The organism is Hungatella hominis, assembly GCF_014288005.1.
Classification (GTDB): domain Bacteria; phylum Bacillota; class Clostridia; order Lachnospirales; family Lachnospiraceae; genus Hungatella; species Hungatella effluvii.
Genome location: NZ_JACOPB010000008.1, coordinates 1 through 57,671, shown reverse-complemented (window position 1 = coordinate 57,671; position 57,671 = coordinate 1). Strand labels below are relative to the sequence as shown.

The window sequence follows — 57,671 nt, the reverse complement described above, 5'->3', positions numbered from 1 at the left end:
GGATACAAAAGAAGAGTATTTAGGAACCCTGAATGCATTTTTTTCCTTCACGGTAATTTTTAACCTGATATCCAGGATCTGCAATGGCTTTCTGACTGTATCGCTGATCCCTCTGATGGGGGTCGGGATTGCTGCCATCTTAACCGGATGTGTCCTTGGAAGCAGGATTGTTAAGAAGATCAATATTGATGTTATGAGAAAGTGTGTGTATGGGTTTATGGCATTTGCGGGAGTGGTGATTGTGGTGCAGGGCGGGCTTCGGTGATACATATTAAAATATTGCGAACAGCGTCAATAATTCATGTCTAATGCCCGATGAAGCGGGGCAGGCCCAGGCACGGGCTTGTAACTCAATTACACGTAATACGACATGTGATTCATGTCTCTTTCTGTAACGGTTAGTTTTTGTTGTATTCCCATAGACCGGACAGCTCTGACTGGTGCATTTTGGGGCTGCCGCAAGGACTTCTGACTGCGGCAATGCGGCTTTGTATTCCAGCGTCTCATGGAACTGGCTGAATGCCCGGGAGACCATTACGTACTAGGGCGTGTTTGAAAATTCATTTCTGCCATCTGCACGCCCCATTTTGCGGTATATTTACCCCTCACTCGATCAAAGTAGCCCCCTACGCTTCCCCCATTCGGGGCAAATCTCCCACAAACTGTGACGCACATCTGGCAGAAAGCAATTTTCAAACACACTCTAGCATAACGGACAGTATCTTATTCAAAATAATCATCTTGCTGCATATGGGGGTATAAGTAAGGCATCCGGTTTTTAGGAGGATAAAAAAGGAGAACTGTACTGTGATCAACTGTGGCTGGTATGAGTACTCATATGTATCCCTGTCTGTTCCATTCGGGAAATGAGCAGACGAGGCGAGGTGGTCGTCTGTGAGGCAGATATCAATGCAGTACTGGCGTTTTTGGTTACATTGTATCTTACGGCCAGCCAGGTTATGTATCTGCCCCTGTTATAGATACATCGTCTGATCAAATTATGATGAATTAAGAGAAGGTGAGTTTCCGGATATGCCCCGCACAGGAGTTGAAATGTAATGAATCCTGTATGGGACATTTTATATCAAGGGAAAAATGTTGCGATAGGAATGTCAAAGTTTAAGTGAAAGAGAGGGTATTCATCACCCCCCCCCTTTTTGTTGATTTTGGAAAAAATGTGGCATAAAAGAGAAAAATATCATATTAATATGAGCACTATTACTTAAACTATAAAAAAAGATATTGACAAGTCATTTGATGTGTGGTAAATATGTATTATACACACGTATTTATAATAAAATAATTATGCGAAATGCCATATATACAAATACTCAATTACATAATTAAAAAACGTGTATTAAATTTAAACATAAGAAATAAGATGGTCGACCATTTTATATAACTTGTATACACACGTGTGTATACAAGGAGCACAAAATTGGTGTTATGTACTAAGAAAGAGAGGGGATCTACATGAAGAAAAGAAGATGGATGGCACTTGCACTTGCCTGTACAATGATTTTTACAGCGGGCTGTCAAAAAGGGGGAAAAGAAACAGCTGAGGTGCCGGTTAACAAGGAAACAAAAGAAAGCCAGGCAGAGACGGCTAATACGGAGGTTCCAAACACAGAAAATACGAAGAGCCAGGAGGAGTCGGTTACAATTAAGTTTGCTAATTACGCGGTGTTGGAGGAAGGAAACAGCGCCTTCTGGGAAAAGATTAAAACAGATTTTGAAGCGGAGAATCCCAATATAACGATTGAATGGATTACGGCGCCGTTTGGGGAAATGGTGCAGCAGGTTATTAATATGGCAGGAGGCGGCGAGTATGTTGACCTGATTTTTGGCGAATTGGACTGGACACCAACTTTGGCGGATTCGGGAATAGCATGTCCGGTATCAGACATTATGTCGGCGGAGTATCTGGCGGATTTTTATCCTAATGTTTTGGAAGCACACTCGATTGATCATGTGCTTTATTCTCTTCCATTATATGTGGGACCGTATATTTTGTACATCAATAAGGATTTGTTTGAGCAGGCCGGGTTGGATGCATCGAATCCTCCGACTACCTATGACGAGATGCTTAAGTGCGCAGAGAAACTTTCTGAATTAAAGGACGCAGATGGAAATCAGGTATATGCATTTGGTCAGACTACTGCATCGGTACCGGTATCGGGGGCTTCCCTGACGAGCATGGTATTCAATTTTGGAGGCCAGGTGCTTGATGAAAATGGAAAGTTAAGCTGTGACAATGAAGGATTTAAGCAGGCCTTTGAAATGCTGAAGCTTCTGGATGAGAAAGGCTATAACCCGCAGAATGCAAAGCTGAAGGATTTGAGAAATTTATTTGCTCTGGGCAGACTTGCCATGTATTATGATCAATCATGGGGATTTGCAGGTATAAAACCGATTAATCCGGAATCGGAAGCGTTTACGGTTACAGCAAAGCCTTTAAAAGGCGGTAGCGGTACGGGACAGAGTATCTTGCAGTCCCACTGCCTGATGATGGTGGATAATGGAGAAGCACGAAAGAAAGCTGTAGAAAAGCTTGTTGAATATATCATAACGAATGATAATCTAAGTTACCGTATGTCTAATGAGACGCTTGCATACCCGGCTAAGAAATCTATGGAACACGCAGTGGATGGTAGTTTGATTTTAAAGGGAGCTGCCGGTTCTGAGGCAAATACAAAGACACAGGTTTTTATTCCGCAGAACAGTGATTTAAATCTTGAACTCTGTGCATTGGCTCAGGCGGTAACCGTTGGAAAAACGGATGTGGACAAGGCAATCGCAGACTTTAAGAAGGCTGCAGAAATGATTCTTGATTAAGTACGTTCAGAGAGGATTAGTATGGAAACGGGAATAAAAAGCGAAGAAGCCAGGGAACTGGCGGCCATGTATAGAAGTCAGCTCTCAGATATTATGGAAGAGTGGGCGAAGCATACTGTGGACCCGACCGGCGGTTATATAACCGATTTCGGCGAGGATTGGGAACTGGTTTCCAGGCGTAAGAATATATGGGCTCAAGCACGCCAAACGTATATGTTTGCTGCCTATTATGAATATTCTGGCCATGAGGATAAGTGGCTTTCACTGGCTAAGCTGGGACGTGATTTTCTGGTTCACCATGCATACGCCGGAGAGGGCCGATGGTATTATGAGGTGTCGGAAGATGGAGAACGGGTGATAGAAGGAACAACAACCATATTTACGGATCTATTTGCCCTGATTGCGCTGGCACAGTATGCATCTGCATCGGGAGACCGGACGGATTATGAACTGATTAGGGAGACGTTTGATTGTGCGAGAAATCATATTATGGATCCTGAGTTCCGGGATATAAAACCGCATGTGTGGCGGAAAGGAATAGAGAGACATTCTCCATACATGATTGCTGTTCATTCATCCATGATAGCGGAAAAAGTTCTTGGAAAAGATGTCACTGGACCGTTTATTGATTTCTGTATTCATAAACTGTTGTATTTCTTTGGGAAAAATAAAAGCGGATATCTGTTGGAAAGTCTTAAAGAAGATGGGACTGTATGGGATACTCCGGAGGGGCGTATTGTCAATCCTGGTCATATTTTTGAAGGAATGTGGTTTTGTATCGATTATGCAAGAGGAACGGATGATGATGTGATTTCAAGTGCGCTCAGCATTATCCAAGATACTGCTGAAGTGGCAGTTGACCGGACACATGGGGGTGTGATTCATCGGTTTGACTGCTATGGGAAGGAGGGAGAGGATACACTAAAAACGGATACAGGAGAACTTAAGCCGGATGACAAGGTGGACTGGGTGAACTGTGAGAGTCTTTATGCGATAGCTCTTGCGGCGGTACTGACAGGAAACGAGACTTCAATCGAGCAGTTTCGTCAGCTTCATCAATTCTGCCAGACGCATTTTAAACCTGAGGAAGGAGGAGACTGGTATCCCGTCCTGGATCGGGAAGGGACGCCGCTTCGCAAAAATAAAGGGGGAAAGCACAGGGTGGCGTTTCATGTACCGCGTGCGCTGATGAATCTCAGCGTATTATTTGAAACTGTAAGTTGATCTGTGTTTAGAAAGGAGAAGGAAGCTTATGACAAGAAGGAGGAGGTCAGCGCTTGTACTGGCTTGTCTGCTGGTATTGATGACGGGGTGTGCAAATCATAATACTGCACAGGAGAGTGGTGCAGAAATAGAGTCAGATACAAAGGCAAATACCAACGCAGAGAAAAAGACGGGTAAAGACAAGGAAAACAGCGGGGAATCCAGCGAAAAGATAGAGGAAAACGCTTCAACTGCCAATACTTCAGGATCGAATTCCGGAAGTCCGGTAACCATAAAGATTGCAAATTATGCAGTTCTGGAAAAGGGGTATGAGGAATTCTGGCAGAATGTAAAAGAGGGATATGAGGCGAAATATCCCAATATAACAGTGGAATGGGTGACAGCACCTTACGGCGAGATTTTAAACCAGGTTATTAATATGGCAGGAGGCGGAGACAAAGTAGATTGTGTCTTCGGCGAGGATATCTGGATTCCGTCGTTGGTTGAAGCCGGACTGGCGGCCCCTATGGATCAGGTACTGGATTCGGACTTTTTAAATGACTATTATCCGGAGGCATTAACGGCACATTCTATGGAGGGCACTGTGTATGCTGCTCCGCTGTATTTGACTCCGCCGGTATTATTTTACAACAAGGAACTTTTTAAGGAGGCTGGCCTGGATCCGGAGAAGCCGCCGAAGTCTTATGACGAAATGATGGTGATGGCAGAGAAGTTGTCACAGTTAAAATCATCTGACGGAAACAAGGTATATGCGTTCGGATTCCCGACTGGATCGGTGATTGTAGTGGGATCTTATCTGCAGGGGCTGATAAAGAATTTTGGCGGCGAGATTTTGGATGCGGATGGAAAGCTGGATGTGAAAAATACTGGATTCGTTGATGCCTTTAAATTTTTACAGGAGTTAGATGAAAAGGGCTATAATCCCCAGAATGCAAAGGCAAAGGATTTAAGAAATCTTTTTGCACTGGGGCAGCTGGCTATGTATTATGATAAGACTGGCGGAATCAACGGTGTCACTTCTATTAATCCGGCAGCAGCAGATTTTACAGCTACTGCATGTCCACTGGCTGGAGGAGGGGGAAGCGGTGAGACAGTTTCACAGTCCCACTGTTTTATTGCAATTGACAACGGCCAGGAGAAAAAAGAAGCGGTTAAGAATTTTATTCAGTATGTGATTACTCCTGAAGTAATGGAAGACTACATGACAAATATCGCACCTGCGTATCCGGCTAAAAAAGCCATGGATCATATGGAGGGAGTGAATAACAGTGCATTTTTAGCAGGCGCCAGGGATACTGTAAACCATCTCTCTCCCAGTTTGATGTTTCCGTCAGTGGCAGATTTTAATTTGGAACTCTGCGCTCTCGCCCAGGCTGTGACGATGGGGGATGAGGAGGTCCAGACGGCGGCAGCAGATTTTGAGAAATCTGTTCAGCCATTGCTGCCATAAAATAGGCCAGTGGTATCAACGGTTTTGTAAGCGGCAGCACGTGACTGAAATAAGAAACGTGCTGCCGCTTTGTTTATAGGAAGTTTGATCATTAGATGACTTCCATGAGGGTCAGATTCCCTTTCGCTTGCTGGAAGGGGGACTTTGTATGTGGACTATGTACGAAGGCTTTAGAGCCTGGCCTGCTCTATTTCTTAAAACAAAAATAATTAAAAAAAGGTATTGACAACAACATTAAGTTATGGTAAAAATGGTATATACACACGAGTTGATATAAATTATAATTGTGCAAATTACTAAGAAATGGGGAAGGTAATATGATGCAGTTAACGATTGGTTTTATAACAACCTGTTCAGGACGATGGCCGAGAGAGATTCCTGAGCAAAGAAACAAAGAGTACGGAGACTGGCTCGTAGCTCAGATGCCGGAAGCAAAAGTAGTCCGTGCGCCAGAACTTGGCAGCGGAAGTGAGTCTGTAGAAGCGGCGGTCAGAGAATTTAAGCGGCAGGAAGCTGATGTCATCGTTCTTGTATACGGGGCGTTTACTGGTGATGATGTAGCTTCTTATCTTGCAGAAATGCTTCAGAAACCGATTATCCTCTGGGCACCGTATGAAGTCCCCTTTGAAAGGGAGGACAGACTGTATTCTAATGCACTCTGTTCCATGACAATGAATGCGGCCGCATTAAGACGGCTGGGAGTCTCCTGTCATACAGTTTACGGAAGCAGGGAAGAGGAGAGGGCAGCAGAGAAAGTCATAAATCTTCTTCGTGCCTATGGAGCGGTTAAGTCCTTAAAGCATACGACATTAGGTCTGTTAGGATACCGTCCGACAGCATTTTATAACTGCGCATTCGATGAAGGGCTGATTCGAAGAACCTTTGGAGTTAAGATTGAAGAGACCGATTTGAAAGTAGTTTTTGATAAGATGGATCGTTTGCCGGCGGAAGTATATGAGGCAGATATGGCGAAGATGGCGGAAATTTATGATATAGAGAACCTGCCAAAGGGTCATATGGAGAATCATTCCAGATTGTACCTGGCATTAAAAGATGTAATGGCAGAACAGCATTACGATTTTGCAGCGATTAAGTGCTGGCCGGAGATGGGAAATTTACATACGACACCGTGTGCAGTGTTGGGAAGGCTGGCTGATGATGGGATTATCATTGGGTGTGAAGGCGATGTCGATGCAGAACTGGCTCAGATGACAGAGTATTATCTCACGGGAGAGCCAAGTTTTATTACAGATTTGATTAATATTGATGAGGAGAAGAATGTAATCACCTTCTGGCACTGTGGAAATGCAGCTCCATCTTTATTTAATAAGGAGTATGAGGTGGAAATCAGAAACCATCCGCTGGCTGGACAGGGAACCGCTTTTTATGGGGCACTGAAGCCTGGAAAGGTGACGGTTGCCAGGTTCTGTAATATTGACGGAGCATATAAACTCTTTCTTCTCAGCGGAGAAGCAGTCGCAATGGATCGCTGTACAAAAGGCGTTACAGCCAGTGTAAAAGTGGAGCGGCCGGTTAGAGAGATCATAGAAGGAATTATAGCAGAGGGAGTGCCTCACCATTACAGTATTGTCTGGGAAGATGTGGCGGAAGCCATGAAGGGAATCTGTGCATTGCTTAATATTCCGGTTATTGAGATGTAAAAGCTGACTGTGGTCATTGACACTTTTTCTCATGCAGAGGTATACTGAATAAAAGTACAGCACTGGAGTTTTAGAGTATGCGGCAAGGAGAAAAAAACGTATGGAGAGAAACAGTGAGCGGGTCACAAGAGCTGATGTGGCAAAGGCTGCAGGGGTGAGCGAAACCATTGTATCGTATGTCGTGAATAATAATCGTTATGTAGCGAAAGATAAAAGGCAGAGAGTGGAAGAGGCTATTGCGGCCCTGCACTACCGGCCCAACAATGTGGCGAGAGCTTTAAAGGGAAAACGAAGTAATCAGCTGCTTTTCATTGCAGATCAGATCACGAATGAATATTTCAGCAGAATTGTCAGCGAGATGGATAAGTATGCGTATGAAGCGGGATTTCTGATTTCTCTTTGCGCCAACCGAAATACACCGGAGTTTGTTTCACAGGTTATAAGCCGCCAGTATGATGGAATTATTATCAGTTCTATCAGCTTTCCGGAAGAATATGTAAGACACTTCAGTAAGGCCGGAATTCCGGTACTGCTGTTTGAACATAAGAAACACGATACTCTGCCTGAGAATGTGGCGACGCTGGCTTCCGGATTGTATTCCGGCGCGAGAAGAGGAGTAAACCATCTAATCAGCAGAGGAAAAAAGAACATAATCTACATTGATCGTATCAGCAGGCGGGGGAATGTCAGCGGTCCATCAGATCTGCGCCTCAGCGGTTACTTAGATGAGCTTCACGATCACGGCCTGGAGGCTGGTGATGGTACAGTAATAGCCGGATGCCATACGGAAGAGGAACTGACAGAGACTGTGGCGAATTACTTACGGAGTCACGAGTATGTGGATGGAATGATGGGACGTAACGATATGGTAGCCTGTATAGCCATGCAGGCGGCGATTGGAATTGGAAAACGCGTACCTGAGGATATCGGTGTTGTGGGATTTGATAATTCCAGCATCAGCCAGTTTTGTTCTCCTAAGCTTACTACACTGGAGATGCAGCGGGAAGAGATAAGCAGAACGGTTATTGATATGATGGTTCAGATGATCGGGGGGAAGATGCCGGAAAATGCGACATTTGAGACGAAACTGATCGTTCGTGAAAGCACTTAAGAAGGCATAGCAGCATTATGAAATTATAAAATGGGAAACCATTTTATATTGGGGAATATACACTCGTGTGTATATTTCCCAAGCTAATAATATAGAAACTCTAAAAACTATATTTTAATGAGGAAAGAGAGGGTATTACAATGAAAAAAAGAAGACTGGCAGCACTGGCACTTGCATGTGTTATGGCATTAACCACAGGATGTTCCGGTGGAGGCGGCAGTACGGCGGGGAGTGCAGCAGACACGGAAGCGAAGACAGAGGCAGGGGCAAAAGAGGAAGCGAAGACGAGCGAAGCTGGAAGCGGAGAAAAGGTTACATTAAAAATTGCCAACTATGCCGTTCTGGAAAAGGGATATGATGAGTTCTGGAGCAGCGTAAAGGCCGGATATGAAGAGAAATATCCGAATGTAACGATCGAATGGGTAACAGCACCTTATGGAGAGATATTAAATCAGGTTATCAACATGGCAGGCGGCGGAGACCGTGTGGACTGTATTTTCAGTGAGATGATCTGGCTGCCAGCACTGGTAGATTCTGGTCTTGCAATGCCGATGAAGGACGTCCTGGATGAATCCTTCTTAAATGACTACTATGCGAATATTCTTGAGGCACACTCTGTCGATGGAGAGGTTTACGGAGCGCCGCTTTATGTATCTCCGTCCCTTCTATTCTACAACAAGGAGTTGTTTAAGAAAGCCGGCCTGGATCCGGAGCAGCCGCCAAAAACCTATGATGAGATGCTTACAATGGCTGAGAAGCTATCAACTCTGACAACGGATGATGGAAATAAAGTATATGCGTTTGGGCAGCCGACAGCGTCTGTTATCGTAATTGGTTCTTCTATTCAGGCGTTTGCAGCTAACTTTGGTGGAAAGGTTATTGACGATAACGGCAAGCTTACTGCTGACGATCCTGCATTTAAAGAATCCCTGGAGATGTTAAAACTTCTGGATCAGAAGGGATACAATCCGCAGAACGCGAAACCGAAGGATTTAAGAAACTTATTTGCACTTGGCCAGTTGGCTATGTATTACGATAATTCATGGGGCTTTAACGGTGCAAAGTCCATTAACCCTGATGTAGTGAACTTTGCTGCAGCGGCAGAGCCGCTAAAGGGCGGAAACGGTGATGGTGCATCAACACTTCAGTCTCACTGCTTTGTAGCAGTGGACAATGGACCGGAACATGTAGAAGCAGTTAAAAATTTTATCCAGTATGTAATTACACCTGAAGTATTAAATGACTATATTGCCAACATTGCGCCAGCTCTTCCGGCGAAAAATTCTATGAAGGATATGGAAGCTGTAAAAAACAGCCCGATTTTAAATGGTGCCGGGGATTCTGTTGAGAAGGCAGAACCGGTTTATATGTTCCCAACATTATCTGAATTTAACCTGGAACTTTGTGCACTGTCACAGGCAGTAACGGTAGGAGGAGAGGACGTGGATACGGCGATCGAAGGATTTAAGACGGCCGTACAGCCACTGCTTCCATAGGGAATGAAAGATAGTATAAGAATCAAAGAAAGAGAAATGAGGTAAAAGGATATGGCAGGAAAGAAACCGAACGTTGTATTTATTCTGACGGATGATCAGGGAATCTGGTCCATGGGCTGTTATGGCAATTGCGAGATCCGGACGCCAAACCTTGATAAGTTGGCGAGACAGGGAGTGAGATTTGATAACTTTTTCTGTACGTCACCGGTTTGTTCTCCTGCCAGAGCTTCTCTGTTAACAGGAAAGATTCCGTCACAACACGGAATTCTTGATTATCTAAGCGGAGGGAACGGAGGCGCTTCCCAGGCAGCAATTGAGTTTTTAAAGGATCACCGCGGGTATACGGATATCCTGGCCGAAGAAGGCTACACCTGTGGACTGAGCGGAAAATGGCATTTAGGCGACGGCGGCCATCCGCAGAAGGGCTTCTCCTTCTGGTACGCACACCAGAAGGGGGGCGGCCCCTACTATAATGCACCAATGTTCCGGGACGGAAAAAAGGTGGAGGAAGAGGGGTACATAACAGATATTATTACTGATGAAGCGATATCTTTCATAGACAGAGAAAAGAATAAAAAGCAGCCATTTTATTTAAGCGTGCATTATACTGCTCCCCATTCTCCGTGGATTAACTGCCATCCGAAGAAATATACGGATATCTATGAGGATTGTCCGTTTGAAACATGTCCACAGGGAGAGATACATCCGTGGGCAAAGACAGAAGTACTCGCAGGATATCAAAGGCCCAGAGAATCCCTGATCGGTTACTTTGCAGCGGTTACGGCTATGGATGATAATGTAGGGCGTATTTTAAAGAAGCTGGAAGAGGAGAATCTGATGGAAGATACTTTGATCATTTTCTCCAGTGATAACGGCTTTAACTGCGGTCATCATGGAATATGGGGGAAGGGAAATGGTACGTTCCCGCTCAATATGTATGATTCTTCTGTAAAGGTTCCTTTCATTATGTGTCATAAGGGCCATATTCCGGAGAACCAGGTATGTGATGAGATGCACAGCGGATATGATTTTATGCCGACTCTTTTGGAATATCTGGGATTTGAGAATGACGAAGCGGATGAACTACCGGGAAAGAGTTTTCTGCCGGCACTGATGGGACAGGAGCATAAGAATGAAGATGGCAGAGTTGTTGTATTTGATGAGTATGGGCCAGTCCGTATGATTAGGAGCAGGAAGTATAAGCTGGTACACAGATATCCATATGGTCCTGATGAATTCTATGATTTGGAAGCGGATCCGGAGGAGACGCATAACGGAATCGAAGATGAACAGTATCAGGATATGATACAGGATATGAAGAAGCAGATGGAACTGTGGTTTTTACAGTACGTGGATCCAAGAATTGATGGTGCTAAGGAGCCGGTTATGGGCGGCGGACAGAGAGACTTAGCAGGACTTTTGGGACCTGGTATCAATGTATATGGGGAAAATATATAAAGGGAGTTGTAACAATGGAGAAAGGTATTAAGAAATCCCTCTGGAAGAGCCAGACGGGTGATAAAATATTTGCGATCGCGCTGATGATTCCGGCCATTATCACAACAGTTTCATTTATTCTGGTTCCTGTTGTGGATTCAATTTACCGAAGTTTTTTCGATTATAAGGTGAGAAATATTATCTCGGGTCAGCCGGGGGTATGGAATAACTTCGCCAATTATACAAAGTTGTTTTCCAACGGAAAGCTGATTCCGTCCATGACTAACACCCTGGCGTTTGTCTTTGGAGTGGTTATTGCTCAGTTCGTGCTCGGTATGGCTTTGGCACTGATTCTTAACAGCAATGTAAAATTTTCAAGGTTTATCCGAAGTATTATGATGGTTCCCTGGGTGGTTCCGACACTGATTTCTGGTCTTGTATGGTTGTGGATGTTCCAGCCTCAGTACGGTCTGGTTAAGTATTTCGTAGGAATCTTAACAAAAGGCAGAATTACGGATTTTGCGATTTTAAATAATCCGGCTACGGCCATGTTTGGTGTATCGGTAGCGGCATTGTGGAAGCAGATTCCACTTGCCACACTGCTTCTGCTGGCCGGACTTGCCAATGTCCCGGAGGATATGCAGGAAGCAGCAAAGATTGATGGAGCGAACGGTGTTCAGCGATTTTTCCGCATCGTCCTTCCATACATGAAGAGTGTAATCAAGGTTACGGTATCCATGTCCATCATTGAGAACTTCAAACAGTTCCCGCTGTTCTGGACTATGACAGGCGGTGGCCCTAATAACTCGACGACCACCATGGCGATCTTAAGCTACCGGGAGGCGTTCGTCTCCAACAACTTTGGATCAGGAGCTGCGGTTACAACCGTCTGGATGCTGATGATGATTATCGTAGTCTATATTTATAACCGCATCTTCAAGAGCGAAGACATGTAGAGGGGGTGGAAAGCTTATGAAACGAAAACGTATCCTTAATGGCGTAATAAAATACGTGGTGTTAATTATAATTCTCGTCTTTTTGCTGTTCCCCCTTTTGTGGGTATTGCTGACGTCCTTTAAGACCAATATGGAGGCGTACAAATTCCCTCCGACCTTTATTGTGAGGAATCCTACTTTCCAGAGTTATATCAATCTGTTTACTGTGGATAATGATTTCTTTACCTATTATAAGAACAACTTTATTGTAGCCGGTTCCACCGCGCTGCTGACAACCTTTATGGCAATTATTTCCGGTTATGCACTGTCCCGTTTCCACTTTAAGTGGAATAAATGGATTATAGCTGCATTTACCTCCGCTCAGATGTTCCCGGTTGTCAGCCGTTTGATTTCCCTGTATAAAATACTTGGAGATGTTAACCTGATTAATACCCATGCGGGACTGATCCTGGCCATTGCTGCCGGACAGCTGCCGTTCACTATCATGCTGATGTCCAGTTTCTATGACGGGATTCCGAGAGAACTGGAAGAGGCGGCTCGTGTAGACGGAGCAGGCAGGTTTGGAACACTGTTTCGAGTCGTTGTTCCATTAGTGAAACCCGGCATGCTGGCAGTTGGTATTTACGCATTCTTGCTGTCCTGGGATGATTATTTACACGCATCCACACTCATACAGACAGACTCGCTTCGGACATTATCCGCAGGCGTGGCGCTTCGCTATCTGGGCGAGCTTTCCTATGACTGGTCTCTGATCAATACGATATCCATTGTGGGCACAATACCTATGGTAATTGTATTCTTCTTCTTCCAGAAATATATGATTAAGGGCCTGGTAGCTGGAGCTGTAAAAGGTTAAGAAAAAGGAGAAAATTATGCTTGTAACTAACAAAGAAAATCTAATTGAGGCATCCAAAAACGGATATGCCATTCCAGCACTCAACACGCAGGGCGGAAACTACGATATCATATGGGCTGCATGCCGTGCGGCTGAGGAGATGAAATCTCCCATCATTCTGGCGCACTATGTGTCTACTGGCGCTTATTCTGGTCATGACTGGTTTGTACAGGTCTGCAAGTGGTGTGCCGACAAGGTGTCAGTCCCTGTATCTATTCATCTGGACCATGGTGCTGATTTCGACATTTGTATGGAGGCTCTGAAGTTAGGCTTTACCTCCGTGATGATCGACGGTTCCACAAGTCCGATCAAAGAGAATGCTGCTATGACCAATGAGGTAATAAAGGTGGCAAAATGCTTTGGTGTGCCGGTAGAGGCGGAAATCGGAGAACTCCTTCGTCTTGACAATATGGGGACAGTGATGGAAAATAAGAATATTGTAGATCCTTGTGAGGTGAAGGAATTCCTGGAAATGTGCCAGCCCGATTCCCTGGCGATTGGCATTGGTAATGCCCATGGCTATTACAAAGGAGAGCCGGATATCCATTTAGAAGTACTGGAGGCAGTGAGAAAATTTACGGATATCCCACTGGTGCTTCATGGCTGTACTGGAATGAAGGAAGAGATTGTGAAGGAAGCGATCAAGCTGGGTGTGGCAAAGATTAATTTTGGTACTGAAATCCGGTATAAATACGTGGAACACTACGAAGAAGGATTAAAAACACTGGATCATCAGGGACATTCCTGGAAACTGTCCCAGTTTGCCAATGACAGGCTGACAGAAGACATCAAGGATATTATCCGCCTGGCCGGTTCTGAAGGAAAAGCTTAAAATAACGTGACAGTTCAGACGGCGGGACAATTGGCTCAGAAAGCAGCGTCAAGCTTGCTTGTAAGCGGTTTTCTGCACCAATTGTCACATCGGATGAATATCCGATGCTTCTTGACCGGCTTTTTCGGTCAAGAAGATGAGCTGTCTGAACTGTTACAAAATAAAGAGAGGACTTATTAAAATGGAAAAGAAAAACAGTGAAGTTACATACAAAGAAATTTACTTACAGCCGGAGTCATTCGAGGCAATCAACAACACGCTTGGGGACATCTATGGTGTTCTTGACAAGGTATTCGCAGAAGATTACGATGAGCTGATCTTCACCGGCTGCGGCACCAGCCTCTATCTGGCCCAGGCAGCGGCCCACGCATTTTCAAGCTACAACGCGATACCGTCGAAAGCGGTGTGCTGTTCGGAACTCTATTATTTCCCGGAGACCTTTGTGAAGAACCGGAAGGTGCTTGTACTCCCGATTACGAGAAAGAGCTATACGACAGAAGTGCGCATGGCCATCGATAAAGTGAGAAGCTATCCAGGAGTAAAATCGCTGGCGATTACCTGTGATCAGGACAGCGCGCTCTACAATGACTTTATGATCCTTTCCCCGGATACGGCGGAGGACAGTGTAATTATGACCCGTTCTTTCACCAGCATGGTGTATTTGGCAGCTGTTATGGCAATGTATGCAGGCGGTAAGAAGGACGAGATCGCAGCCATGGCCGGTTACGGCGACAGCGCCCGGGACGCGTTAAAGAAGATGGATGATCTGGCAAAGAGTATTATCACAGAGCATGAGGGACTGAATCTGTTTATCACGCTTGGCCAGGGCATCAACTACGGCGTCGCCAACGAGTGCATGAACAAGATGAAGGAGATGGGACTCTCCAATTCGGAGGCTTACTTCTCATTGGAATACCGCCACGGCCCGATGAGCCTGGTAGACGAGAACACCCTGATTATCTTTTTAAGCCATTCTGAAACCGTAAAAGAGGATGCGAAGCTCCTCGCGCAGATGAAGGAATACGGAGCAGTGACAGTGGCAATCGGAAACACGGCTTCCGCAGATCTGAAAGACGCGGACTACTGCCTCGATCTGCCATATGGCTATAACGATACGCAGAATGCGGCAATTATTGGATTCATCGGTCAGTTTATAGGCTATTATATTGCAGAAAAGAAGGGTATTGATGCAGATTCCCCGAGGCATTTATCCCAGGCGATTGTGATATCCGCGTAGGCAATGAGCCATGCGAAAAACGGCAGACAGAAAATTGCGTTGTGCTTGCACAAAAGCAATTTTCTGTCTGCCGTTTTTCATAGGGCGAAGCCCGCGACCGAATGACCGAAGGTCATGAGGTGCATGGCGGACTTAGCCCCCCAAAACCCCGCCTCCCTCCACCTCCAGTCCCTAAATTCCCCATCATTTACTATGACGATATTCATTTGGTGTCATCCCAGTACACTTTTTAAAGGTTCTGATAAAATACTTTTCATCATTATACCCAATCTGAATCGCAATATCTGTAATCTTAGCGCTGCTGGAGCGCAGCAGCTTCTTTGCATGCTCGATCCGTATTTCATTCAAACGGGTTACCATGCTCACACCGTAAGCCTCCTTAAATTTTCTGCACAGATAATCCTTATTCATGTGAAACAGCTCTGCGTATTCCGTCTGATCGAAGGGCTGGTTGTAGTTTATTTCCAGATAGCTGCCGATCTGTCGAAAAACATCGCCGGATCGACAGACGTCATGAAGATTCGCAGCCAGCTCTATCAAAATCTCCCTGCACCGGCTGGCTGCATGTTCTGCCTGAAAATGGTAAGCTTCGTCGAAGAGACTGCAGGGAGTCAGGGCTGAGGCGTTACCAGGTGTAAAACCGGGATAGCGTTCTGTAAAGTACCCGCACCAGTGGGAATACATAGTTTCAAAATCGGTACTGATTCTTTTTATGGCACCATAAGTGACCGGCGCAGAAAGAAGCATACCGGAGAGCCACTGCTGTACACTGGCTGTAATCGTCTTTTCCTCATTCAGCATGATGGATGACAGAAGCTGCGCCTCATTTCTGTCATCTGCAGGCGGTGTGGTGTGAAAGAATCCCGGCAGCACGGCGATGAGAGGAGTTCTGCCATTCTGATTGACTTCCATACTGTAGAAGGCTCTGCGGGCGGAATCGTAGGCTGACAGAATATCTTCCGGCCTGTTGCTGCCGGAACAGCATCCAAAGTGGAAGGGATAGCCGGACTGGCGCCGGAAATGAGAGACGGCCGTCTGAACGGAGTTAAGCCCCCGGTCTGTTCGTCCATAGAGGATCACTGCGGCATCATGGGGATTCCAATGGCGCAGAATTGCAGCGCCCAGCCCGCGGCTCACCAAATCTGTTTTCATCATATCAAAAAATGCTGTGAAGCTGCGCTGAAAGGCGGCATCCTCCTCTGAAGGATAAAATGTTAAATCACTGTAAAAGATGAGGCAGGTATCGGCTTTGGAAAAACTGTCGCTTAAGGAGGACAGCTCCTGATAAGCCGCCTGGCTGGCCGCGGGAGAGAGCAGCTGGGAAAGAAGCGTGTGTCTTCGTTCGGAACTTAAGTAATTGATCTGATGAAGCAGCGACCGGGCGTCATCGTTTTTCCTGCGGTCCTCCTTCCAGGTATTGACGGCCTTTTCAACTGCCGCCAGCAGGGCGGTCCGTTCCAGGGGTTTCAGCAGATAATCAACGCAGCCTAAGACCAGCATGCTTCTGACGTATTCAAAATCACTGTAACCGGATATGGCAATGACTTTGGAGGAAATCTTCTGTTCGACGACGTAATTCATAAGATCGGTTCCGCGCTCGTCTCCGATCATAATATCAAAGAAAGCCAGCTGCGGCTGTTCACGGCTTAACAGTTCCCGGGCCTCCGCGGCCGTGGTGGCAGAGAGAACCTTATCAATGTCATATTCCTGCCAGGGAACCAGAGCCTTGATCGCATGGATCAGATGAGGCTCATCGTCCACAATCAGTACCTTCATAAATCATGCCTCCTCTATATGAGCTAAAAATAAATTGTGTCGGGTGCGGAGACCTGCGGCTGGCCGGGGAGCTTAAGCCGAACGGTGGTACCGCCATAGTCGTTAGCGAGGATCTCGATGGTGCAGTCTGCCCCAAAGTGAAAAAGCAGGCGCATAAAAACATTGTTGATGCCAATATGTTCTCTGGGAATTCCGTCCGCGTAATAACCGAGCGCCAGGGAACGGTAGTTGGAGGCAGTCTCAAGCTGGGCATATCGTTCCACAAACCAGTCCTTCTGCATAGAAAAGCTTTTTTGCATCTCCAGCGCCCGTTCTGCCGCAATCGGCTGCCCGTTGTCGCAAATTGAGAGAACGAAAAAATCCCCTTCTATTTCTGCCGTAAACTCGATAAAGCCATCCGTTTTTTTCATGACGCCGCCATGGTAAATGCAGTTTTCAATCAGTGGCTGCAGTGTCATCTTCGGGAGAAGAAACAGCCTGGGATAGACGGGGCATATCTTAAATTCCGCAAAAGAGCAGAACCGCATTTTCTGCAGTGTAAAATAACGGTATACATAGTCAAGCTCTTCCCCCAGCGATGAGACTGTCTGGGAGATTTCCATGGCATAGCGCATCATCTGGCCCAATGCTGTGATATAGTCGTACTGGGCAAGATCGTTGTTAGCCAGAGCGTTATTGGCCAGGCACTGGAGCGTGTTATGGATAAAGTGTGGATTGATCTGAGCCTGCAGCATCTTAAGCTCTGTATCCTGCTGCAGTAATTCCATTTTGTACTGGCGGATGGTATAGTGCTGAATAGAGTCCATCATTTCCTGCATGGAATCAAACAGCATTTTTAACTCATCATTCTGGCGGTATCCCAAATAGTCCGAGAGCTGGAACTTCGAAAAGTCACCGGACTTCCCCTTCGCCTTTGTCAAATACCGGGTGGCCTTTTTGAGCGGTCCGGTAAGTCTGGTCAGCGTAAGTGAATTGAGCACAGTAGCAAGCAGCACGCCCAGCAGGAAGGTAGTGGTCAGAAAACGCAGCTGTAAATCGGTACTGCTGTAGATACTGGAATCCGGCGCAGCTTTCATCATATGCCAGTCCAAGTAGGAGGCAGGGAAACTGGATTTCAGATATAGAACGCCATCCTCTGTGAAAGAATGAAATGTATCGTGGCCGGGAGCCAGAAGTTTTTTTACTACGGGATCGGAAAGCGGGATATCCCCGGATTGCGGTGCTCCGGAAAGTATCATTTCTCCATCGGAATTAACGATACAGACAAATTCCCCTTCTTTATAGGCAAGACAGCAGTTATCGTAGATAAACGTAGCAGGCATGTCAATGGAAAGGACGCCGAGCAGCTGTTTCTCTGCTGAGATGCTGTAAATGGGGAGCCATATCGTAAAGACCTCCTCCGTATCGAGACTTCCGGATGAATAGTAGGTCCTGTGACCGTACGTCGACATGGGATGGACCGGTTCGATGGTAACGTCGGTATATTCAGAGAATGTGGGCCTTTCCGCTTCCGCCGCATTTAAGGATATCATGGATTTCTGCAGTGTGTTTGTGATAAGCAGAAAACTTTTATTTAAACGGAAGGAGAGGAGACGGATCTGCCTGGCGTTCGGGGCAACGGTATAAATGCCCTGCATATAGCTGAAGATCCGGCCCGGCTCCGTGAATTCCTGGGAGACAAAGTCCTGCGGGCTGCCTTTCAAAAGAATATTATGCAGGTCAGGATTGGAATAAACTGTTCTGGCAGAGGAGACGCAGGTGGAGATATAGTATTCAATATTTTTTATGGCTACGGACATATTGATCTCAGACTCCCGTCTGTACTGCTCCAGTGCCCGGGATCTCTCGTAGGAATAGAAATAAAAGGAGAAAATCAGCATGGGGGCGATTGTGCACAGGGCGAGCAGCGTAATAAACCGGGTATTGATGCTGATAAAATGTTTTTTCATACTCAGATCCTCTTTCGAAATGTTTAAACTTATTATAATGAATAGTCTGAATCATTGCAAGACGATGTCAAAATAGTGCACCAAAAGGTAAATATTGACAGTGCATGAAAATGTTAGCAGGAAGTATAATGCGATTAAAGAGACCGGAAAAAATAAAGAAAAGTTAGAGGTGAGCTTATGGAAGAAGCAAAAATACAGCCGGCAGCGGTCACCAGCAGAAAGCTGCCAAAAGAGTTCAAGTATTATTTTATCTTTATGGGGCCGGCAATCCTGCTGTTTTCATCGCTGTTCGTCATTCCGTTTTTTGGAGAAATCTATTACTCCTTTACCAACTGGAATGGAATTGATCAGACGTATGGGATGGTGGGGATCAACAATTACTTCCGGACATTTCAGGACAAGGGATATTGGAAATCAGTATGGTTTACCATCCGGTTCTCCGCTCTTTCGGTATTGTTTTCCAACCTGATTGCATTTTGCTGGGCCTATATTCTGTCGAAGCCCATCCCATTCAGAAATTTCTGGAGGGCTGTCATTTTCCTCCCGCGTATCATCGGAGGTGTGGTATTGGGATATTTATGGAGATTCATCTTTCAGAATGCATTTGTGCAGTTCGGACAGGCCACCGGGCTTTCCTGGTTTTCCCAAAACTGGTTTACGACTCCAGAGTCCTCCTTTACCGCTCTGGTCATCGTATTTACCTGGACGCTCTCCGGCTATCTGATGCTGATCTACAGTGCGGGCTTTGCCTCAATACCAGGAGATTTACAGGAGGCGGCGATCGTAGACGGGGCGTCACCGCTGCAGGTGCTTAAAAATGTGATCATTCCCATGATTATGCCTTCCATTACCCAGTGCCTGTTTATTGCCATTAACTGGACAATGCTTTTGTATGATACTAATATATCGCTGACCGACGGCAATCCTTACCGTTCGTCCGAAGGCGTTACCATGAATATTTACGCGACGGCTTACCGGTCGAACCAGATTGGCTACGGTGCGGCCAAGTCCTGTATCTTTATTGTCATCATTGTTGCAATTACCATGATCCAGATTTATGCAACCTCAAAGAGGGAGGTGGAGCTGTAATGAAGCGTTCGGAAAAGATAAGAATCGGAGTATCGTTACTCATTTTGGCTGTCAGTGTGACGATCGTCATCGTCCCGCTGTACCTGGTAGTGCTGAACTCCTTTAAGCCATACTCGGAGATTGCGAAAAATATCAGCGCTCTGCCAAAGGAGATTACGCTTATCAACTACCAGCAAGCATGGAAAAGGCTGAATTTCTCCACTGTATTTAAAAATACCATGATCATAGCAGTTTTCTCCAATATCGGCAGCATTGTGTTTGCCGGAATGATGGGATACTGGATCGTGAGGCATCCATGCAGATTCACAAAGGCATGGTATCTGATCATCATAGCGGGTATGTCGGTGCCGTTTCAGGGGATTATGATTACGTTTGCGAAGATGGCGGGGTTTTTGAAGCTCACCAACCATCTTTACGGCGTGGTGATCAGCAACTGGGTCTTCTCCATGCCTATGAGCATGTTTCTGACTGCAGGGGCGGTGAAATCAGTCCCGTATGAAATTGAGGAATCGGCCAGGATCGATGGCTGCGGACCGCTTAAGACGTACTGGACCATTGTATTCCCGCTGATTAAAGGAACGGTTTTTACGGTAGCTTCACTCAATGTCATCACGTACTGGAATGATTACTTAATGACGCAGTTCCTGTTGACGAAAAAGGGTCTCAGGACTCTTCAGATAGCCATGCAGTCTCTGTTTAATGAAGCATTTTTTGCCTGGGACACGGCTTTGGGAGCAATATCCCTTTCAATCCTGCCGTTGTTCATTTTCTTCATTTTTTCGCAGAAACAGGTGCTTGATGGTGTGGCCGCAGGGGCGGTGAAAGGTTAGCGCGTCCGTATGAGAAAACGAAGGGAAAATCCCTTGTTGGTTAAATTATTATTTAGAAGGAGGTATTACTTATGAAGAAAAGAGTGAGTTCTTTGATGTTGGCGGCGGTGCTGGCGGCGATGTCTGTCACGGCGTGCTCCGGGGGAAAAGAAGCGGGGACGACGCCTGTCACGACGGCTGCTGCGGAGAAGGCGGCAGAAGAGACGAAGTCGGAGCAGCAGACAGCTGAGACACCTGCGCCCACAGAAGAAAAGCCGGCGGATGGCTCTGTCGATTTGACGGTAACCATGCCGCTGGGACAGTGGACCGACAACTTTGATATTCTGATCGAGGCGTATAAGGCGGAGCATCCGGAGATCGGTACGATTGAAGCAACATTTCCGTCCACCTCGGATTATAATGACCTGCTGAAAGCCGCAGCTGCAGCAGGTGAGCTTCCGGATATCATCGGAACGAATTACGGGGAACCATTTAAGGAATGGAACAACTATATGGCAGATTTAAGCACAGACTTCCCTGCGTATGAACTGTTTACAGAGGATCAGAAGACTCTCGGCACTGTTAACGGCAAGGTTGTGGTGGCGCCGATCTATCTGGAGGGGACGGGAATTCTTTATAACATGGCGCTGCTTGAAAAAGCAGGCTGGAAAGAGGTTCCGAAAACCAGAGATGAACTGAAAAAACTGTGCGAGGACTTGACAGCCGCGGGGATTCAGCCTTTTATGCACCAATGGGCGGAGACAAATCTGAACCTGTTTAACTGGGTAGGACCGACATGGCTCGGCAATAAAGAGAACGGCGGACTCGATTTTATCCAGAAGATGCTGGTCGGAGAGGATATTGATCTGGCGAACGATCCGGAGATGAATGAATTCCTGGATTACTATGACATTGCCATTCAGTATGCCCAGCCAAACGCCACAGCGACTGACAAATGGACGGCCAGAAATGCGTTCTTCTTAGAAGAGGCGGCCATGCTGACCGGCGAGGGTAGCTGGGAGTATCCCAATATCATGAATGTGAATCCGGATTTGATGAACCATATTAAGCAGGATGTGATTCCGTGCTCCAACGATGCGGACAAGAATCATTTACAGATCCAGACCATGTGTGCAGGGGTCAGCAGCCAGTCGAAGAATGTGAAGGCGGCTAAGGATTTCCTTTCCTATATTATATCATCGGAGGCGGCCCGTGTATGGCATCAGGAGACAATGGGAAGTCCGACATCCATCGTGTCTCTGGAAATTTCAGATAAACTTCCGTGTATCGCGGTCGATGTGCTGGATCATGTGGCGGCTGGAAAGGCCAGTGAATCCATGTGGGAGTTCACACCGGCAGTTCTTGCGACTGACCTGGAAGAAATCTGGTCCAGATACGTAAATCAGCAGATATCCAGGGAAGATTTTACAGCCAGATATGCGGAGATATTCAAGGATTATGCCGCTGGAAAATATAACTAAACAGCCATTGGCGCAGGAAAGGATGGAAGACATGGCAATTATGAATTTTGAGGACGCCGTTTTTGAAAAGGCGTACGGCAGTGACGGAACGGTGTGTGTTGAACTTCTGCCGGGCACAGTGGAAGGAATACAGAATTACAAGTATTATCTGAGAGCGGGAGCAAGGGTAACTCCGCCGCGGTATGCGGACAAGGCAGTGGTATTGATCTTCGGAAAGGGGAGGGGATACGTAGCTGGAACAGATGGAGGATTTAAGATTGAAGAGCTTAGCTTCTACGCTCCGGACTTTGAAAACGCGGAGTATTATGTTTATGCTGTAGAAGACATGGAATTTATTATGTGCGCGGCAGATATGAATGATTACGACCGTGTGAGAGCGGGAGAGTGCAGGGTACATACCCCATTTTTCAGAACTGTCAGGCAGTGCTATGGATATGACCAGAGCTGCAAGACAGCCGGAACGTGGTCAAAATCCGTTCTGTTCGGGGATTTTGGGAGACTGGGTAAGCTTACGATCGGTGTGGTTCATGGCGGCGGCTCCGCGGAGGGAGGAACCATAGAAAAAGGCCATGGCGAGGTTCATCAATGGAACTATTGTGTGGGAAATTCCGATTTTACCCTGACCGTGGAGGAGGAGAAGGTTCACCAGAAAGCGGGTGACTGGAGTTTTATTCCGGCGGGACTCGATCATAGTCTATGTGCGGAGGAAGGCAAAGAAGTGTATTATGTCTGGGTGGAACTCTATACCAGTGAACACGGAATATATCAGACGGAGGGATTTTGATGATGGATAATTTTGTATGCAGGGCGGAGAAGGCCAGGCGTGAATATAACGGGTTTGGTTACGCGCAGGAAGAACTTCTGCCGGGAGCAGATGAGGTCAAAGCAAAATTTTACCGCTGTTCCTTGCGGGCAGGCTGCAGCGTAACGCCTGAACTGGATCGGGAGAAGATTACCATTCTTATTTTTAATGGAAAAACAGGATATATAACAACACCGTATGATTTATATAACGTAACAGAACCTTCCTTTTTTATTCCGGATTTCGACCGTGTTCCATATACGGTTCACGCGGTAGAAGATAGCGAGTTCATCAGGGCTGTCTTTTCTATGAATCAGTGGGACAGGGAATTCTACGAAAAATGGAATCTGCATCTTCCGTTTTTCAGCAAATACTCGGATGGGGTGCAGTACGATCAGGACTGCAAGGGGCCAAATACAAGGTCTTACAGCATTCTTCAACCGTTCCAGTTAGGGCACGTATCCATTGGAGTGGTAAAGGCAATCGGGGAAGGGACGGATGAGAAGGGACACGGCCTTCTTCATCAGTGGAATTACTGCCTGGGCAATTCGGACTTTGATTTAACGGTGGAGGAAGAGACAGAGCCGCAGAAGCCAGGTGACTGGAGCTTTATCTATGCTGGAAAGGACCATAAGCTTCTGGCAAAGCCCGGTAAGGAAGTCTTTTATGTCTGGGTGGAGTATTTTACGGATGAGGATCTGCAGAAATACTATCTATGCCAGATTCATAATGGAAGCCTGACCGAGGCACAGGACTGACAGGAGGAAGAAAAATGAACGTTATTTCCGTGAAGAGAGAAAATATCCTGTTTCATCGTGTTTCTGAAGGCTATTACCGGGGGGAGATGCTGCCAGGGGCGATGGAAGGAATCTTTACGAATAAATGCAGGATTGAGGCCGGCGCAAGAGTATGGCCTGCCTGTTACGCAGACCGTGTCACCGCGCTTTTCATCTTTAAGGGAACAGGCCGGATCAGAAGCGGAAGCCAGGTATTTGAAATTACGGAGAAGTGCCTGTTCTGCCCGGATTTTGACTATGAGGAGTATTCGATCGAGGCAGATACGGAGATGGAATATCTGGAGCTTAGCCAGAGGATGAGCGAGGAAGACTGGAAGCATCATGAAATGTACCACATTGTACTGCCGTGGTTTCATACGCATTCCAACTGGCATCTGTACATCGAGGGGTTCCGGGCATCGGAATTAAAATCCTATGCGGTTCTTCACCAGTATTATGTGAGCCGGATGAGCCTTGGAGAAGTGACCGGGCCTGGGGAGGCGAGGCTGGAACCGCACACGCATCCGGAATTGTACCAGTGGTTTTATGGACTTCCAGGGACGGATCCATTCCTGTTTAAGGCTCAGGATGAGGAAGTGGAGGTCAGAGAAGGTGACTGGATCTGCATTCCCAATGAGGTGGCTCACATCGTATCTCCGATGAAGAGCGGGGATTATATCGATTACGTATGGTTTGAGGTTGTGGTACCAGGAAAAGAAATGTGTCCGTATTTTTATTAAACAGACAGGGCAGGCGCGATCTGCCGCACAGAGAAGGAGAGTGCGGCAGAACGGCGCCTGTTTTCCTGTTGTAAACAGGGGAGAATGTTGTTTTTCGTAATAATTGTTCAGATTCTCGTCAGTATTTGCCAGAATCTGTCAGATTATTATAAGGGTTTATTAAAGTCTTCCGTTTGAAAATCTGTTACAATAGAACCAGTAAAACAAAAAAAGTCTGAAACCAAAAAGAAAGGAGCAGATGCAATGAAAAAAATAAAGGTTACGAAACTAATTAAATGGTTTATCGTTCTGACAATGGTACTCTGTATCTGTTCCGGTTTCGTTGTTGCCGGTAAGGGATACTCCATGTACCGGAACGCGTTGGATCAGATGAGTCTGGCAGATAAAGTAGAGTCCATTCAGGATAAGGAACATTATACGACATTTGAAGAGTTGCCGGAGGTGTATGTGAACGCGGTGGTTTCTGTGGAAGACCACAGATTTTACAATCACTCGGGAATCGATCTCATCGCCATCGGAAGAGCCGTATTTAATGACTTGCGTGCAGGCAGGTTCGTGGAGGGCGGAAGCACCATCACCCAGCAGCTGGCAAAGAATCTTTACTTCAGCCAGGAAAAGGAGATGACGAGGAAAGTCGCCGAGGTCTTCATGGCTTTTGACCTGGAACGTAATTACAGCAAGGAAGAGATCCTGGAGCTGTATGTAAATACGATCTATTACGGAGACGGATATTACACCGTGGCCGATGCCAGCGAAGGCTATTTTGGCAAGGCGCCGGAAGAGATGAGTAAGTATGAGAGCACGCTTCTGGCGGGAATCCCGAATGCACCTTCCAGATATGCGCCGACTAAAAATCCCGTTCTGGCAGAAAAACGCCAGATGCAGGTGTTAAGACGCATGGAAGACTGTGGTTACTTCTCTACGGAAGAAGCGGAAACAGTGGCGGCACAGATGGTTGCAATCAATTAATCTGATTAACTAAATATTGAAATCACCGGTGTTACTCCAGACTGAGAAAGAGTTTGAGCGGAGCGGCCCCGGTGATTTTTTATGTGCAGTGACAAGCATTGAAAATGGGGAAGAGGAAAAATAACTGGAAGTACTCTTGGAAAACAAGTATAATTGTAGGAGCGTTAAGCAAGGGGGCGACAAGCGGATCAGGAACAGTCTTCTCTTGTACGAAAATAAAAACATGATAAAATTGTAAACTTTACTATAAAATGCTATAATCGGACATGAGGCTGGAAATGGATTCGTATGGGGCGTGGAGTCTTAAGAAAGCGAGGCCTGAAGTGTGAAGGATTTGCCAGAAGAAAGTAATGCAAGAGAGTGTAATGCAAGAGAAAGAAGTGCAAACGCTGTAGAGGAACCGCTTGCCGAGCGGATTGATGGCCGGATTTATATTATGAAGAAACCAAAGCGGTGGCATCAGCGGATTGTCAGAATTTTAAAGGAAATGATTGAGGAGTACCGGAAAACGAATCCGGGACTCTGTGAAGTGCGTACGGCTCCATTTGGCCTTACTCTGGCCGGAGGGGGGACGACTTATCTGATCCCTGATCTCTGCGTGATTCTTGACCGGGGAAAGCTGACGGACCATGGCTGCAACGGGGCGCCGGAGATTGTAATCGAGGTGGTAGCGCCGGAGTCCCAGTATATGGATTACCGGATCAAACTGACCAGATACCGGAATGCAGGTGTAAAAGAGTACTGGATCGTGGATCGGGACTGGGATCACGGTTACGTCTATTACTTCGATGACGGTGATATGGATCTGGCCTCTTTTTCCGGTGCGCTGGGGTCCAGGGTGTGCAGGGGACTGGTGTTTGATTTCTCCAGATTGAAACACCAGAAGTAAAGTTTCTGGTGGAAATCCTGCGGGAAATCCGGTATAATTGCAGAAAACAGGTACGGGACAGAAAACATGATATCTGATTTACGGAAAGGAAGAAACGATTATGGCAGCAGCGGAAAACAAAGGAAAAAGGCTCAGCAAATATGTGGACAATTATGTGGTGTTTGATTTGGAAACTACAGGAATCAGCTCGGTAAAGGATGATATCATCGAGATATCTGCCCTGAAGGTGAAGAATCATGAACGGGTGGAGACCTTTTCAAGGCTGGTGAATCCGGGGCGTCCCATTCCGGCAGGGGCCACGAAGGTGAACGGGATTACCGATGAGATGGTTCAGAATGAGCCTGGGCTCGCCCATATCCTGCCGGAGTTTTTAAACTTTATCGGCGGAGAGATTTTGATCGGCCATAATATTCAGTCTTTTGATCTTCTGTTTCTGAACCGCGTGGCCGGCGAGGTGTGTGGGACGGCAGTGCTCAACGATTTTATTGATACGTTATATATGGCCAGAGCATGCCTTCCGGGGCTTTCCCATTACCGGCTTACGGATCTGGCGGAGTATTTTAAGATCAGTTCGGAGGGGGCTCACCGGGCGCTTAACGACTGCGTGATGAACCAGATCTGCTATGAGCATATGGGAAAACTATTGAAGGACGCGGACATTCCGGTCTGCCCCAGATGCGGGGGAGAGCTTACAAAACGAAATGGCAAATTCGGCCCATTCTATGGCTGCTCCAACTACCCGGTCTGCAGGTATACGAAAAATATTGTTGTATAAGATGTAAGAAAACGGAAAGAGACATGGCGCCTGTTTTGTGATACACTGAAAGAAAAGAGTGAAGCGTGCCGGAAGGCAGGAAAGGACAGGGAGATGGAGGATAAGAATCTGTATAACAAAGTCATGCTGATTGCATTTTGTATTATTCTTGTACTGCTGGGAGCGGGAATGTACAGCCGCAGCACAGCCGCACAGCGGGCCTCAGAGAATTACGTTCCCAGAGGAAACGTCCAGGAAGTACAATTGGAAACAGAGCGTACTGCTGTATGAACGCTGTTTTGACATACATAAGGAATATGGCGCCTTACATGGCGTATGCGGTACCGGTCATATGGATCGTCCGTTTAATCGCTGTGCGGAGGCTGCGTAAGAGTCACAGGAGCACCACAGTATGTCATGAGGCAGGACTGTGGTGCTTTCTGCTCTTTATGGCGGGGCTGGCCTCCATTACTATCATTCCGCGCAGCGCGGAGGGCGGGCTTACCGGTTTTGTGGGGCTGAAGGGATTTTCGAGGATCAATCTGATTCCGTTCCGCATTATTATGGATTCGTGGAAAGCCCTGTCAGACGGAAACTGGATTTATCCCATGATTAATATAGCAGGAAATATCGTGATGTTCATGCCGGCGGGCTTTTTCACAGCGCTTCTCTGGAAAGGGGAGTCCTTAAAGAAAGCGGCCTTTGCGGGCTTCTTTTTTTCGCTTACGGTGGAGATATGTCAGCTGCCCCAGGCGAGGGGGACGGATATCGATGATTTGTGGCTCAACACGCTGGGCGCTGTTCTGGGCTATGGTGTATTTTGGTTGATAAAAAGATACAGACCGCTGTGGATCCCGGGATTTCGGGTCAGAGAGACATCTGGTATGCAGGTTAAAGGAGAGACGAAATGACATTTGAGATTGTGAAGGCGGAGGAGAAGGATTATGAGCTTTTTGCTTCCATTATTCAGAAAGTATATGAGGCGATGGAGCAGAAGGAGTGGTTTGCGGCCGATAATGCGGAGTACACATACGAAATGCTGAAATACAGCAACGGAGTCGGTTATAAGGCGATTCATCAGCCCTCGGGCGCGGTGGCTGGAATTTTACTTACGACATTTCCCGGGGATTCCGAGGAAAATCTGGGGCGCGATATTGGCCTTCCGGAATCGGAGCTTTTGCTGGTGGCTCATATGGATTCCGTGGCAATTCTTCCGGAGTACCGTGGTGCAGGCCTCCAGAAAAGGCTGATGCAGCACGCGGAGCAGGAACTGGCAGAACGGGGATACCGTTATTTTATGTGCACGGTGCACCCGGAAAACCGGTACAGCAGGCAGAATATCATCAAGCAGGGCTTTAAACCGGTAAAAACTGCGCTGAAGTATGGAGGTTATCGGAGGGAGATATTTTTACGCGACAGGAGCGAAGGTCTGGATTGACGGATCATTATTTGACGGATGATCATTTGACGGATGATAATAATAAAAATAGAAATAGAAATGGAAGATCGGGTATGGGTGATAAATGGTCGGAAGCCTTTATAAAGGCGTTAAAGGATGGGGATACAGAACAGGTGAAGCGGATTCCGAAAGCGGACTTACATAATCATTTTGTACTGGGAGGCAGCAGGGCATTTATTCGTGAAAGAAAGGAGCTCGTGATTCCTGCGCTGGAAGGCATTCTGGAATCGATGCAGGAGATGGACCGCTGGAATCAGGAGTATATTGGAAAGTATTTTGAAAGCGGGGAAGGGCGGCGTTTCCTCATTGAGGCGGCGTTTGTTCAGGCCAGGGAAGACGGCGTCACAGTCCTGGAGATTGGAGAGGACGTATGGGGGCTGCGGCCTGTGGGCTGAATGAGGAACTTTTATACGCGGAGGAAGAACACAAATTTTCATCAAACGTTTGCGTGAAATATGATTGACGTTTTCCCTCTTTTTTCGTATACTTTCTATAACGGCTGACTGAAGTCACCACCCTGAAACAGAATGGTTGCAGGCATAAGAAATGCATGGCATTGGATGAAAGCAAATATAGATAAAATATGACAATACTACGTTACGGATGAAATATGACAATTTCTGTTTTTTGCATTCAGGACTCAGAATGTGGATTGAAATAATAGTATGATTGCGTAACGGTACAATAGCGGAAGTTTATAACAATACAACCGATATAGGAATCGCAGTAACCGGAGTATCGGTCAGCAGAGCAGAAGTGAATAGAATGATGATCAGATACCAGGAAGGTATGAGTATTCCCAAGGAGTACGCCTGAACCTGGTATTTTTATTTTGCAGATCATTCCTTTAGGATAGTACGCGAAAACGTCTGCACAAAAGGCCTTACGCCGTATCTAAAACCGCTGCTGCATCTCCTGTTATACTTAGTCTGTTATATTTATGAACCTTTGCCGGCAGAAAACAGGAAGGGAAAGATAGATGAAAAAAAGAGGATGGAAACTGAAAACAGCGGTTTTATTGGCTGCGGCAGCGATTGTGATCACTGGATGCAGTGCCGGTAAGAGTCAGGAAGCAACGGGGACGGAAGGAAAGGAAGAGCGCACGGAGCAGAGTGCGGCGGGCAGTACAGAGAGTACGACTGAAGGAACAGGCGCGGGTAAAGACAGCGTAATCGTGGTGATGGGGCCCAGCTCGGAGCCGGAGGCGGGATTTGACCCGGCCTATGGATGGGGCGCGGGAGAACACGTGCATGAGCCGCTGATTCAGAGCACGCTGACCGTGACGACAGCGGATTTAAAGATTGGTTACGACCTTGCTACAGATATGAGCGTCAGCGATGACGGATTAACCTGGACCGTGAAGATTCGGGATGGCGTCTCCTTTACCGACGGAGAGAAGCTGACTGCGAAGGATGTGGCATTTACATATAATACGCTGAAGAGTACGAGCTCAGTCAATGATTTTACCATGCTGGACTCCGTCCAGGCGGTGGACGACATGACCGTGGTTTTTCATATGAAACGGGCCTATTCGATCTGGCCGTATACCATGGCAATCGTGGGAATCGTTCCGGAGCACGCGTATGGCGCTGATTACGGAGAGCACCCGATCGGTTCCGGCCGCTACATTATGAAGCAGTGGGACAGAGGACAGCAGGTGATATTTGAGGCAAATCCCGACTATTACGGGGAAGCGCCGAAGATGAAAAAGGTGACTGTGCTGTTTATGGAAGAGGACGCGGCATTTGCGGCGGTGCAGTCCGGACAGGTGGATCTTGCCTATACGGCAGCTTCTTATTCAGATCAGACCATTTCCGGCTATGATCTGCTTTCCTTCGAGACAGTGGACAACCGCGGCTTCAATCTTCCGGCCATAGCAGCGGGAGGCAGCGATGGTAACGGAAATCCCATTGGTAACGATTTTACCGCAGATGTGCGTGTGAGACGGGCCATCAATATCGCCATCAACAGAGACGAAATGATTGAAAATGTGTTGAGCGGTTACGGAAGCCCGGCCTACAGTGTTTGCGACAAGATGCCGTGGTACAATAACGCGGCAGAAACAAAGTATGACGCGGAAGGCGCGAAGGCGCTCTTAGAGGAAGCCGGATGGACAGAAGGAAATGACGGAATCAGGGAAAAGGACGGCAAAAAGGCTGGCTTTACACTGATGTATCCGGCCGGGGATTCTGTGAGACAGGCTCTTGCCGCAGATACGGCAAACCAGCTGAAGGAGATCGGCATCGACGTGAAGACTGAAGGCGTGGGCTGGGATACCGCCTATGACCGTGCGCAGGCAGAACCGCTGATGTGGGGCTGGGGAGCACATACGCCGATGGAGCTTTATAATATTTACCACACCATGAAGGACACAGGGCTGGCGGAATACTCTCCATACAGCAATGAATCCGTGGACCGCTATATGGATGAAGCACTGGCAAGCAGCAGCCTCGAGGAGTCTTATGAGCTGTGGAAGAAAGCGCAGTGGGACGGAGAGACCGGTATTACGGAACAGGGCGATATTCCGTGGATCTGGCTCGTCAATATTGACCACCTTTACTGGGCGAAATCTGATCTGGCTGTGGCACAGCAGAAACTGCATCCTCACGGTCACGGATGGTCTATTGTAAATAACGTGGATCAGTGGAGCTGGAAGTAAGCAGTAAGAGTAAAAGAAAATAAAAGTAAAAGGAAATTCAGGAGGCGTACGGCATTGGAAAAAAGCATGCCATGGTTTATTCTTAAAAATTTAATACGGATGGCAGTACTTCTGCTGTTGGTGAGTGCAGCGGCCTTTTTCCTGGTGTCGGCGTCTCCTCTTGATCCGCTTAAGACGAATGTAGGGCAGACTGCGCTGGGATCCATGAGCCAGGAACAGATTGCGAAGCTGGAGGAATACTGGGGGATGAATACCCCGCCGGTGGAGCGGTTTGTCTCCTGGGCCAAGGATTTCTTCCGGGGCGACATGGGGACTTCACTGCTTTACCGCCAGCCGGTGTCCCATGTGATCTCAGTGAAGCTGAAGGATTCCTTATGGCTCATGGGAACTGCCTGGCTGATATCCGGTGCGGCAGGATTGCTGCTCGGAGTGGTGGCGGGAGCGAACCGCGGAAAGACGGCGGATAAGGTTATAACCGGGTACGCGCTGGTGACCGCCAGCACGCCGGCATTCTGGCTGGCGCTGGTTCTGCTCATGATCTTCGCTGTATGGCTGAAGGTGCTTCCGATCGGCTTAAGTGTACCGATCGGAGTGGAGGCCGCCGGAGTTACTGTTTCCGACAGAATCGCTCATGGTATTCTGCCGGCTTTGACGCTTTCCATTACCGGGCTGTCTAACATCATACTGCATACAAGGGAGAAGATGGCCGAGGCCATGGAAAGCGATTACGTGCTGTTTGCAAAGGCAAGAGGCGAGTCCGAAGGGCAGATTATTCTGCGTCACGGTCTCCGCAATATCATACTGCCTGCCATGACTTTGCAGTTTGCCTCGATCAGTGAAATTTTCGGAGGCTCTGTTCTGGTAGAGCAGGTATTCTCTTATCCGGGAATCGGACAGGCGGCTGTGACGGCCGGACTGGGCGGAGATGTTCCGCTGCTTCTGGGAATTACCGTGATCAGCGCGGCGATTGTATTTGCAGGGAATTTCACCGCCAATGTGCTTTACGGCGTCGTGGACCCAAGAATCAGAAGGAGGGCAAAGGCATGAACAGAAGGAAGATAATGATTCTTCTCGCGGGCCTGTCGATTCTGATGCTGGCGGCAATTACGGTGGCAGGACAGCTCCTTTCGGAGGCTGCCATGGTGACGGATTTTTCCAGAAAGAATCTGGCGCCCTGTCTCTCTTATCCATTTGGAACGGACTGGATGGGGAGAGACATGTTTGTCCGTACCATAACGGGACTTTCCATGAGCATCCGGATCGGGCTTTTGACGGCGGCTATCAGCGCGGTGATTGCATTTCTCATGGGAATTCTGGCCGCGACCATGGGGAAAATCGCGGATGGCCTGATCATTGGGCTAATCGATCTGGTCATGGGAATTCCTCATATCCTTTTGCTGGTGCTCATCTCCTTTGCACTGGGAAAGGGATTTTGGGGTGTTGTGACCGGAATTGCGCTGACGCACTGGACTTCCCTTGCACGCCTGATCCGCGGAGAGGTTCTGCAGCTGAAGCAGAGCCAGTACATAAAGATAGCGGAAAAACTGGGACAGGGAAAGCTTACCATTGCGCTTAAACATATGACGCCTCATCTGATTCCGCAGCTGTTCGTTGGGCTGGTTCTGATGTTTCCCCATGCGATCCTGCACGAAGCCAGCATCACATTTCTGGGCTTTGGACTGTCGCCGGAACAGCCGGCCATCGGTGTCATTTTGTCGGAAAGCATGAAATATCTCGCCATGGGAAAATGGTGGCTCGCCCTTTTCCCGGGATTGTTTCTGGTCTTTGTGGTGCTGCTGTTTCATTTTATGGGAAGCACCATCAGCCAGCTTTTGGATCCGGCACACGCACATCAGTGAAATATCCCGCTAGTACTGCATTGCGTAATTAATTGTGAATAAAATGCCTGATATCTACGTCAGAGGCGTGTCTGCAAAGCGACGGCGTAGTGGACCCTACGACTAGCTTTGCAGGCGCGGCTCTGGCGTAGATAGCGGGTGTTTTATCACAGTTAATTGCGCAACGCAGTACTAGAGTCAGATGGACCCGTAAGCGCGCCCACCTGATTCCCGCGGGAATAAATTGAAAGGATGGAAGAGGTTCGATGGAAGAGAGAAAAACAGTTCTGTCCGTGGAACATTTATCGGTGAAATTCACCCAGTATGAAAGGGGCTTTCGCCAGATCGAGCTTCCCGCAATTCGTGATTTAAGTCTTACGGTGAAGGAAGGGGAAATGGTGGCGGTGGTGGGCTCCAGCGGTTCGGGCAAGAGCCTCCTGGCCCACGCCGTGCTGGGAATCCTTCCGTATAACGCCGTGACTGGAGGGCTCATTGATTATGATGGGATGGAGCTGACGGGGAAGAGAATAAGAGCCCTGCGCGGCAGGGAGATCGTTCTTGTCCCTCAGAGTGTTTCCTATCTGGATCCGCTCATGAAGGCGGGGGCATCTGTGAGGAAAGGCAAAAAGGATTCGGAAACCAGAAGGAAATGCAGAGAGGTTCTGGCACGCTATGGACTTGGAAAGGAGACGGAGGAACTGTATCCGTTTGAACTATCCGGGGGCATGACGAGGCGTGTGCTGATTTCCACGGCGGTGATGGAAAAACCGAGACTGGTCATTGCAGACGAGCCTACGCCGGGACTTCATATGGAAGCGGCCAAACGGGTGCTTTCTCATTTTCGGGAGATTGCAGATGAGGGGGCGGGAGTCCTCCTGATCACCCACGATCTGGAACTGGCTTTAGAGGCGGCTGACCGGATTGTTGTCTTCTATGCGGGAACCAATGTGGAGGAGGCTTATGTTTCTGATTTTGAGGAGGAAGAAAGACTTCGCCATCCCTATACGAAGGCATTGTTCCGCGCTATGCCGCAGCACGGCTTCGTCCCGGTTTCGGGCAGTCAGCCTTACGGAAAGGAATTTTTGTCCGGATGTCCGTATGCGTCCCGGTGTGAACTGGCAGATGGAAGCTGCGGCAAAGAGGTGGAATATACGAGTCTTCGCGGAGGCATGGTGAGATGCCGGAAAGCCGCGGAAGGAGGGAACGGAAGATATGAAGCTGGAGGCGAGAGCGCTCTCTTTTCGATATGACAACGGAAACAGACAGATTTTAAACAATTTGAGTATGACGCTTATAAGCACGGATCGCCTGGGGCTCATTGCACCCAGCGGGTTCGGAAAAACGACATTCTGCAAGATTTTGGCGGGATATGAGAAGCCGGACAGCGGTGAAGTGCTTTTGGATGGAAAGCCGCTTTCAGACTGGAAGGGATACTGCCCGGTGCAGATGATATGGCAGCATCCGGAGCTGTCGGTCAATCCCAGGTGGAAGATGGGAGAGGTTTTAAAAGAGGGGGACCAGGTGGAACAGAGGATCATGGACGGTCTGGGAATTGAGCCGGACTGGCTTAACCGGTACCCTTCGGAGTTGTCAGGCGGTGAGCTCCAGCGTTTCTGCATTGCCAGGGCGCTGGGACAGAGAACGCGGTTCCTTCTGGCGGATGAGATCAGCACGATGCTGGATTTGATTACCCAGAGCCAGCTGTGGAATTTCCTTCTGGAGGAAGTGAAAAACAGAGAAATCGGCCTTCTGGCGGTGAGTCATTCGGATGCGCTGCTGGAACGGATCTGTACGAAAATACTGAGACTGTAGTGCCGGGCGGCACTGGGGCGGTGGCACTAGAATAATGCTGCACAGCGGAAACGATAAAAGGAGAAAGGATACAATTGCGATGGATGTAAAAAAGGTGTTGGAACGTGTGAGCAGTGGAGTGATGGATGTGGCAGAGGCAGAGGCACTTTTAAAGGATCTTCCCTATGAGGATCTGGGATATGCCAAACTGGATCATCACAGGAAGCTGCGTTCCGGGTTTGGAGAGACCGTGTTCTGTCAGGGAAAGCCGGATCCGTATCTGGTGGAGATTATGAAGCGGTTTTATGAGCGGGACGGTGAGGTCCTGGGAACGCGGGCGTCTGCGGAACAGTTTCTTCTGGTGAAAGAGGTGGTACCGGAGATCGAGTACGATGCGGTGTCCAGAATTCTGAAGGTGGAGAAAAAGGATAAGGAAAGAACGGGCTGTGTGGCGGTGTGTACCGGTGGGACCGCGGATATTCCAGTGGCGGAGGAAGCAGCCCAGACGGCGGAATATTTTGGCTGCGCGGTGGACCGGATCTATGATGTGGGCGTGGCGGGAATCCACCGCCTGTTGTCACAGAGGGATCGACTCATGAAGGCAAACTGCATCATTGCGGTGGCCGGAATGGAGGGGGCTCTGGGAACGGTAGTGGCCGGTCTGGTGGACTGCCCTGTGATTGCGGTTCCGACATCAGTCGGTTACGGTGCCAGCTTCCACGGAGTTTCAGCCCTCCTGACCATGCTGAATTCCTGCGCGAACGGGATTTCCGTGGTAAATATCGATAATGGATACGGCGCAGGTTATCTGGCAACACAAATAAACAGACTGGCGGTGAAATAAATGGGGAAAATACTGTATTTGGAATGTAATTCGGGAATTAGCGGAGATATGACGGTCGGAGCGCTTCTGGATCTTGGCGCCGACAGAGAAGTTCTGGAGCGGGCACTCGGCAGCCTGGGAGTGGAGGGATACCACCTCCATTTTGGCAGGGCGGTGAAATGCGGGCTGGATGCGTATGATTTTGATGTGCATTTGGAGGAAGAGGGGCATGAACATGGGCATGACCATGAGTGTGGAGAGAGCCATGGGCATGATCATGAGCACGAGCACGGGGAAGGCCATTCCCATAATCATGAGCATACGCACTCTCACAGCCATGGACATTCCCATTCACACATCCACCGGAATCTTTCGGATATTTACAGGATTATTGAACGCCTGGATTCCAAGGAAGAAGTAAAGGAACTGGCCAGGAACATGTTTCTTATTGTGGCAGAGGCGGAAGCGAAAGCGCATGGCCTTCCCATCGATGAAGTCCATTTCCATGAGGTGGGGGCAATTGATTCTATCGTCGATATCATCAGTGTGGCAGTCTGCCTCGACAACCTGGGGGTGAAGGACGTAGTGGTATCTCCGCTGGCGGAGGGACATGGCCAGATCCGGTGTCAGCACGGAGTGATACCGGTACCGGTGCCTGCTACGGCTAATATAGCAGCGGCTCACGGCCTTGCACTGCGGCTGACGGATCAGGAGGGGGAGATGGTGACGCCTACGGGAGCAGCCATCGCGGCGGCGGTCCGGACGAGAGAAAAACTGCCTGCTTCCTGCAGAATCGTAAAGACTGGCCTGGGGGCTGGTAAAAAGGATTTCGATCATGCCAATGTACTGCGCGCCATGCTTCTTGAGACGAATGAAGAGGAGAATGACCAGGCCTGGGTGCTGGAGACCAATGTAGACGACTGCAGCGGTGAGATGCTGGGATTTGTGATGGAAGAACTGTTCGCCGCAGGAGCACTGGATGTGTGGGATACGCCCATTTACATGAAGAAAAACCGGCCGGCCTATCTGCTCTCCACACTCTGCATGGAAAATGACATCGAAAAGATGGAAGATCTGATCTTTGTACATACGACGACAATCGGTGTACGCCGCTACCCGGTTTCCAGAACTATTTTGGAGAGAAGGAAGGCGGAAGTCGAGACCCGGTTTGGTAATGCCTCGGTCAAAATCTGTACCAGAAACGAGAAAACGTTCTGTTATCCGGAATATGAGAGTGTGCGTGCCATCTGCAGAGAGACAGGCGCGGATTTCCAAAGTGTATACTGCGAGATCAGAAAAGCTGCAGAAGATTTGTTCTGCCGACAGTAAGCAAATTGACAGGAAAGACGGGAGATTACAATGACACGGACAGAAGAAAAGAAAAGACAGCTGGAAAGCGCAATGGCGCAGTATGGAAAAGAAGACATCTGCCTTGCATTTTCCGGTGGTGTGGATTCAAGCCTCCTTTTAAAGGCGGCGTCGGATGCGGCCAGGGAAAATGGGACAAAAGTCTACGCGGTGACCTTCGACAGCAGGCTTCATCCTTCCTGTGATTTAGAGATTGCGAGCCGTGTGGCGAAGGAGCTGGGCGGAATTCATGAGGTTATTACGGTAGATGAACTGGAACAGGAGGAAATCCGCCATAATCCGGTAAACCGCTGTTATCTGTGTAAACGCCATTTGTTTCAGGGACTCAGGGATTTTGCAGTACAGAGGGGTGTCCGGATTATCCTTGACGGGACGAATGAAGACGATCTGCACGTTTACCGCCCAGGAATCCAGGCCTTAAAGGAACTGGAGATTATCAGCCCGCTGGCTGAAGTGCATATGACGAAGGCGGAGGTAAAGGAGCTGGCGGCAGAATATGGAATCTCTGTGGCTTCCCGGCCGTCTACACCGTGTATGGCAACCAGATTACCTTATGATACGGATATTGATTATGGGGTGCTGGAAAGAATTGCGCAAGGTGAGGCACGCTTGAGAGCACAGATTGACGGCAATGTACGTCTGCGTCTGCACGGTGACATTGTGCGGATTGAGGTAGACGGCAATGCCTTCTTAAGGGTACTGGAAATAAAGGATGAGATAATCAGAGGCCTAAAGGAACTGGGATTTCTATATATCACTCTGGATCTGGAGGGCTTTCGGTCTGGAAGTATGGATTTAAAAATCGAAAAGTAATGTAAGTCAAAAGACCGTGTATCTGCTGGCCAATCAATACCAGCCGGGATACACGGTCTTATTGCTTCATTTTTTACAAACATCAGGAGTACTGCGCTTCCATTTCTTTAATTCTTTCATACAGCCGGTCGTTGACAGGTGTAGAGAGGCCATGTTTTTTAGCCATACGGCCTACGGTTCCGGCAAACATTTCCACCTCCGATGGGCGGTGCGAAATCCCATCCTGCCGCATGGACGGCATGCCGTCGGGGGAAAGTGTCTCCAGCAGTCTGATGTAATCCTCTAAATCCTGTTCTGTCAGATTGACATGCTCCGCTTTAGCAAGGGCAATGACCTCACGCATGGCGCCTACCATGGTATCGTGTGCTTCGCCTGTCGTCAGGGTGCCGGAGTAGGTGGTTTCGTACGCCATGCATGTCTGGTTTACACCGACATTCAGCATGAATTTCCCCCACAGGCGGTGCAGGATATCGTCTTCAGCCACATAGGCGATCTTTGCCCTGTCCAGGAAGTCAGTCATGGCTTTTAAGCGGTCAGCCTGGTCCGGTGTCCGGACACCAATTCTCAGTTCACCGAATTTTGTGTAGGTCAGGGCGGCTCCGAATTTCATGGCATCCATGCCCTGGGCGATGGAGTAGAGTACTTTTTCGTGACCGTATCGTTCTCCGATTATCTGCTCGCTGCTGATCCCATTCATGACAGAGATGATGGTGGTATCCGGCCCTACACAGTGTTTCATGGTATCCAAAGCAGCGGGAAGCGCGTTGTATTTGACTGCAACGATTATAAAATCAGCAGGGGCAGCCGTTTCACAGTCCTCAACCGGAAAGGAACGGCGCTCCCCGTTGACAGTAAAATTCATTTCTCTGTATTTTTTAATCCGGTCTTTGTCTGCAATGAAACGGACGGCAGATGTCCCGAGCTCTGCTGCTATCTGATTACCGTATAATAAGCCTAGCGCGCCCATGCCGACGATGGCGGTGGTCTGTATTTCTTTCATGATTTGCCTCCCTTACAGCGATTTTATTTATCATACCACTGGAGGTATCATAAGTAAAACAGAAACGGTAAAAATATGGATAAAATCCAAAAAGGTACTTGTAAAATACAAGTACCTCAGGTATAATGTACTTAGAAGTGATCAAAAGATTTGAGTTGTCTGATGATCAAAACTTCGGATAACTGAGTAATTTATAGTTACAAGCTATCCTCTACTGGCTATAGAGGATAGCTATTTTCTATTCTGACGATTATCTATGTAGGCCAGTGCTGTGAAGATAACCAGCGCCAGTGTCAACACTTCAAGTGTATTCATACCACATATCCTCCTTCGCATATTTCCGAAGGAAACCATCAGACTATCCTCTGACCGTTGCACAATTATACAAAGTTATTTTAACATAATAACAAGGTAAAATCAATGGCAGTTTTTATTGCAGCCCCTTTTGATTTTCGACAAATCACTCTCTCTTTTTATCTTACAATATTTCCCTTACAATACTCCAGTATCATATCCAGGTAAACCCTCGCATACTGGGGCAGATACCGGTTTTTCTGATAAGCAGCGATCAGGGTGTTTTCGATTTTTTCATTTCCTATAGAAAAGCATGCACAGGGAGAACTGGACTGTTTCTTTAAATAATGGTAATAGCTCTCTGGTGCGAGGGCCGCGCCCATGCCTTCCATGGCCAAGCGGATGGACATCTCGCTGTTGCGGGTGTGCATCAGGATATGAGGTTCCATTCCATATTCGGAAAACAGTTTCAGGGCAATGCCTCCGGTATTCTGGTCGGGATAGAGGAGGATGAAGTCTTCTTCCGCAAGCAGCCGTAAATCCAGCCATGGGTATTTGAAGCCTTCTCTCTCCACAGCCTTTGAGGCCGCGGGGCTGGAAGCGGAGAGTACCAGGACCATCTCTTCCTTTCCAAGAATCTGATAATCTAAATCCCTGGGATATTCGTGAACATTATAGAAGGTTAAATCCACGGTATGGTCGTTAAGGGTGTGCTCCGCGACGAAATTGACTTCTTCCATCATATTTACCGTTACGTGGGGAAATTGTTTGTGAAAACGCGGCAGAGTGGGGCCGATTATGCTGTTGCCAAGCATGATCGGAATCGCAATGTTTAAACGGCCGTGGTTTTGGTGCATAATATCATCAAGCTCTGTATCCCATTCCAGGCCGTATTCCACGATTTTTTCCGCGTAATGGAGATAGCGCTCGCCCACATAGGTAGGGAAGTAGCCGTTTCCAATCCGGTCGAACAGGCGGGTTCCAAGCTGCTGCTCTAAATTTTTTAAATATTTACTTAAGGAAGGCTGGGAGATGAACAGGGCCTCGGCCGCCTTGCTGATGCTCTTGTGGCGGGCGATGGCGAGAATGTAGCGGGCTTCTTTTAATTCCATGGCGGACTCCTCCTGGGTGAAAGAAAATGGATCAACGGGGGATTATAGCTTTACTGCATAAAAATTATAGATTATATGTATTTGACGTACAGTATATCACATTTTATAATAAATGTACATCGTTGGATTAACTAAACTAATAAATAAAAATGAATTTGGAGAGGTCGAGATGAAGAAAAGTAGTGCATTTGTTATGGTGGTGCCCGGACTTGTCATCCTGGTGGTGTGTCTGTTTCTTCCGCTTTTGAAGGTTCTGGTCCCCACGCTCTTTGCCGGTGAGTATCCGTTAAGCTCTTACGTGGACTTTTTCCTGGACGAGTATTATCTGAAGATATTCGCAAGGACCGTGAAGGTGGCGGTTATTACGACGGCGGCATGTATGGCGGCAGGTGTTCCGACCGCGTATTTTATCAGCCGGTGCGGCAGAAAATGGCGGGGAATCCTTCTTGCAGTTTCCATTTTCCCGATGATGACAAATTCTGTCATCCGAAGCTTCGCATGGATCAATATCCTGGGAAGCAATGGGATTATGAACCGATTTCTGATGGCCGCGGGATTTGCGGATAAACCGGTGAAATTATTATATACCGATTTCGCCATTATCATCGGTTCTGTTTACTTATTCCTTCCATTGATGATCGTTACGGTGGCTGGTGTCATGGAGAACATTGGGGACGATATGATGGAAGCCGCTCAGAGCCTGGGCGCCAACCGGTTTACCGCGTTTCTGAAGGTTGTTTTCCCCATGAGCCTTCCGGGAATTATTGTGGGCGGTATCCTCGTGTTTACCGGAACGCTGACAGCCTATACCACACCGCAGCTGCTGGGCGGCAATAAAAATATGGTGCTGTCGACCTTTATTTACCAGCGCGCCATGACTGTGGGTGACTGGAATGGAGCGGCGGTCATATCCCTGATTATGATTATTGTGACGTTGATTGTCATCAAAGGATTTAACGCTCTGGCAAACAGGCTGGACAGAAGAGGAGGAAGCCATGCGTAAGAATAAACTGCTCACGATTTTTGCGGTGCTGGTATTTGCATTTCTGATTATACCGCTCATCATCATCACCGTGACGGCGTTTGGCGGGGGAAATGCCATAACTTTTCCGATTGAGTCATTTTCCATGAAATGGTTTCTCAATGTCTTCTCTCTGAAATCCTTCCGGAAATCGTTTTTAACGAGCCTGGAGATTGCGTTTCTGGCTACCTTTATCGCTCTTCTGGTGGGAATTCCGGCGGCCTACGCGCTGGCCAGATCCGGGATGAAGGGAAAAGGGATCTTAAAATCGGTGTTCCTGTCGCCTACCATTGTTCCGGGTATTGTCATCGGTTTTGTGCTTTACCAGTTTCTTGTGCTGTCGTTGAGAATTCCGGTGTATGCGGGACTTCTGGCAGGCCATTTCATGGTGACGCTTCCATATGTGATCCGGGTGGTAGGATCGAGTCTGGACCAGTTTGATTTCTCGGTGGAGGAAGCAGCGTGGAGCCTGGGCTGCGGCAAGATTTCCGCATTTTTCAAGGTGGTGCTTCCGAATATCACGTCGGGAATTTCTGCGGCCTTTATGCTTGCGTTTATCAATTCCTTCAATAATATTCCGGTATCCATGTTTCTTTCCGGTCCGGGGGTATCCACGTTCCCGGCAACCCTGATGAATTATATCGAATATAATTATGACCCGACCGTATCGGCGGTATCTGTGCTTTTAATGGCGGCCACGGTCATCATTATGGTAATTGTAGATAAGACGCTGGGAATCGCTGCGCTGACAAAATAGCAGGAAAGCGGGGCACGCGGAGTGCTTATAATGAGGAGGAAAAAACGATGGCATTTATGACACTTAAGGATATTGATGTCTGTTATGATAAGAAAAAACAGGTTTTAAAGGGACTGAATCTGGAGGTAGAGGAGGGTGAGCTGGTATCTCTCTTAGGCCCCAGCGGCTGCGGCAAGACGACGACGCTCCGGGTGGTGGCTGGATTTATTGAACCGCAGGGCGGAATCTTCTCTCTGGATGGAGCGGATTTAACAAAGGTGCCGGTGCATAAGAGAAATTTCGGTATCGTATTTCAGAGTTATGCGCTGTTTCCTCATTTGTCAGTCTATGATAATGTTGCGTTTGGTTTGAAAATCAGGAAGCTGGACAAGGCGGAAATGGACAAAAAGGTGAAGAACATCCTTGAAGTGTGCGGACTTACGGAATTCGCGAACCGTTTTCCGCAGCAGATGTCCGGCGGACAGCGGCAGAGAGTCGCTCTTGCCAGGGCGCTGGTGATCGAGCCAAAGCTTTTGCTGCTCGATGAGCCGCTCAGCAACTTAGATGCCAAGCTGCGCATCAATATGAGAATGGAGATCAAACGGATTCAGAAGCAGTTGGGAATCACCACTCTGTTCGTCACCCATGACCAGGAGGAGTGCTTCTCCATCTCAGATAAGGTGGCTGTTATGAACCGCGGTGTGATCGAACAGTATGACACACCGGAGCACATTTACAGCAGGCCGGAGACGGAGTTTGTGGCCAGGTTTATCGGTTTTGAGAATTTCCTTACGCTTCATAAGGGCGGGGATATTTACCGGACAGACGGCGGGGAGGCATTTTCCGTGAAGACGGCTCATGGTACGGTTCCGTCCGAAGAAACGGTTATCGGAACGATCAGACCGGAAGATATTCTGGTGGATACAGAAGACAGGACCGTAAATGTGCTGGCAGGAACTGTGGGAGTGCGCACCTTTTTGGGGAAGAGCTATCAGTATGAGGTTAATACCGCAGCCGGAAAATTTCTGGTGAACAGAACAGCGGATGAATCGTATGAAGAGGGCCAGGTGGTTCGCCTGTACCTGCCGGAAGAAAAACTGATTTTAGTAAACGGTAACAATTCAGACGGCTCATCTTCTTGATCGAAAAATCCGGTCAAGAAGCATCGGATATTTATCCGATGTGAAAATTGGGGCATAAAGCTGCTTACAAGCGAGCTTGACGCTGCTTCCTGCGCCAATTTTCCCGCCGTCTGAACTGTTACAGTAAATAAATAATTGAGAAAAGTGAGGTACTATTATTATGAAGAAAATCATTGCATTGTCTCTTTGCGCAGCGCTGGCGCTGACCGGTTGTGGAAGCTCGAATTCTGCAGAGGGCGGAAAAAATGACGAGGGTACGAAGAAACTGATTCTTTCCACTTATGGACTCAGCGAGGATATATCCGAGGAGGAAGTCTATAAGCCGTTCGAGGACGAATTTGGCTGCAAAATTGTAACGGAGACAGGAAGCACCAATGAACGTTATACAAAATTGTCGGCAGACTCGGAAACAGTCATTGATGTGATCGAGCTGTCTCAGGCCATGACAGCGAAGGGAATCGAGGAAGGCTTATTCGAGCCGATCGACTTAAGTAAAATTGAAAACAGCAAGTATTTGATCGGTGCTGCGAAGAAGATGGCGGAAGCGGGACAGGGCGTCGCTTATACCATCAACAGCATCGGTATCATGTACAATCCGGAGGATGTGGGATTTGAGATTAAGAGTTTTGATGACCTTTGGGATGCGAGACTCGAGGGACGGATTGCCATTCCGGATATCACTACAACCTTTGGACCGGCCATGGTGTATATGGCGAGTGATTACAAAGGGGCGGACGTGACAGCAGATCAGGGAGCCGCGGCCTTTGAAGCGCTTAAGGAACTGAAACCGAATATCGTCAAGACGTATGCGAAGTCTTCGGACCTGATTAATATGTTTACCTCCGGAGAAATCTCTGCGGCCATTGTTGGTGATTTCGGCGTGCCGACGATTCAGGCGGCGGATCAGAGCCTCGTCTACGTGACTCCTGATGTGACATACGCGAACTTTAATACGATCAGTATAACGAAGAACTCGAAAAATAAGGAACTGGCTTATGAGTACATCAATTACAGACTGAGCCAGGAGCTTCAGACCAAGACAGGAAAAGCACTGAATGAGGCGCCTACAAATAACCAGGTGGCATTTACAGAGGAAGAGTCCGCGAATATGACGTATGGCGATGCGGCGGAGAACGCGAAGGTGATTGATTATTCGTTTGTGAATCCCATACTGGGAGAGTGGATTGATCAGTGGAATCGGATTATAAATTCTTAGTTCGAAAATTTTGGGTGATGGCGAAGGGACGCGGACTTTGCAAAGTGGATTGAGGAAAGCGGGCGCGGGAGACGCGGGCAGGGCACGGGCTAAGCTCCTGCGGGGGATGTGTCTAAGTCTGGAGAAGTACCTCCGCAGGGGTACCGCTTCTCCCACGCCCGCTTTCCGGCGAGGTTGTGAAAAGTCCGCTGGGGCAGGCGGCAATAGAAATTTGTGAACGAAGGGGAGCTGTGGGAGATGGCGGGCGGCGGAGATACTGATGAGAAAAAGGATTGGAAAGATGATGAGGCTGTAAGAAAGCCGGATAAACAGAGAGAAGGAAAGTAAAAAGTGGGCTGAGGAGTAAAAACGGGATAATTGGAGAACTTTGGCTAACGGGAATGACGGAGGTGTTGTGGTTGTGAAAGTGGATCTGGTGATAGAAAATGCCTGGGTTTATCGGACTTTCAGGCAGTGCTTTGAACGGATGGATATTGCAGTGACAGGAGGAAAGTTTTTTGACGTTTCTCCTGTTTCTGATTTTGTGGGAGATTCGGAGCAGCGGGTAGGAGCACGGCGCGGGGAATGGGAAGCGGAGTCGGTCTTTGATGGGACCGGAAAGTTCGTGATTCCCGGGTTGGTGGACATTCATATGCATGTGGAAAGCTCGATGACGTATCCGGAGGAATTTTCGCGGGCCGTGGTGCCGTTTGGAGTCACAACTGTGGTGGCGGATCCCCATGAGATTGCCAATGTGTTTGGACTCGAAGGGATATTATGTTTTATGGAACAGGAGACGGAGCTGGATATTTTTTATGGTATTCCGTCCAGTGTTCCGGCTACCAGAACAGAGATGGAGACATCAGGGGCGGAGTTTGGAGAAAAGGAACTTCGGGAGCTTCTGCGGGATGAGCGGGTGGTTTGTCTCGGGGAAGTGATGAACTTTAAAGATCTGGTGTCGGAAGGGGATACAAAGAGTAAAAGATTTCTGGAAGTCTGCGGGGAATGCGGCAGAAAAGTCAGAATTGAAGGGCATTGTCCGGGGCTGTCAGGCGGAGATTTAGCGGCGTTTATCAGAGCGGGCGTGGATGCGGATCATACGGAACAGACGGCGGAATCGGTCCTGGAGAAGACAGATATGGGGATGTTTCTGGAATTGCAGGAGAAATCTTTAAAAGAGGAAGTCGTGGAAGTGGTAAAACGGAAGCAGCTCTATGAAAATATTGCACTGGTAACCGATGACACGATGCCGGACCGGTTGATGGAAGGACACTTGAACCGGATTGTCAGGCTGGCGGTGGCGAAGGGGATGCCGGCAGAGAAAGCAATTTATCTGGCTACATTTACTCCGGCCAGGAGAATGCATCTCGACGACAGGGGAATCATCGCGCCGGGGAAGAAGGCGGATTTCGTCGTTCTTCCCGACCTGGAGAGCTTTGTGCCGGAAGCGGTTTTTAAAGACGGAAAGCGCTGTGTGGACGCGGCGGCGGAGGACCTGGAAAACAGTCTGAAAAAAAGGTTTCCTGACCATTTTTACAGTTCGGTGAAGTGCAGGCTGGCCCTGGCATCGGATTTTATATTGCCAGTTGATGATTTCTGGAAGGAAGAGTACCAGAAGGAAGAGTGCCGAAAGGAAGAGTGTCGGAATGAGTGCGGGGAAGAGGCTTTGTTCGGGAAGCCAAGCGGGAGTGAGGCACAAAAACTGTCTGGAACCGCTGTGGTGAATGTGATGCAGATCCAGACCTTTGGAACCAGGGCGAAGCATGTTCAGAGAGAGATTCCTGTACAGGACGGAAACCTTTGCTGGCAGGAGGCGGGGCTGTGCCTGGCTGCTGTTTTTGAGAGATATGGAAAAAATGGAAATGTCTCGTGGGGATTCGTGGAACACGCGCTGGAGCAGAAAGGGGCCGTGGCGACTACGTGGTCCCATGACAGCCATAATCTGCTGGTGCTGGGGAATTCTGTGGAAGATATGGTTCTGGCACAGAATGAGGTGGTGCATATGCAGGGCGGCTATGTGACGGCGAGCGGCGGCAGGGTGACAGCGGCGGCAGAACTGCCGGTGGGCGGAATTATATCCGATAAGAGCCTTCCGGAGCTGGCGGCAGAGATCAGGGCTGTGAGGGGAGAGATCGAGCGAATGGGTTATGTGAACAATAATGTCATTATGTCCATTTCCACACTGTCTCTTCTGGTGTCTCCGGAACTCAAGCTAAGCGATCAGGGTATGTTCGATGTGAAGAGCCAGAGAAAAATTCCTCTGGTAGAAGCATTTCAGATACAGGAAGAAAAGGTAGTGGAACAGTGAGTACAATTATTACGAATGTAACCGTGGTGACGATGAATGAAACACGTGAAGTGATACAACACGGGTTTGCCGCATGGAAAGGCGGGGAGATCACCGCGGTTGGAACGATGGATATGCTGGATATGTTGATTGCGGAGGAAACGGACGATGAAACAGACGATGAAACGGACGATGAAACAGGGGAAAGTCTCCGTTTGATCGACGGGAAGGGCGGAATCCTCATGCCGGGTATGGTAAACCTTCATGCGCATATGGGGATGATACCGTTTCGGGGTCTGGGCGACGACTGCAAGGACCGTCTGAGAGTATTTCTGCTGCCTATGGAACAGAGGGCCATGGATGCGGAGCTGGTCTATCTTTCCACGAAATATGCTGCGGCGGAAATGCTGCTGGCCGGGGTCACCACAGTTTTTGATATGTATTATTTCGAGGCGGAGGCTGCACGTGCCATGGATGAGATGGGGATTCGTGGTATTGCGGGAGAAACCATAATGGAAGAGGAAGCCTGTGATTTTAAAGACCCGTATGAGGCGCTTTCCTATGGGGAGAGCCTCATGAAGAAGTACAAGGGCCATCCCAGGATTTCCGCCTGTGTGGCGCCGCATGGGACGACTACCTGCTCTGCCGGCCTCCTTAAGGCGGCGTGGAAGCTGGACGATGCGTTTGGGGCTCCCTTCAGCCTTCATACGGCGGAAATGGATTATGAGATGGATTATTTCCGGGAGACTTCTGAACAGACTCCGGCGGGATATCTGGATTCCTTGGGAGTCCTGGGAAAACATACGCTGGCTGCACACTGCATCCAGATGACGGAAGCGGATTTGCGGCTGTTTGCAAAGAGGGGGGCCTCGGTAGCTCACTGTATCGGTTCCAACACGAAGGCGGCCAAGGGGGTCGCTCCGGTCAGCCGTATGCGGGAACTGGGGATTTTTGTGGGGCTCGGCACCGATGGGCCGGCCAGCGGCAATACGCTGGACCTTTTTACGCAGATGAAGCTGTTTGCCAACTTCCATAAGAATGAGACGAGGAACCGGAGCGCATTTCCGTCACGGCAGGTGGTGGAGATGGCTACGATCGGTGGCGCGAAGGCCCTTCATATGGAGCAGAAGATCGGCTCCATTGAAGTGGGAAAGCGGGCGGATCTGGTTCTGGTGGAGACCCGCTCCGCCAATATGTTCCCCATCTACGATCCTTATTCGGCTCTGGTCTACAGCGCCGGCCCCTCCAATGTGGACATGGTGTTTGTGGAAGGGACGTGCGTTGTAAAGGATGGGAAGCTGGCTGAAAAGAGCGTGGAGGTTTTACGAGGAGAACTGGCAGGAAAGATGGCGAAGACTGCGTTTGCGGAGGAAGTACTGTTTTCTCTGTAAAGATGTCGTTAAGCTTCCTCAAGTTCGCTTGACGAAAGGGCTTTCTGTTTCTATAATGGCGTCAGATGCAGGCTTCGTTCCGGCATATCCCATCAAGCGGTGGACATGCAGACGCCTGCTCAAATTATGACGATAAGAGGAAACAATGAACCACGCCGACAGCGACGCAGAGATAAAAATGATAAGAAAAGGCATGGCCTGCATTTTTTATGGCAGGTTGTGCCTTTTTGTGCATGAATTGGACAAAATCATAATAAGATGCATGAGGAAGGGAAGGATATCCAAATATGGAAGAGAGTAAGGAAAGTGCAGTACAGAAACGCAGGATGGAAGGCAGGAAACGGTTTATAACGAATTTTATCTACTTTATCATTTTAGGAGGGATTTTTCTCTTTGTGATGAAGCGGTTTGTTCCCATGTTTTTCCCGTTTATTTTAGGACTTGCGGTGGCGGCCGTGCTGTCGCCGCTGATCGGAAAGCTGTGTGAGAAGACAGGAGGAAAGCGTGCGCTGGTGTCGATCGTGGTACTTCTGGTATTTTATGGGCTTCTGGTGCTGGCGGCCCTGTTTTCCGCAAGCCATGTCGTTACCTTTATTCAGAACCTGGCCGGGAAGCTGCCTCAGTTTTATGTGGAGGTGATAGAGCCGGAACTGGGAATTCTGTTTGAACGGATCGTGGTCAGCTTCCCGGAATATCAGGATTGGGTGAGTCAGATGTCCGCCAGCCTGGAAAATGCCCTGCAGAGCGGGATTATGACCGTGTCAGGTACTCTGATCGGCTGGGGTGCCTCCTGGATCGTGGGATTTCCTGCGATTCTGGTACAGACGATATTTACGATTATTTCGTCCTTTTTCTTCACAATCGATTATGACCGGATCTGGGACTTTGTTTTGCGGCAGTTTAAAGAGGAGCAGAGGAAGATGATTGCGGAGACTGCGGCGGGGGCGAGAACGACGATCTGGAAGATTCTCCGGGTCTATGCCCTTATGATGACGATTACCTTTGCTGAGCTGTATCTGGGATTTGTGCTGCTGAAGATTCCGATGCCGCTGCTGCTGGCATTTCTGGTGGCTGTGGTTGATATTCTCCCGGTGCTGGGAACCGGAACGGTCCTGATTCCGTGGGCGCTTATTCTCTGCATTATCGGGAAGACCGGACTAGGAGTGGGGATTTTTGTTCTGTATGTGATTATCACTATAGTCAGGCAGACTCTGGAACCGAAGGTGATCGGACAGCAGGTGGGGCTTCATCCGATTGTCACCCTGCTGTGTATTTTTGCGGGGGCGCAGCTGATCGGGGTGCTGGGGATCTTTACATTTCCGGTTATCGCTACCATTGTGAAGAAAATGAATGATGAGGGGACGATTCATTTGATTAAATAGGGATCAGCCGTATATGAAAATTTAATACGGCTGACCACTTGACACATTTAGCTATGAATGATATTTCACATTCTGCCTATTCCATCTGGCTGCCGCCGCTGACGCAGATCGTTTCCCCTGTAATGAACGAGCTTTCTTCTGTGGAGAGGAAGAGGGCGGCGTTTTCCATGTCGGAAACCTGGGCGATTCGTTTCATCGGATACTGGTTCTCGTAGCTGGCGCGTAAGGCGGCCGGATCTTCTGCGGTCTCAAAACGGCAGGTGATCATAGGAGTCTCTGTAATGCCAGGGCAGATGATATTGCAGCGGACATCGGGCGCATATTCCATGGCGATGCAGCGGCTTAACTGGATCACAGCGGCTTTTGAGGGGCCGTAGCCGATCCAGCCCTTCATGGTCTTAAATGCGCAGTCCGAGGCGATGTTGACGATGGTAGCGCCCTTCTGCTCCTTTAAATACGGGATAGCGGCCTTGCAGATGTGGAACATGCCGAAGACGTTGACAGCAAATTCTTTCTGCATATCTTCCACGGATAAGTCCTCCAGACCGCCGAGGAGGGCGATCCCCGCACAGTTCACCATGGAATCAATCTTTCCAAACGTTTTTACGGCAGTGTCGATCACGTTTTTTGCATCCTCATACCTGCTTAAATCTCCCTTCACGTAGACGGCGCGCTCGTGTTCTATAGGCATGGAGTCTTTGATATCACAGCCAACTACACAGGCTCCTTCTTCCAGCCAGCGTCTCACCATGCCGGCTCCGATTCCTGATGCTGCTCCTGTAATGACTGCGACTCTTCTTTCTAAACGACTCATAATTTTAATTCTCCCTTTCTTTTTTATGAATTCTGATTACTTCCATAATCAATGCGATAATGGTACCAACAATAAGGCCATTGCTTAAAAATGTGGACAGGAACGCCGGAAGCGCCATGGTAAATCCGGTTCCAGGGACGTTCATGATTCCGATGCCGATCAGCACCGAAAGTCCTACGGTCTGATACATGCTCTTCTTGTCCTCTGCGCCCTCCAGGCATTCAATGGAAAAGCCGCACAGGCTTACGAATGGAACGAAGAGGGCCGCATAGCCAACCGACTCCGGTATCATGGAGAGCAGGCTGGTGACCGGCGGGAAGAAGCTGATCGCCGCGATGATGATTCCGCCGATGATCAGGGGCTTCGTCCTTGTCATGCCGGTGCTTACGACGAAGCCGCCGCCCTCCGACGTGGGGATCAGTCCGGTGACACCGAAACAGCCCAGCAGGATATAGATAAAGGAAAAACAGTTGCCTGCCTGTTTCGTGCGCCCGGTGGCCACCTCATCATACTGGGAGACCATCTGCTGGGCGATCTTCATGCTGCTGAGTAAATTAGTGACCAGCAGCAGGGTGCATAAGAACGAGGTGATAATCATGGACAGCTCAATCCGCGGTGGTCCGAAGGGGAAAATTCTCGGCATGCGCACCAGCTGTGACGGCATCTCATAGGGGGTGGACAGTCCCAGCAGCGTGTAGAGGCCCCAGCCCACCACGATACTGATCAGGACGGAATAGGCCTTTAACCGGGTGTTCATCAGGAAAAAGGTCAGTACGATGATGACAACGGAGCAGAGCACCACCTTCAAATTCATTCCGTAACCGTCGCCGTAGACGGATGTCATGGCCTGGAAGAAGAATTTCGAACACAGGGCCACTAAAAGAAGCAGGTTTGTTCCGACGACGGTGGGTGTAAAATACTTTTCCAGCTTCTCAATGACGCCCAGCATATTCAGAATAAATCCGAATACACCGCACAGGATCAGAGAGAATTCCAGAACGCGAAGCGTTTCCGATTCTGAGCCGAATAACGTGACTCCGATGGTGGCATACATGGTGAAGATGCCGAACCAGAGGCCGCAGGGCGTTTCGTTGATGGGGAGGCGGTGGCCGAAGACCGCCTGCGTGATCGTGGCGAGGCCGATGCACAGCAGTGTAACCTGGATGTACATGCTGGCATCCGACGGGCTTAAGTGATAGCTCTGCCCGATGACCACGGGCATGACGATACCCGTGGAAATCATATAAAGGGCCCACTGGAGTCCGCCCAGAAGGTTTTTAACGGTTGACTGATTTTTCATGGTTTCCTTTTCTCCTTTTTTGCAGTTCGCTCTATTCCCTTCCCTTTACACCGTGGATGACCGCTTCGCGGAAGCAGAACCAGTGATCAGGCGAAGCCTTTGCGTTGACAATGCTCAGCATCTTTGTATGCGGATGGTCCGTTGAGGTGCATGATTTTGAGTGAAGACCGATAGACATGGCGCCGCCCCCCACGTAAATGCAGGCATAGTTTAAGAACAATTCATCCATCAGGCCGTTCATCATCAGATGGTGGGTATATACCGGTGTCTCAATCAAGAGACGCTCGATTCCCATATGGCGCAGGATTCGAAACAGGATGTTGGAATCGGTCTGGGCACCCTCTCCGGTGACAACGACGGGAATCTTTCCTTTGTTTTCTTCCAGCAGCCGTTCAAGCTTAACAAAGTCCACATCCTCCATGGTGTGGTAGGGGCCAACCAGGAAGATCGGGTTCTGGCATTTTTCACGGACGACTTCCCAGCCGACAGGGGAGGTGTTGATCATCTTCGGAACTTCGTCCTTTTTGAAAATGGTGTGGTCAAACAGAAGATCGGTGCCATCCAGCGTGGAAATGATGTTGAGCGGAACCGGCGGCAGACCGTTGTCAATTCTCGCCTGCTCTAAATCCACATCGTATAAGTGAACCGTCATATTTGGCTCCTCCCTCATGGTTCCGGCGCCGCAGATGACCGCGTCGGCAGCGGCCCGCTGGAGCATGAAGACGAAAAACGGGGCGTTGCCGCCGGTCTTGTCGAGAAAGTTGTTCGTCTGAAGAAGGGCGCTGTCTCTGGCATCCTGAAACGCGATCTTTCCGTCTATGGTGGTGATAAAGGACGCGTAGACGTAAGGACGGTCTGCCGGCGCCTTCGGAAATTTCAAGTGGCCGTAAACTTCTTCGATTTTCGGCGATTTCACCGGTTCCTCCGTAAATTCCTTAAGGGCCTCCGATTCATAGACCGTGCTGCACAATACTTCCTCCGCCTTCATTGGAATGCGGAATAAATCCTTTGTTAACTGGTACATGGTAAATCCTCCTTATAAATATATTTGATACAGGCTTGGCCTGTAAAACTCACACGGGTTTCAGCTGGTTCCTGTCTCCGGGAAGCAGCAGGTTCAGAAAAATACCGGTAAAGGTGGCGACCGCGATGGAAGGCATTTCAAAATACAGGCCGCCTGTATGGAAACTGATGGAAGCACCTCCCAGTCCCAGAACGATGACACACAAAGCGATAACGGCGTTCCGGTTGCTGCTGAAATCAATATGGGCCTCCATATAAATGCGGATTCCGGTTATGGCGATGATTCCAAACAGCAGAATGCTGATTCCTCCCAGCACGGGAGTGGGGATCCCTGTGATAACGGCGTTCACCGGGGCGAAAAAGGAAATCACGATGGCTATGCAGGCAGCCAGAAAGACCACGGATACGGAGCAGACCTTGGTCAGAGCCATGATCCCGATGTTCTCACTGTAGGTGGTAACGGGAGCACCGCCAAAGAAGGCGGCGATCACAGAGGCCACCCCATCTCCAAACAGGGAGCGGTGGAGGCCCGGATCATGAATGAAATCCCGGCGGCATACGTTTCCGGCCGCCGTCACATCGGCTATGTGCTCCCCAACGGTAACCAGCGCCAGCGGAGCTGTCATGAAGGCCGCTTCCATATTGGCCCGGGGCAGGCAGAGCTTAGGAAGCGCCAATACCGGACCGGAGATGGCTTCCGCGATGGCGGAAGGGGAGACGACGCCCAGTACGAGAGAGGCCGCATAGCCGGCGATCAGGGCCAGCATCACGGGGATTACCGAAAAAATGCCGCGGAAACAGGTGGTTCCCAGAATTCCGACCAGCAGTGTGATCGTGGATACGGCAATCCATTTCAGACGCATGGACGGTTCCAGTGCCGCGGCAGCCCCGGACGAGGCATTGTATCCCGACCAACCGACCGCAGTAAGTGCGGACGAGAGGCCGATGACAATCATGACAGAGGCCGTGACCACCGGAGGCATCAGCCTGCGGATCCATCCGGTTCCGCAGAGCCTCACGAGGAGGGAGAGGAGCACGTACATGAGGCCTGCCGTCAGGACTCCGAACATCATGCCCTCAACTCCGTATTTTTCCCGTACAATCAGAAGCGGAGCGGTATATGCAAAGGACGTGCACAGAAATATGGGCATTTTCTTTTTGGTGATAAAGAGATAGAAAAGTGTTCCGGCACCGCTGCAGAACATCGTGGCGGAAGGATTAATACCGATGATCAGCGGCGCTACCACAAGGCCGCCGAGCATGGAAAATAAATGTTGAAAACTGAGGGACACCCATCTTTTAAAAGGAAGGCGCCCTTCTGTACCGATCAATTCGTCCATGATTTACCTCCGTAAATGCTGTTGATGCCTGGAGTATAGCAGTGGCACAAGACTGTGTCAATAAATTAACAAAGTTAAGGGGGGATCGAATTTTACACATAAAACAGACTAGTCTGCGAAAACAGGGAGGCTAATAATTAACTAAAATACTGTATTGTAAATTACTTAAAAATATCCTATAATTAAGCTAATTTAAGGAGAAGGGGATACGGATGTGAGTAAAAAAGGAATTAAGATGAAGGATATCGCCAATATGCTTGGGGTCAGCACGGTGACGGTGTCTAAGGCGCTGGCCGATAAAGACGGTGTCAGCGAGGAACTGAAAAAGAAGATCAAGGAGACGGCCAGGGAATTGGGATACCGAAACAGGGACAGCATGCGCAGCGGAAGCGCGACGAACACGGTTGGTATCCTGGTGGCCGACCATTTCGTGGCTTCGGGGCAGTCCTTTTACTGGGATATCTATCAGAGCATTGTCAAATCTCTGCGGCAGAGGGGCTACTATGCCATGCTGGAGATGATTTCCGTGAAGGACGAGCAGGAGGGCAATATTCCGGCCTTTGTAAGAGAGGAGAAGATAGACATTATCTTTGTCCTGGGATGGCTGGGGCGTACGTATCTGCGCGCCCTTGACGCTGCGGGGCTGCCTCTTTTGTATGTGGATTTTTACAGTAAGGCCAACAGAGCCACGGCGGTGATTGCGGACATGCTGTACGACACGTACCAGATGACCGAGTATTTATACAGCATCGGACACCGCAGGATTGGATTTGTGGGAAGCATCCATGCAACCAGCGATATTGAGGACCGGTATCTGGGATATTATAAATCCGTGATTCGGAGGCGTCTTCCCTATCAGGAGGACTGGGTGCTTGAGGATCGGGACGAGGTCTCCGGTACCGTGCCGAAACGAGTCTTCCAACTCCCGGAGAATATGCCCACGGCCTTTGTCTGCAACAATGATGAGACCGCATACTATTTTATCCATTACCTGGAGTCCCAGGGATTTCGTGTCCCCGAGGATGTCTCTGTGACAGGTTTTTACGACAACAAATTTGCCACAGCAGGAACTCCGGCCATAACCACGATCCGCGTGGATGCCCACCGAATCGCGGAGAGCGCGGTGAATGCCGGCCTCCGCCTGATGTGGGGGTCGGAAAGCCTTCCGGATATGGTGCTGGTCCGGGGAGAGATGGTGATGAGGGATTCTGTTCAGAGTCTGGAAACCGGGGAAGGTAATTAATTACTTAATGAACCGATAGAAATTTACTTATTTAGCTTCCCCATTTGGTATTTGAAGAGAAAATTAGGAGACGGGCTTACAAAAATTTTTATTTTTCGTCATAATGCACAAGGAAAAGAATGGCTTTTAGGGCAAAACAGAGCAGCTGCGGCGTGAATCATCTGCCGCGGCTGCTTCCTGTATTACAGCGGTGTTTCTAATATTCCTTCATATACTCCCCATGCGCTGCTATCAGCTCATCGCACATGGCGATAATGTCCGGGATATTCAACTCGGCGGCGGTATGAGGATCCATCATGGCCGCCTGGTAAATGGTGCGTCGGTCTCTGTTTCTGGCCGCTTCGATAGTGAGAAGCTGGACGGAAATATTGCTGGAGTTCATGGCGGCCAGCTGCGTGGGGAGAGCGCCTACGTGGCATGGCGTGATTCCGCTGCCGTCCACGAGACAGGGAACCTCCACACAGGCGTCGGCCGGGAGGTTGTCGATCAGGCCGTGGTTGAGCACATTTCCTCCGATCTTATACGGTTTATTGGTGACGATTGCTTCCATAATATAGGAAGCGTATTCCAGGGAACGGGTGTGCGTGATAGCGCCATCCTTCAGGATGCTTTCCTTTTCCTGATTCCAGCCTTCGATCTGTTTGATGCAGCGGCGCGGATACTCGTCTAACGGAATCTGATAGTCCTCTATCATGTCCGGATACTTACTTTTGATGAACAGGGGATTGTATTCGGCGTTGTGTTCGCTGGATTCGGTGCAGTAGTAACCGAGATGGCGGATATATTCGAAGCGCACCATGTCTTTATGCTTCTCCTCCCTGTTTTTCTGATCAGCGAGGCGGCGGATCTCGGGATAGAGGTCATGGCCGTCTTTGTCGTGAAGCTTTAAGAGCCATGCCATGTGGTTGATTCCCGCGATCAGCTCGGTGCGGCCCTCCAGCTTATCTTCCATACCCAGCTCCGTTAAAAGCGCCTTTGAGCACGTCTGAACGCTGTGGCATAATCCTACGGTCTTCACCTTCGTATAGCGCTGCATATATCCGGTCAGCATGGCCATGGGATTGGTATAATTCAGGAAATAAGCATCAGGGCAGACTTCCTCCATATCGCGTGCGAAATCTTCCAGCACAGGGATGGTGCGCAGCGCCCGCATGATTCCGCCGATGCCCAGTGTGTCGGCGATGGTCTGGTTCAATCCGTATTTTTTCGGAACCTCGAAATCTGTGATGGTACAGGGATCGTAGCCGCCGACCTGGATGGCATTTACGACGAAGTCGGCGTCACGAAGCGCGTCTTTCCGATTCGGCTCGCCTAAATAGGTGTGGATGGAGGCGCGGCCTTCGTTGACATTTTTGTTGATTGCGGACAGGATGACGTAAGAGTCATTCAAACGATCCCCGTCAATGTCGTACAGCGCGATCTCTGCGTCGCACAGAGCCGGGGTGCACATGCAGTCACCCAGGACGTTTCTTGCAAATACGGTGCTGCCGGCACCCATAAATGTAATTTTTACCATGATGATTCTCCTCTTTTTCTTCATTTTTCTGTTGTGCTGCTTATGAAGAAAGTATATAATGAGACGGGAAAACAAGATAGAAAAATTGTTTCCGATTTATTGTCATTTTGTTGCATCCGGAAGGGGAGAGGGAGAGAAGAGTGAAGGTATACTATTGCGGCAGGGAGGACTGTGAGAAGGGGCATTTCTTCGGACCGGCGGTGAGGTCCCATCAGCTGATTCATTTCGTCCTGAAGGGAAAGGGGATTTATCGGACAGAATATGGAGAGTATGAGTTAAAGGAAGGGGAAGCATTTTTAATCAGGCCGGGAGAGGTGACGTATTACCGGGCGGATCTGGAGGAACCGTGGAGTTACGCGTGGATTGCATTTGACGGTGACGAGGCGGAAGCTCTGCTGGAACGGTACTATCCGGACCGCCGCCTGCCCGTATGTGCCATGGGGGAAATCGCCGCTGTCTCCGGCTGGTTTGAGGGGCTGCTTGGCTCCTTTGGAAGCGCAGAGGAAAACCGGGAGAGGGTTCTGGGATACTTCTATTTAATTATGGCCTGCCTTTTAAGGACGGGAAAGGGTGGTGTCCCGGTGGATGAGGAAGGCTATTTTAAGAGGGCCGTCGCGTTTATCCGCCATAATTACAGTTATCCGATCCAGGTAAGCGAGATTGCCGATTACGTAGGGATCGACAGGACGTATCTCTACCGTATCTTTATGCATCAGGCGGGCGTGTCTCCGAAGAAGTATTTGAGCCGGTACCGTTTAGAGGAAGCGAAGGTGATGCTTGTGCAGACGGAATACCGGATCACCGAGATCGCCTATTCCTGCGGGTACCACGATTCCTCCTCCTAGTATAATAATGGTGTAGTCAATCAAGACTACAAGTTAATAGTTACGGTATCTGTTCTAATGAATAACTGAAGGAGAGGCTCTCCCTCCATCAGAGGTTATTGCTAATAATTA

The 57,671-nt window shown here is 48.7% G+C and carries 53 protein-coding genes (1 of these 53 running past the window's edge); 43 read left to right on the top strand and 10 right to left on the bottom strand.

Going from position 1 to position 57,671, the window contains the following annotated elements:
- Positions 1-265 carry the 3' end of a sulfite exporter TauE/SafE family protein gene (locus tag H8S75_RS17600; RefSeq protein WP_187022762.1) on the top strand. It extends 467 nt beyond the left edge of the window, so 265 of the gene's 732 nt are visible here — the last part of the coding sequence; the start codon falls outside the window, past its left edge; its stop codon occupies positions 263-265.
- 6 nt (positions 266-271) lie between these two features.
- Here the strand turns inward: H8S75_RS17600 and H8S75_RS32730 are convergent, their stop codons facing one another.
- Positions 272-535 carry a transposase gene (locus tag H8S75_RS32730; RefSeq protein ID WP_243270309.1) on the bottom strand — a complete coding sequence of 88 codons (264 nt, stop codon included), beginning with the start codon at positions 533-535 and terminating at the stop codon, positions 272-274.
- On the opposite strand from H8S75_RS32730, the gene H8S75_RS33615 reads away from it, so the two are divergent.
- The 12 genes from H8S75_RS33615 to H8S75_RS17540 all read left to right on the top strand — a co-directional run bounded on the left by H8S75_RS33615 (position 520) and on the right by H8S75_RS17540 (position 15,134).
- The gene (locus H8S75_RS33615) at positions 520-762 is read left to right on the top strand and encodes a DUF6783 domain-containing protein (RefSeq protein WP_432764192.1); all 243 of its coding nucleotides are present in this window, start codon (positions 520-522) and stop codon (positions 760-762) included. The two genes, H8S75_RS32730 and H8S75_RS33615, sit on opposite strands and share 16 nt — an antisense overlap.
- A gap of 711 nt (positions 763-1,473) precedes the next feature.
- Positions 1,474-2,835 (top strand): ABC transporter substrate-binding protein, encoded by a 1,362-nt coding sequence (locus H8S75_RS17590; protein WP_187022761.1) that lies wholly within the window; start codon positions 1,474-1,476, stop codon positions 2,833-2,835.
- A 21-nt stretch (positions 2,836-2,856) separates the two neighbouring features.
- Positions 2,857-4,059, top strand: coding sequence for an AGE family epimerase/isomerase (locus H8S75_RS17585; protein ID WP_187022760.1), 1,203 nt, complete (start codon positions 2,857-2,859; stop codon positions 4,057-4,059).
- Positions 4,060-4,087: 28 nt separating this feature from the next.
- Positions 4,088-5,509, top strand: a complete 1,422-nt coding sequence (locus tag H8S75_RS17580) for an ABC transporter substrate-binding protein (RefSeq protein ID WP_187022759.1) — start codon at positions 4,088-4,090, stop codon at positions 5,507-5,509.
- Positions 5,510-5,826: 317 nt separating this feature from the next.
- Entirely contained in the window at positions 5,827-7,170 is a 1,344-nt protein-coding gene (locus H8S75_RS17575) for an L-fucose/L-arabinose isomerase family protein (RefSeq protein WP_187022758.1), read from the top strand.
- Between the two features lie 100 nt (positions 7,171-7,270).
- A complete protein-coding gene (locus tag H8S75_RS17570; protein ID WP_187022757.1) occupies positions 7,271-8,281 on the top strand; it encodes a LacI family DNA-binding transcriptional regulator in 1,011 nt (336 codons plus the stop codon).
- A gap of 140 nt (positions 8,282-8,421) precedes the next feature.
- Complete coding sequence (locus H8S75_RS17565; RefSeq protein WP_187022756.1) at positions 8,422-9,777, top strand: ABC transporter substrate-binding protein; 1,356 nt, start codon at positions 8,422-8,424, stop codon at positions 9,775-9,777.
- Positions 9,778-9,828: 51 nt separating this feature from the next.
- Complete coding sequence (locus tag H8S75_RS17560) at positions 9,829-11,235, top strand: sulfatase family protein (protein ID WP_187022755.1); 1,407 nt, start codon at positions 9,829-9,831, stop codon at positions 11,233-11,235.
- Between the two features lie 14 nt (positions 11,236-11,249).
- Positions 11,250-12,170, top strand: coding sequence for a carbohydrate ABC transporter permease (locus H8S75_RS17555; protein ID WP_055656136.1), 921 nt, complete (start codon positions 11,250-11,252; stop codon positions 12,168-12,170).
- Positions 12,171-12,186: 16 nt separating this feature from the next.
- Positions 12,187-13,026 (top strand): carbohydrate ABC transporter permease, encoded by an 840-nt coding sequence (locus H8S75_RS17550; protein ID WP_055656134.1) that lies wholly within the window; start codon positions 12,187-12,189, stop codon positions 13,024-13,026.
- A gap of 16 nt (positions 13,027-13,042) precedes the next feature.
- On the top strand, positions 13,043-13,897 hold the full coding sequence (locus H8S75_RS17545; protein WP_055656132.1) for a class II fructose-bisphosphate aldolase: 855 nt from the start codon (positions 13,043-13,045) through the stop codon (positions 13,895-13,897).
- Between the two features lie 181 nt (positions 13,898-14,078).
- On the top strand, positions 14,079-15,134 hold the full coding sequence (locus H8S75_RS17540; RefSeq protein ID WP_187022754.1) for an SIS domain-containing protein: 1,056 nt from the start codon (positions 14,079-14,081) through the stop codon (positions 15,132-15,134).
- A 183-nt stretch (positions 15,135-15,317) separates the two neighbouring features.
- Here the strand turns inward: H8S75_RS17540 and H8S75_RS17535 are convergent, their stop codons facing one another.
- Positions 15,318-16,910 carry a response regulator transcription factor gene (locus tag H8S75_RS17535; RefSeq protein WP_187022753.1) on the bottom strand — a complete coding sequence of 531 codons (1,593 nt, stop codon included), beginning with the start codon at positions 16,908-16,910 and terminating at the stop codon, positions 15,318-15,320.
- A gap of 23 nt (positions 16,911-16,933) precedes the next feature.
- On the bottom strand, positions 16,934-18,859 hold the full coding sequence (locus H8S75_RS17530; RefSeq protein WP_187022752.1) for a cache domain-containing sensor histidine kinase: 1,926 nt from the start codon (positions 18,857-18,859) through the stop codon (positions 16,934-16,936).
- A 177-nt stretch (positions 18,860-19,036) separates the two neighbouring features.
- Between H8S75_RS17530 and H8S75_RS17525 the strand changes: the two genes are divergently transcribed.
- The 21 genes from H8S75_RS17525 (at position 19,037) to larE (ending at position 37,919) form a co-directional block, all read left to right on the top strand.
- A complete protein-coding gene (locus H8S75_RS17525; protein ID WP_110321241.1) occupies positions 19,037-19,948 on the top strand; it encodes a carbohydrate ABC transporter permease in 912 nt (303 codons plus the stop codon).
- Positions 19,948-20,778, top strand: coding sequence for a carbohydrate ABC transporter permease (locus tag H8S75_RS17520; protein ID WP_055656124.1), 831 nt, complete (start codon positions 19,948-19,950; stop codon positions 20,776-20,778). Before H8S75_RS17525 ends, H8S75_RS17520 begins: the two co-directional genes overlap by 1 nt.
- Before the next feature lie 71 nt (positions 20,779-20,849).
- A complete protein-coding gene (locus H8S75_RS17515; protein WP_187022751.1) occupies positions 20,850-22,238 on the top strand; it encodes an ABC transporter substrate-binding protein in 1,389 nt (462 codons plus the stop codon).
- 31 nt (positions 22,239-22,269) lie between these two features.
- Complete coding sequence (locus H8S75_RS17510) at positions 22,270-23,022, top strand: cupin domain-containing protein (RefSeq protein ID WP_187022750.1); 753 nt, start codon at positions 22,270-22,272, stop codon at positions 23,020-23,022.
- The gene (locus H8S75_RS17505; protein WP_243270308.1) at positions 23,022-23,798 is read left to right on the top strand and encodes a hypothetical protein; all 777 of its coding nucleotides are present in this window, start codon (positions 23,022-23,024) and stop codon (positions 23,796-23,798) included. Before H8S75_RS17510 ends, H8S75_RS17505 begins: the two co-directional genes overlap by 1 nt.
- Before the next feature lie 14 nt (positions 23,799-23,812).
- Positions 23,813-24,556 carry a hypothetical protein gene (locus tag H8S75_RS17500; protein WP_187022749.1) on the top strand — a complete coding sequence of 248 codons (744 nt, stop codon included), beginning with the start codon at positions 23,813-23,815 and terminating at the stop codon, positions 24,554-24,556.
- A 243-nt stretch (positions 24,557-24,799) separates the two neighbouring features.
- Positions 24,800-25,525 carry a transglycosylase domain-containing protein gene (locus H8S75_RS17495; RefSeq protein WP_187022748.1) on the top strand — a complete coding sequence of 242 codons (726 nt, stop codon included), beginning with the start codon at positions 24,800-24,802 and terminating at the stop codon, positions 25,523-25,525.
- A 325-nt stretch (positions 25,526-25,850) separates the two neighbouring features.
- Positions 25,851-26,414, top strand: a complete 564-nt coding sequence (locus H8S75_RS17490; RefSeq protein WP_187022747.1) for a Uma2 family endonuclease — start codon at positions 25,851-25,853, stop codon at positions 26,412-26,414.
- A gap of 100 nt (positions 26,415-26,514) precedes the next feature.
- Positions 26,515-27,189, top strand: coding sequence for a 3'-5' exonuclease (locus H8S75_RS17485; RefSeq protein WP_002600822.1), 675 nt, complete (start codon positions 26,515-26,517; stop codon positions 27,187-27,189).
- Between the two features lie 93 nt (positions 27,190-27,282).
- Positions 27,283-27,459, top strand: coding sequence for a hypothetical protein (locus tag H8S75_RS17480; RefSeq protein WP_002600821.1), 177 nt, complete (start codon positions 27,283-27,285; stop codon positions 27,457-27,459).
- The gene (locus H8S75_RS17475; RefSeq protein ID WP_187022746.1) at positions 27,456-28,079 is read left to right on the top strand and encodes a VanZ family protein; all 624 of its coding nucleotides are present in this window, start codon (positions 27,456-27,458) and stop codon (positions 28,077-28,079) included. The genes H8S75_RS17480 and H8S75_RS17475 overlap by 4 nt, the downstream gene beginning before the upstream one ends.
- Positions 28,076-28,606 carry a GNAT family N-acetyltransferase gene (locus tag H8S75_RS17470; RefSeq protein ID WP_187022745.1) on the top strand — a complete coding sequence of 177 codons (531 nt, stop codon included), beginning with the start codon at positions 28,076-28,078 and terminating at the stop codon, positions 28,604-28,606. Before H8S75_RS17475 ends, H8S75_RS17470 begins: the two co-directional genes overlap by 4 nt.
- Positions 28,607-28,680: 74 nt before the next feature.
- Positions 28,681-29,022, top strand: coding sequence for an amidohydrolase family protein (locus H8S75_RS17465; RefSeq protein WP_187022744.1), 342 nt, complete (start codon positions 28,681-28,683; stop codon positions 29,020-29,022).
- 584 nt (positions 29,023-29,606) lie between these two features.
- Complete coding sequence (locus H8S75_RS17460; protein WP_187022743.1) at positions 29,607-31,286, top strand: ABC transporter substrate-binding protein; 1,680 nt, start codon at positions 29,607-29,609, stop codon at positions 31,284-31,286.
- Positions 31,287-31,352: 66 nt separating this feature from the next.
- Entirely contained in the window at positions 31,353-32,333 is a 981-nt protein-coding gene (locus H8S75_RS17455; RefSeq protein ID WP_187022912.1) for an ABC transporter permease, read from the top strand.
- On the top strand, positions 32,330-33,145 hold the full coding sequence (locus tag H8S75_RS17450) for an ABC transporter permease (RefSeq protein ID WP_187022742.1): 816 nt from the start codon (positions 32,330-32,332) through the stop codon (positions 33,143-33,145). Before H8S75_RS17455 ends, H8S75_RS17450 begins: the two co-directional genes overlap by 4 nt.
- Before the next feature lie 245 nt (positions 33,146-33,390).
- The gene (locus tag H8S75_RS17445) at positions 33,391-34,374 is read left to right on the top strand and encodes an ATP-binding cassette domain-containing protein (protein WP_187022741.1); all 984 of its coding nucleotides are present in this window, start codon (positions 33,391-33,393) and stop codon (positions 34,372-34,374) included.
- On the top strand, positions 34,337-34,936 hold the full coding sequence (locus H8S75_RS17440) for an ABC transporter ATP-binding protein (protein ID WP_187022740.1): 600 nt from the start codon (positions 34,337-34,339) through the stop codon (positions 34,934-34,936). Before H8S75_RS17445 ends, H8S75_RS17440 begins: the two co-directional genes overlap by 38 nt.
- Positions 34,937-35,015: 79 nt before the next feature.
- Complete coding sequence (gene larB, locus H8S75_RS17435; protein ID WP_117631558.1) at positions 35,016-35,759, top strand: nickel pincer cofactor biosynthesis protein LarB; 744 nt, start codon at positions 35,016-35,018, stop codon at positions 35,757-35,759.
- Positions 35,760-37,067 (top strand): nickel pincer cofactor biosynthesis protein LarC, encoded by a 1,308-nt coding sequence (gene larC, locus H8S75_RS17430; protein WP_187022739.1) that lies wholly within the window; start codon positions 35,760-35,762, stop codon positions 37,065-37,067.
- A 30-nt stretch (positions 37,068-37,097) separates the two neighbouring features.
- Positions 37,098-37,919, top strand: coding sequence for an ATP-dependent sacrificial sulfur transferase LarE (larE, locus tag H8S75_RS17425; RefSeq protein ID WP_187022738.1), 822 nt, complete (start codon positions 37,098-37,100; stop codon positions 37,917-37,919).
- Positions 37,920-38,001: 82 nt separating this feature from the next.
- Here larE and H8S75_RS17420 read toward each other — a convergent pair whose 3' ends face one another.
- Both H8S75_RS17420 and H8S75_RS17415 read right to left on the bottom strand, forming a co-directional pair.
- Positions 38,002-38,919, bottom strand: coding sequence for a ketopantoate reductase family protein (locus H8S75_RS17420; protein ID WP_187022737.1), 918 nt, complete (start codon positions 38,917-38,919; stop codon positions 38,002-38,004).
- Between the two features lie 473 nt (positions 38,920-39,392).
- Positions 39,393-40,325: a LysR family transcriptional regulator gene (locus H8S75_RS17415; protein WP_187022736.1), complete on the bottom strand. Its 933-nt coding sequence runs from the start codon at positions 40,323-40,325 to the stop codon at positions 39,393-39,395.
- A 169-nt stretch (positions 40,326-40,494) separates the two neighbouring features.
- Between H8S75_RS17415 and H8S75_RS17410 the strand changes: the two genes are divergently transcribed.
- The 7 genes from H8S75_RS17410 to ytvI all read left to right on the top strand — a co-directional run bounded on the left by H8S75_RS17410 (position 40,495) and on the right by ytvI (position 49,479).
- Positions 40,495-41,328: an ABC transporter permease gene (locus tag H8S75_RS17410; protein ID WP_002600806.1), complete on the top strand. Its 834-nt coding sequence runs from the start codon at positions 40,495-40,497 to the stop codon at positions 41,326-41,328.
- Positions 41,321-42,103: an ABC transporter permease gene (locus tag H8S75_RS17405; protein WP_002600805.1), complete on the top strand. Its 783-nt coding sequence runs from the start codon at positions 41,321-41,323 to the stop codon at positions 42,101-42,103. The genes H8S75_RS17410 and H8S75_RS17405 overlap by 8 nt, the downstream gene beginning before the upstream one ends.
- Before the next feature lie 47 nt (positions 42,104-42,150).
- Positions 42,151-43,224: an ABC transporter ATP-binding protein gene (locus tag H8S75_RS17400; RefSeq protein WP_187022735.1), complete on the top strand. Its 1,074-nt coding sequence runs from the start codon at positions 42,151-42,153 to the stop codon at positions 43,222-43,224.
- 160 nt (positions 43,225-43,384) lie between these two features.
- Positions 43,385-44,440, top strand: coding sequence for an ABC transporter substrate-binding protein (locus H8S75_RS17395; RefSeq protein ID WP_002600803.1), 1,056 nt, complete (start codon positions 43,385-43,387; stop codon positions 44,438-44,440).
- A 400-nt stretch (positions 44,441-44,840) separates the two neighbouring features.
- Positions 44,841-46,727, top strand: a complete 1,887-nt coding sequence (locus H8S75_RS17390; RefSeq protein ID WP_187022911.1) for an adenine deaminase C-terminal domain-containing protein — start codon at positions 44,841-44,843, stop codon at positions 46,725-46,727.
- Entirely contained in the window at positions 46,724-48,097 is a 1,374-nt protein-coding gene (locus tag H8S75_RS17385) for an amidohydrolase (RefSeq protein WP_187022734.1), read from the top strand. The genes H8S75_RS17390 and H8S75_RS17385 overlap by 4 nt, the downstream gene beginning before the upstream one ends.
- Before the next feature lie 287 nt (positions 48,098-48,384).
- The gene (ytvI, locus tag H8S75_RS17380) at positions 48,385-49,479 is read left to right on the top strand and encodes a sporulation integral membrane protein YtvI (protein ID WP_117631470.1); all 1,095 of its coding nucleotides are present in this window, start codon (positions 48,385-48,387) and stop codon (positions 49,477-49,479) included.
- A gap of 76 nt (positions 49,480-49,555) precedes the next feature.
- Here the strand turns inward: ytvI and H8S75_RS17375 are convergent, their stop codons facing one another.
- The 4 genes from H8S75_RS17375 to H8S75_RS17360 are packed head-to-tail and all read right to left on the bottom strand — an operon-like array spanning position 49,556 to position 53,956.
- A complete protein-coding gene (locus tag H8S75_RS17375) occupies positions 49,556-50,293 on the bottom strand; it encodes an SDR family NAD(P)-dependent oxidoreductase (protein ID WP_187022733.1) in 738 nt (245 codons plus the stop codon).
- Between the two features lie 4 nt (positions 50,294-50,297).
- Complete coding sequence (locus H8S75_RS17370) at positions 50,298-51,593, bottom strand: purine/pyrimidine permease (RefSeq protein WP_187022732.1); 1,296 nt, start codon at positions 51,591-51,593, stop codon at positions 50,298-50,300.
- Between the two features lie 31 nt (positions 51,594-51,624).
- A complete protein-coding gene (locus tag H8S75_RS17365; protein ID WP_187022731.1) occupies positions 51,625-52,617 on the bottom strand; it encodes a RibD family protein in 993 nt (330 codons plus the stop codon).
- A gap of 49 nt (positions 52,618-52,666) precedes the next feature.
- The gene (locus tag H8S75_RS17360) at positions 52,667-53,956 is read right to left on the bottom strand and encodes a uracil-xanthine permease family protein (protein WP_187022730.1); all 1,290 of its coding nucleotides are present in this window, start codon (positions 53,954-53,956) and stop codon (positions 52,667-52,669) included.
- Positions 53,957-54,170: 214 nt separating this feature from the next.
- Between H8S75_RS17360 and H8S75_RS17355 the strand changes: the two genes are divergently transcribed.
- Positions 54,171-55,199: a substrate-binding domain-containing protein gene (locus H8S75_RS17355; protein ID WP_187022729.1), complete on the top strand. Its 1,029-nt coding sequence runs from the start codon at positions 54,171-54,173 to the stop codon at positions 55,197-55,199.
- Between the two features lie 196 nt (positions 55,200-55,395).
- Here the strand turns inward: H8S75_RS17355 and H8S75_RS17350 are convergent, their stop codons facing one another.
- Positions 55,396-56,715 (bottom strand): alpha-glucosidase/alpha-galactosidase, encoded by a 1,320-nt coding sequence (locus H8S75_RS17350; protein WP_187022728.1) that lies wholly within the window; start codon positions 56,713-56,715, stop codon positions 55,396-55,398.
- Positions 56,716-56,855: 140 nt separating this feature from the next.
- On the opposite strand from H8S75_RS17350, the gene H8S75_RS17345 reads away from it, so the two are divergent.
- Entirely contained in the window at positions 56,856-57,560 is a 705-nt protein-coding gene (locus H8S75_RS17345; protein ID WP_349768939.1) for an AraC family transcriptional regulator, read from the top strand.
- The last annotated feature ends 111 nt before the right edge of the window (positions 57,561-57,671 follow it).

Excerpts from the sequence above, each read along its gene's own strand:
- H8S75_RS33615 (WP_432764192.1), top strand. The coding sequence starts at position 520 with ATGCCCGGGAGACCATTACGTACTAGGGCGTGTTTGAAAATTCATTTC.
- H8S75_RS32730 (WP_243270309.1), bottom strand. The coding sequence starts at position 535 with ATGGTCTCCCGGGCATTCAGCCAGTTCCATGAGACGCTGGAATACAAA.
- H8S75_RS17590 (WP_187022761.1), top strand. The coding sequence starts at position 1,474 with ATGAAGAAAAGAAGATGGATGGCACTTGCACTTGCCTGTACAATGATT.
- H8S75_RS17585 (WP_187022760.1), top strand. The coding sequence starts at position 2,857 with ATGGAAACGGGAATAAAAAGCGAAGAAGCCAGGGAACTGGCGGCCATG.
- H8S75_RS17580 (WP_187022759.1), top strand. The coding sequence starts at position 4,088 with ATGACAAGAAGGAGGAGGTCAGCGCTTGTACTGGCTTGTCTGCTGGTA.
- H8S75_RS17575 (WP_187022758.1), top strand. The coding sequence starts at position 5,827 with ATGATGCAGTTAACGATTGGTTTTATAACAACCTGTTCAGGACGATGG.
- H8S75_RS17570 (WP_187022757.1), top strand. The coding sequence starts at position 7,271 with ATGGAGAGAAACAGTGAGCGGGTCACAAGAGCTGATGTGGCAAAGGCT.
- H8S75_RS17565 (WP_187022756.1), top strand. The coding sequence starts at position 8,422 with ATGAAAAAAAGAAGACTGGCAGCACTGGCACTTGCATGTGTTATGGCA.
- H8S75_RS17560 (WP_187022755.1), top strand. The coding sequence starts at position 9,829 with ATGGCAGGAAAGAAACCGAACGTTGTATTTATTCTGACGGATGATCAG.
- H8S75_RS17555 (WP_055656136.1), top strand. The coding sequence starts at position 11,250 with ATGGAGAAAGGTATTAAGAAATCCCTCTGGAAGAGCCAGACGGGTGAT.
- H8S75_RS17550 (WP_055656134.1), top strand. The coding sequence starts at position 12,187 with ATGAAACGAAAACGTATCCTTAATGGCGTAATAAAATACGTGGTGTTA.
- H8S75_RS17545 (WP_055656132.1), top strand. The coding sequence starts at position 13,043 with ATGCTTGTAACTAACAAAGAAAATCTAATTGAGGCATCCAAAAACGGA.
- H8S75_RS17540 (WP_187022754.1), top strand. The coding sequence starts at position 14,079 with ATGGAAAAGAAAAACAGTGAAGTTACATACAAAGAAATTTACTTACAG.
- H8S75_RS17535 (WP_187022753.1), bottom strand. The coding sequence starts at position 16,910 with ATGAAGGTACTGATTGTGGACGATGAGCCTCATCTGATCCATGCGATC.
- H8S75_RS17530 (WP_187022752.1), bottom strand. The coding sequence starts at position 18,859 with ATGAAAAAACATTTTATCAGCATCAATACCCGGTTTATTACGCTGCTC.
- H8S75_RS17525 (WP_110321241.1), top strand. The coding sequence starts at position 19,037 with ATGGAAGAAGCAAAAATACAGCCGGCAGCGGTCACCAGCAGAAAGCTG.
- H8S75_RS17520 (WP_055656124.1), top strand. The coding sequence starts at position 19,948 with ATGAAGCGTTCGGAAAAGATAAGAATCGGAGTATCGTTACTCATTTTG.
- H8S75_RS17515 (WP_187022751.1), top strand. The coding sequence starts at position 20,850 with ATGAAGAAAAGAGTGAGTTCTTTGATGTTGGCGGCGGTGCTGGCGGCG.
- H8S75_RS17510 (WP_187022750.1), top strand. The coding sequence starts at position 22,270 with ATGGCAATTATGAATTTTGAGGACGCCGTTTTTGAAAAGGCGTACGGC.
- H8S75_RS17505 (WP_243270308.1), top strand. The coding sequence starts at position 23,022 with ATGATGGATAATTTTGTATGCAGGGCGGAGAAGGCCAGGCGTGAATAT.
- H8S75_RS17500 (WP_187022749.1), top strand. The coding sequence starts at position 23,813 with ATGAACGTTATTTCCGTGAAGAGAGAAAATATCCTGTTTCATCGTGTT.
- H8S75_RS17495 (WP_187022748.1), top strand. The coding sequence starts at position 24,800 with ATGAAAAAAATAAAGGTTACGAAACTAATTAAATGGTTTATCGTTCTG.
- H8S75_RS17485 (WP_002600822.1), top strand. The coding sequence starts at position 26,515 with ATGGCAGCAGCGGAAAACAAAGGAAAAAGGCTCAGCAAATATGTGGAC.
- H8S75_RS17480 (WP_002600821.1), top strand. The coding sequence starts at position 27,283 with ATGGAGGATAAGAATCTGTATAACAAAGTCATGCTGATTGCATTTTGT.
- H8S75_RS17475 (WP_187022746.1), top strand. The coding sequence starts at position 27,456 with ATGAACGCTGTTTTGACATACATAAGGAATATGGCGCCTTACATGGCG.
- H8S75_RS17470 (WP_187022745.1), top strand. The coding sequence starts at position 28,076 with ATGACATTTGAGATTGTGAAGGCGGAGGAGAAGGATTATGAGCTTTTT.
- H8S75_RS17465 (WP_187022744.1), top strand. The coding sequence starts at position 28,681 with ATGGGTGATAAATGGTCGGAAGCCTTTATAAAGGCGTTAAAGGATGGG.
- H8S75_RS17460 (WP_187022743.1), top strand. The coding sequence starts at position 29,607 with ATGAAAAAAAGAGGATGGAAACTGAAAACAGCGGTTTTATTGGCTGCG.
- H8S75_RS17455 (WP_187022912.1), top strand. The coding sequence starts at position 31,353 with ATGCCATGGTTTATTCTTAAAAATTTAATACGGATGGCAGTACTTCTG.
- H8S75_RS17450 (WP_187022742.1), top strand. The coding sequence starts at position 32,330 with ATGAACAGAAGGAAGATAATGATTCTTCTCGCGGGCCTGTCGATTCTG.
- H8S75_RS17445 (WP_187022741.1), top strand. The coding sequence starts at position 33,391 with ATGGAAGAGAGAAAAACAGTTCTGTCCGTGGAACATTTATCGGTGAAA.
- H8S75_RS17440 (WP_187022740.1), top strand. The coding sequence starts at position 34,337 with ATGAAGCTGGAGGCGAGAGCGCTCTCTTTTCGATATGACAACGGAAAC.
- larB (WP_117631558.1), top strand. The coding sequence starts at position 35,016 with ATGGATGTAAAAAAGGTGTTGGAACGTGTGAGCAGTGGAGTGATGGAT.
- larC (WP_187022739.1), top strand. The coding sequence starts at position 35,760 with ATGGGGAAAATACTGTATTTGGAATGTAATTCGGGAATTAGCGGAGAT.
- larE (WP_187022738.1), top strand. The coding sequence starts at position 37,098 with ATGACACGGACAGAAGAAAAGAAAAGACAGCTGGAAAGCGCAATGGCG.
- H8S75_RS17420 (WP_187022737.1), bottom strand. The coding sequence starts at position 38,919 with ATGAAAGAAATACAGACCACCGCCATCGTCGGCATGGGCGCGCTAGGC.
- H8S75_RS17415 (WP_187022736.1), bottom strand. The coding sequence starts at position 40,325 with ATGGAATTAAAAGAAGCCCGCTACATTCTCGCCATCGCCCGCCACAAG.
- H8S75_RS17410 (WP_002600806.1), top strand. The coding sequence starts at position 40,495 with ATGAAGAAAAGTAGTGCATTTGTTATGGTGGTGCCCGGACTTGTCATC.
- H8S75_RS17405 (WP_002600805.1), top strand. The coding sequence starts at position 41,321 with ATGCGTAAGAATAAACTGCTCACGATTTTTGCGGTGCTGGTATTTGCA.
- H8S75_RS17400 (WP_187022735.1), top strand. The coding sequence starts at position 42,151 with ATGGCATTTATGACACTTAAGGATATTGATGTCTGTTATGATAAGAAA.
- H8S75_RS17395 (WP_002600803.1), top strand. The coding sequence starts at position 43,385 with ATGAAGAAAATCATTGCATTGTCTCTTTGCGCAGCGCTGGCGCTGACC.
- ytvI (WP_117631470.1), top strand. The coding sequence starts at position 48,385 with ATGGAAGAGAGTAAGGAAAGTGCAGTACAGAAACGCAGGATGGAAGGC.
- H8S75_RS17375 (WP_187022733.1), bottom strand. The coding sequence starts at position 50,293 with ATGAGTCGTTTAGAAAGAAGAGTCGCAGTCATTACAGGAGCAGCATCA.
- H8S75_RS17370 (WP_187022732.1), bottom strand. The coding sequence starts at position 51,593 with ATGAAAAATCAGTCAACCGTTAAAAACCTTCTGGGCGGACTCCAGTGG.
- H8S75_RS17365 (WP_187022731.1), bottom strand. The coding sequence starts at position 52,617 with ATGTACCAGTTAACAAAGGATTTATTCCGCATTCCAATGAAGGCGGAG.
- H8S75_RS17360 (WP_187022730.1), bottom strand. The coding sequence starts at position 53,956 with ATGGACGAATTGATCGGTACAGAAGGGCGCCTTCCTTTTAAAAGATGG.
- H8S75_RS17350 (WP_187022728.1), bottom strand. The coding sequence starts at position 56,715 with ATGGTAAAAATTACATTTATGGGTGCCGGCAGCACCGTATTTGCAAGA.